We start from the raw sequence: 57671 nt of genomic DNA on the forward strand, positions 1-57671 counted from the left end.
CGCCGTGCCGTGGGCCGCGCGCACCCGCTCCAGCAGCGTCAGGTGTTCCTCGGCGGCCACGGCCAGAACGACGACCAGATCGCTGACGCCGTCGGCCACGGCGTCGAGCGAAACGCCGGCGCGATAGCCGGCCGCGGCGCCGGCCTGGACGATGTGCCCCGACACGAGCGGGTCGGGGTCGAGCACCACCAGCGCCGGCCGCCCGGTCACGCGGTCACCGCCGGACAGCCGGCTCGGGGGCCGGCGCGGTGGTGACGGACTCCCGCCACCCTCGGCGGCGCCGGCGGACCGGCCCGTCCGCCGTGGGCACACTGGCGAGGTGACGCCGAATCGCCACGATCGGCGGGAACTCTCGCGAAAGCTGGAGGATTCATGACATCCCTTCCCTTGCTCTGTCTGCCGTACGCCGGCGCCGGCGCGTCCGCCTTCCGTGGCTGGAGCGCCTTCTGCGGCCCGGGCCTGGAGATCGTTCCGGTGCAGTTGCCGGGCCGGGAGGAGCTCATCGACGAGGAGCCGTACCGCGACGCCGGCCGGGCGGCCGACGGGCTGCTGCCGGGGATCCGCCGCCGGCTGGGCGACCACCGGGCCGTCGCCCTGTTCGGCCACAGCATGGGTGCTCTCCTGGCGTACGAGGTCGCGTGCCGGCTCGCCGCCCTGCCCGGGATGACGGTGTCGCTGCTCGTCGTCAGCGCGTCGCACGCGCCCGGCACGTCTCGGCGGCACACCGTCACGGGCTTGCCGGACGACGAATTCCTCGACGGGCTGCGGCGGTACGCCGGCTACTGGCCGGCGGCGCTCGACGATCCGGATTTCCGCGAGCTGATGTTGCCGGTGCTGCGGGCCGACGCCGAGTTGCACGAGCGCCATCGCCCGGATGGCGGGCGCCGCCTGTCGGCGCCGGTTCTGGCCGTACGGGGAGCCGACGACCCGATGGTGGAGCGGACCGAGACGGCCCGGTGGGCCGAGTGGACCAGTGGGCCGTTCACCTCGGCCGAGCTGCCCGGCGGTCACATGGATCTGGTGAACGATCCCGCCGCGCTGCTCCGCCTGATCTCGGACGCCGGCTCAGTACCAGGTGATGACGGACATCGAACTCCCTCCACGGCGTCGCTGCGCTGAACTACATGGCCCACTCGACACCGCGGGCCCATCGTCGCTCTATCGATGCCTTATCCGCCGCGGTCTCCGACCGATTAGTGAGATCCGTGTTTGTCGATCTCCACTCTGGATAGTGAGTGACCGGTCGACTTCATTCAGTGATCATCATCGGGGGTTCGTCACCGTGACAGGAGCCGACAGCGACATCCGTCTGCGTCTGCTGGGACCGCTGGAGGTCACCGGGCCGGCCGGTCCCGTGCCCGTCGTCGCGCCCCGCCGGCGGGCGATCCTGGCGATGTTGCTGCTCCGGGCCCGTTACGTCGTGCCGGTGGACCGGCTCATCGACGCCGTCTGGAGCGAGGCGCCGCCGGCCACGGCCAAGGCCCAGGTGCAGATCTGCATCTCGGCGCTGCGGCGGGTGCTGGAGGAGGCGGGGCTGCCCGGCGCGATCAAGACGCACTCCTCGGGATACATCGCTGACGTGTCCGACGACCACCTGGACGTCCGGGTGTTCGAGCGGTTGTGCCACGCCGCCGACGAGGCGGTCGCGGGCCAGGATCCGGCGCTCGCCGCCACGCTGCTCCAGCGCGGTCTGGCCCTGTTCCGGGGCGTTCCGCTGGACGGCCTGACCGGCGCCGTCCTCGAGTCGGCGGCCGCGCACCTCGCCGAGCAGCAGCTGGGCGCGACCGAGAAGCTGATCGACATCCGGCTGGCCGCCGGTGAGCACCGGGAGCTGGTCGGCGAGCTGACCGGGCTGGTCGCCGTCCACCCGCTGCGTGAGCGTTTCCGCGGTCAGCTCATGCGCGCCCTGGCCGGCTCCGGCCGTCCGGCCGAGGCACTGGAGGTCTACCGCTGCGGCCACCGGCTGTCGGTCGACGAGCTGGGCCTGGAACCGGGACCGGAACTACAGCACCTGCACCGCAACATCCTGGAGGGCAGTCAGGAGGATCGGCCCGCCGCCCCCGCGGTCCTGACCGTGACCGAGGAGCCGGCGACGCCTCGGCAGCTGCCCCTCGACGACCCGCACTTCTCCGGCCGGCGGCCCGAGCTCGAGCGGCTGTGCGCGCTGCTCTCCTCCGCCGGCACGCCCCGGGTCGCGGTCATCTCCGGGCGGGCCGGCGTGGGGAAGAGCGCACTCGCGGTCCGGGCGGCCCATGACCTGGCGGACGCCTACCCCGACGGGCAGCTTTACGCCACACTGGACGGTTCCAGCGCCCATCCCGCCTCGGCGGCCACCGTCCTGGACCGCTTCCTGCAGGCCCTCGGCGTCCCCGGCCCCGAGATCCCGAGCGGCACCGACGCGCGCGCGGCGATGTACCGCAGCCGCACCGCCGACCGGCGGATCCTGGTCGTCCTGGACGACGCCGGCAACGAGGAGCAGGTCCAGCCGCTGATCTCCACCGGCCCGCACTCCGCCACCGTGGTGACCAGCCGGTCCCGGCTGACCCTGCTGGGCGGCGCGGCGCAGCTCGACCTGGCACCGCTGGACCCGGCGGCCGGTCTCGAGCTGCTGCGGAAGGTGGCCGGCCGGAAGCCCGGCCGGGATCGGCCGGCCGACCTGACGCGGCTGGTCGAGCTCTGCGACGGCCTGCCCCTGGCGCTGCGCATCGCCGGCGCCCGGCTGGCCGCCCGGCCGCACTGGCCGGCCGCCGACCTGGTCTCCCGGATGGCGAACGACGACCGCCGGCTCGACGAGCTCGCCCACGGCGGCCTGGCGGTGCGCAGCGGCCTGGAAACGAGCTACGAGCTTCTCGCCGAGCCCGCGCGACACGCGTTCCGGCTGCTGAGCGGCGTGCGGATGACCGAGATCGCCAGCTGGTCGGCGGCGCCCCTGCTGGGCCTCGATCCCCTCGACGCCGAGGACGCCGTCGAGGCGCTGGTGGACGCGCAACTGGTCGGTACCCACGCCACGCCCACCTCGCTGGTGCGGTACCGGTTGCACGGGCTGACCGCCGACTACGCCCGGGAGCTGGCCCACGTGGAGGACGGCGCCGCCGAGCGCAGCGCCTCGATGCGCCGGCTGCTCTCCGCCACGATGTTCCTCGGACAGGAGGCACACCGCCGGCAGTACGGCGACCTCAGCCTGATCCACGGCACGGCGAAACGCCGGACGCTGCCGGCTCCGCTGGTCGACCGGCTTCTCGACCAGCCGATGCGCTGGTTGCAGGACGAGCGGCACCTGCTGGTGGCCGCGGTGCGCTGGGCACAGGCCGAAGGCCTCGACGAGCTCTGCTGGGATCTCGCCGTCACCGCCGCCACGCTGTTCGAGTGGGGCGGCTTCTTCGACGACTGGCAGCTCACCCACGACATCTCCCTGGACGCCGTGCGGGCGGCCGGCAACCAGCGCGGCGAGGCCATGCTCACGCACTCCATCGGCGCGCTCTACCTACGCCAGGACCGCCGGGCCGAGGCGCACAGCAAGATCATTGACGCCGTACGCCGGTTCAAGCAACTCGGCGACGACCACGGCCGGGCGCTGGCCCTGCGCAACCTGGCCCTCCTGGACCGGATGGCCGGCGACCGCGGGTCCGCGATGCGGCACAACGAGAGCGCGCTGACCGCGCTCCGCGTCGCCGGCGACCGGGCGGCCGAGGCCGATGTGCTCACCAACATGGCGCAACTGAACATCGACGTCAGCCAGAACGCCGAGGCCGAGCAGCTGATCAAGGCCGCCCTCGGCGCCATCCGAGGTCTGGACAGCACCCGGGTGCACGCCCAGGTGATGTACCGGTACGGCGAGCTGTGCCGGCGGCAGGGCCGGCTGGACGACGCCGACCGCGCGTTCGAGGACGTGCTGACCACGGTGCGCGGGGACGGCGACCAGAACGGCGAGGCGTACGCCCTGTACGGCCTGGGCCTGAACGAGCTGCGCCGGGACCACCGCCACGCGGCGGAGACGCTGTTGCGGCGGGCCAGCACGCTGGCCGGGCCGCGGGGTACCCGGCGCATCGAGGCCCGCATCAACTCCACACTGGAAACCGTGTCGCGGCCCGCGCCCGGCCGGATGGCCGCCTCCCGCAAATAGGTGCGCCGATAGCCGGGCGATGGGACCGCCCGGTTCCCTGAAAGCGATAAGCACCACCGATCGCTGGAAGGGAGTTGGTGGACATGCAGCCCACCTTGGCGAGCTCGGCACCGACGGAAGTCGGCTTCACTTCCCCACTCATCAGGTACTACCAAGGCGTACGCGCCGCCGCCCGGCAGGTCGTCCGGGAACGCGACGGGGCGCCGTCCCCGACGGTGAGTTTCGACCTCCCCCCGCTCGACGAGCGCCTGCGGCGCTACTTCGATCAGCCGGGCGTCACGCTCGCCCCGATCGGAGCGGAGCGCGGCCGGTCGCTCTGGATGCTGAACCTGATGGGCGACCCCGAGACCCGTACCACCAAGACCCTGGCCTCACTGGTCATGGTCGCCCGGGCCGCGCATCACATCGACCGGACCGGCGAGGGCGTCCTGATCGTCACGCCGTCCTCGGCGAACAAGGCCACCGCCCTGCGCGCCGCCGTCGGCCGCGCCTACCGCACCGGGCTGGCCACGCCGGAGCAGCTGCGCATCGTCGCCGTCGCCCCCGCCACCTCGGCGGCCAAGCTACGGGCCGGCGACCTGTCGGCCGACGCCCACCTGCGGGCGGCGAACCCGTTCGTGCTCGCCGACGTGGACCACCCCGCGAACGTCAAGCAGCTCGCCCGGGAAGCGGTCGACATGTGCGCCGCCGAGATCCTGGCCGGCACCGGCTTCCGCACGTGGTACTCGCTCGACATCGACAACTACCGCATCGCCGACTCCGTCCGCGCCTTCGTCGAGGCCGAGACGATGCCGCTCACCCGGGCCAGCCGCCCCCGCCTGCACGCGCACGCGGTCTCCAGCGCGTACGGCCTGCTGGGTTACCACCTCGGCTGGCGGCTGCTCTCCTCCGGCGCGTACGCCGACCTGGCCACGCCGGCGTCGCACCCCGGATTCTTCCTGGTGCAGCAGCTGGCCACCCCGGACATGGTGCTGAGCCTGCGGTACGGCGACACGTCGCACTCGCGCATCCCGGAGTACCGGCGCGACGGCGACCGCTGGCGGCAGAGCGCCGATCCGGCGTTCCCGGCCGTCACCGACGACCCGCACGAGGTGCTGGACCGCACGTTCTACACGACGAACCCGCCGACCTGTTCGCAGATCGACCAGATCGTCGCCCGGCACGGCGGAGGCGGCGTCGTGGTCTCACGCCGCGAATGCCTGGACCGGTACGACTGCGTACGGCAGCTCTGCGCCGAGGCGGGCGTACGGCTGCCGTCCGACCCGGCCGACATCCGCGAGTGGTCCATCGTCAAGGCGCTCACCGGAATCCTCGTCGGCATCGAACGCGGCTTCATCGCCGAGGGCACCGACGTCGTCGTGCACGGGTCGGGCTTCTACACCGACGCGCTGCTGCCGCCTCTGCCCGAGGAGCACGTCCGGCGGCTCAGCCGGGCCACCGAACTGGCGGCCGTCATGCGCACCGCCGCGAGCTAGGCGGCGCGGCGTGACTCTCTCCCGCTGGGCCGTACGAGCCCGCCACCGCTGGCACCACAGCACCCACCCCGCCCTGGCCACCGGCCACCACCTCATCGACCTGGCCCGGACGCCGTCGCCGCTCGTGGCCAGCGCCGGCGGCGACGGGCCCACGCTCGCGTACGGCGGCCTGGCCGACGGCCTGGTGCACGTGCTGCCCTTCCTCGAGAGCCGCCGGACGGCGCCCGCCCAGCGGCTCGGTGACGAGCCGGCCGGCGCCGACCTGGTCGCCCTCGGCTGCGGAGAGGCACAGGCGTTCGCCCTGCCGGCGGACCGGTCGCTGGTCCTGCCGATGCGGGTGCACCTCGTGGTGCCGCTGCCGGCCGACCCCGGCGACGTCGTACGGCGGGTCTCCCGCAAGGACCGCCAGCAACACGCCCGCGGCTGCGACCGCTTCGGCTGGCGGCTGGAGGAGGGCACCACCGTCGCCGACTTCACCGAGTTCTACCACCGGTTCCACCTGCCGACGATGCGGGTGCGGCACGGCGAGCGGACCCGGTCCGCGCCCGTGGACGAGGCGTACGAATGCCTCTTCCGCCGGGGACGGCTGTTCTTCCTCACCGCGCGGGGCCGGCGCGTCGCCGGGATGCTGTGCGTGGTCGACCAGCGGGGACGCCGTGTCGTCTCGCGGCTGGCCGGGGTCCAGGACGGCGCCGCCGAGCACTACCGGTCCGGGGTCTACATGGCGCTGCACGTCCTGATCCTGCAGTGGGCCGCACGGCAGGGCCTGGCCACCGCCGACCTCTCCGGCTGCGAGCCCTTCCTCAGCAAGGGCATCTTCCAGTTCAAACGGAAGCTGCACCCGACCGTGACCGTCCCGGCCACCCACTTCGGCCGCAAGCGGCTCTGGCTGCGGGTCGAGCGCGACGGCCCGGCCGTGCGGGACTTCCTGGTGGCCAATCCCCCGATGGTGATCGACCGCCGGCAGCGGATGCGGGCGGTGTACTTCCACGACCGGTCGCGACCGCCGCGGCTCGATCTGCGCTGGCAGACGCCCGGCCTGGACGACGGCGTCCTGGTCGATCTCGACGAATTCCTGGCCTCCGGCGCCCCGCCGATGGCCACGACCGCACCGGGGAGGGCAGAGCCATCCGCGTCGGACTGATGATTTTGCCGGCCACCTCATGGGACACCGCCCGGGCGCAGTGGCGCCGGGCCGAGGAGCTCGGCTTCGCCCACGCCTGGACCTACGACCACGTCGTCTGGCGGGACATGCCCGACCGGCCGTGGTTCGCGGCGACGCCCACCCTGGCCGCCGCGGCGGCCGCCACCAGCACCCTGCCGCTGGGCACGCTCGTCGCCACTCCGAACTTCCGGCATCCCGTCGTGCTGGCCAAGGAGGCCATGACGCTCGACGACATCTCCGGCGGCCGCTTCGTCCTCGGCGTGGGCGCCGGCGGCGGCGGCGCGGACGCCCGGGTCCTCGGCAACGCCGTACCGCTGCCCCGGGCCCGGCAGGACCGCTTCGAGGAGTTCGTCGAGCTGCTGGACCTGTTGCTCCGCCAGCCCGTCACCTCGTACCGGGGCCGGCACTACCAGGCCGACGAGGTGCACATGCTTCCCGGCTGCCGCCGGCGGCCGCGGATGCCGATCGCGGTGGCCGCCGGCGGACCGCGCGGCATCCGGCTCGCCGCGGCCGTCGCCGACATCTGGATAACCAACGGCACGGTGGCCCGGCCCGGGCTGGAGCCGCCCGTCACCACACCCGAGGTCGTGGCCGGTCAGGTTCGGCAGCTGCGGGACGCCTGCGCCCGCCGGGGCCGCGACCCGGACGGCGTCCGCCGGCTGCTGAACCTGGCCGACCGGGACCGCTCGCCGTTCGTGTCGGTCGACGCTTTCGCCGAGACCGTCCAGCGGTACGCCGCGGCCGGCATCACCGACCTGGTGGTGCCCTATCCCCGGGCGGAACCGCCCTTCGCCGGCAGCACCGCCGTACTCGAACGGGTCGCGGCCGAGGTGCTGCCCGCACTCCAGACCGCGACGAGCGCGGCCTGACCACAAGCTCGGAAGGAGACGCACATGTGCGGTCTGGTCGGATGGGTGGACTTCGGCGAGGACTTGTTCCGGCACGGGCGGGTCGTCGCCGCGATGACCGCCACCATGAGCAACCGGGGCCCGGACGACGAGGGCACCTGGCTGGGCCGGCACGCCGCGCTCGGTCACCGGCGCCTCGCGATCGTCGATCCCGGTGGCGGTGCGCAGCCGATGGTCGCGCACCGATCCGGCGAGGGAAAGCCGGTGGTCCTCGCGTACAGCGGCGAGATCTACAACCACGAGGAGCTCCGCGCCGAATTGCGCGGCCGCGGGCACGTCTTCCGCACCCGCTCCGACACCGAGGTCGTGCTCCGGGCGTACCTGCAGTGGGGAGGCGAATGCGCGGACCGGCTCAACGGCATCTTCGCCTTCGCGGTGTGGGACGGCGACCGCGAGGAGATGGTGCTGATCCGCGACCGGCTCGGCGTCAAACCGCTCTACTACCACGCGTACGACGACGGGATGCTGTTCGCCTCGGAACCCAAGGGGATCCTGGCCAACCCCCGCTTCCGCGCCCGGACCCGCGAGGACATGCTGCCGGTCCTGTTCAACTCCCGCCTGGCCATGCCCGACGAGACACCGCTGATCGGCCTGCACCAGGTTCATCCGGGGCAGGTGCTGCGGTTCGACCGGTCCGGTGTCCACAAACACCAGTACTGGGAGCTCGTCTCGCACGAGCACCCGGACGACGAGGCCACGACCGTGAAGACGGTCCGGGAACTGCTCGAGGACGTCGTCAGCCGGCAGCTGGTGGCCGACGTGCCGATCGGCACGCTGCTCTCCGGCGGCCTCGACTCCAGTGTGATCACCGCGCTGGCGGCGCGCCTGAGGCGGCAGTCCGACCAGGGCGACGTCCGCGCCTTCGCCGTCGACTTCACCGGGGCGGAGGACGACTTCCGGTCGACCCCGCTGCGCCCCGAGCGGGACACCCCGTACGCCCGGCTGGCCGCCCGTCACCTCTCGGTGCCGTACACCGAGGTGGTGCTGGACCCGGCGTCGTTCCCCGGCGTGCACGAGCAGACCCTGCTGGCCCGCGACCTGCCGGCGCTGGGCCAGTTCGACCAGTCGCTCTACCAGTTCTTCGGCGCGGTGCGCGAACAGTCGACGGCGGTGCTGTCGGGCGAGGCCGCCGACGAGATCTTCGGCGGCTATCCGTGGTTCATGCGGCCGGAGACCGTCTCCGCCGACACCTTCCCGTGGCTGGGCAACGCACCCCGGCTGACCGACTGCCTGAACGACGGCGTCCGCCGGCGCATCCGGCCCGAGGACGCCGAACGGGACCGGTACCGGACGATGCTGGCGCGCGTGCCCCGGCTGGCCGGCGAGACCGGCCTGCGGGCCCGCATGCGCGAGGTGCTCTTCCTGAGCATGCAGGGACCGCTGACCTACCTGCTCGACCGCAAGGACCGGATGAGCATGGCGGTCGGGCTGGAGGTCCGGGTGCCGTTCTGCGACCACCGGCTCGTCGAGTACCTGTGGAACGTCCCCTGGGACATGAAGGTGTCGGACGGGCGGGAGAAGACGCTGCTGCGCGCCGCGGCCGGCGACCTGCTGCCCGCGCAGACCCTCGAGCGGCGCAAGAGCGGCTATCCGGCGACGTTCGCGCCGGCCTACGCCGCGGCGGTGAACGACCAGCTGACGGCGCTGCTCGACGACCCGGCGGCGCCGCTGCGGGATCTGCTCGACGCCGACCGGGTCCGCGCGCTCGCCGGCCGGGGCGGGCAGACCCTCACCTTCGCCAGCGCCGAGCATCTGCTCACCCCGCTGCTGGAGGTCAACGCATGGATGACCAGGTACAACGTCGAACTGGTCGGCTGACGGCCCGGCGAGGAGGAATCACATGACTGTCCAAACCCGGCCCGACGTGACCATGCTGCCCGAGCTGATCCACGCGCGGGTCGACACCACACCGCAGGCGACCGCTGTCGTCTGCGGCGACCGCCGGCTCAGCTACGCCGAACTGTGGCACCGCGCCGGGATCACGGCCACCCGGCTGCGCCGGGCCGGGGCCCGGCCCGGCCAGCGCGTCGCGGTGTGCCTCGACCGGGACATCGAGCTCCTGGTGACGCTCCTGGGCATTCTGCGGGCCGGCGCCGCCTACCTGCCCCTGGACCCCGAGCACCCGGCCGAGCGGCTGGCCGGCACCGTCGAGGACTCCGGCGCCTCACTGATCGTGGCCCGCGGCGTGCCCTCGTGGCTGCCCGACGGGGTCCGCACCCTGTCGCCCGACGCGACCGCCGAGCCGGCGGCCGACGGCCCCGGCCCGGTCACCGGGGCCCATCCGGCCTACACCATCTACACCTCCGGATCCACCGGGCGGCCCAAGGGCGTGGTCATCTCGCATCGGGCCCTCGCCAACTTCATGCGGTCCATGCAGGAGAGCCTGCCGCTCGGCGAAGGCTCCACGATGGCCGCCGTGACGACGGTGTCGTTCGACATCGCCGCGCTCGAGCTGTTCCTGCCGTTGCTCTGCGGCGCCCGCGTCGTGATCGCCCGGGCCGCGGAGGCCACCGACCCGGTCGCGCTGGCCGCGCTGATGGAACGCCACGGCGCCACCGCCATGCAGGCGACCCCGGCGACCTGGCAGATGCTGCGCTCGATCGGATGGCGGGCGCCGGAGGGCTTCCTGCTGCTCTGCGGCGGCGAACGCCTTCCGGCCGACCTCGGCGCGTGGCTGACGTCGTTCCCCGGCGGCCAGGCCTGGGACCTGTACGGCCCCACCGAGACGACGATCTGGTCGACCGCGGCCCGTCTCGGCCCGGGCGGCCGCGTGGCGCACTGGGCGCCGCTGCTCAACACCGACATCCGGATCCTCGACGAGAAGCTGGCCCCGGTGGCCGGCGGCGAGGCCGGGGAGCTGTGCATCGGCGGCGACGGGCTCGCCGACGGGTACGTCGACCGGCCCGATCTGACCGCCGACAAGTTCCGGCCCGACCCGTACGCGGACCGGCCCGGCGGGCGGCTCTACCGCACCGGCGACCTGGCCCGGCGGCGCCGGGACGGCAGCGTCGAGATCATCGACCGGATCGACAACCAGGTCAAGATCCGGGGCTACCGGGTCGAACTGGGCGAGATCGAGGCCGCGCTCGCCGCACACGCCGGCGTCGGCCAGGCCGTGGTCCACCCCGTCACAGGGGCCGCCGGCGGGAAGCTCCTCGCCGCGTACGTCATACCCACCGGAACCCCGCCGGACCCCGCCGAGCTGACCGCGTGGCTGGCGGCGAAGCTACCGGCGTACATGCTGCCGGCCCGCTACACCACGGTCGCGGCCTTCCCGCTCACCGGCAACGGCAAGATCGACAGGAAGGCCCTGGCCGACCTTCCGGCCGCTCCGGCCGGCCGGCCGTACGCCCCGCCGCGGAGCCCGGTCGAGCGGGCCGTCGCCGCAGTGTGGTCGGAGGTGCTGGGCCACGCCGACGCCGGCCTCGACGACGACTTCCTGGAGCTGGGCGGCACCTCCCTGGCCGCCGCGCGGATGCTGGGCGCGCTACGGGAACGGCTGGACGCCGAGGTTCCGATGGCGCTGCTGCTCGAGCACGTCACCCTGCGCGAGCAGGCGGCGGCCATCACCCGGATCCTCGCCGAGCCGGGGCACGCGCCGGCCGGCGGCGCCGCGATCCCCCGGGCCGACCGGAGCCGCCCGATCCCGCTGTCCCCCGCGCAGCAGCGGCTGTGGTTCGCGGCGCAGCTGCGCGACACGCAGGCCACCGACCACACCGAGATCCGGTGGCGGGTGCGCGGCACCCTCGACCTGCCGGCCCTGCGGCAGGCCCTCGAACGGGTGGCGGACCGGCACGAGATCCTGCGCACGGTGTTCCCGGCCGGGCCGGACGGCCGGCCCCATCAGCGGATCCTGGACGACCCCGCCGCCGGGTTCGCCTTCCGCGTGAGCCGGGACGAGCACTCGGCGGATCCGCTCGACGCCGCCCTGCGCGCGCCCTTCGACCCGGCCCACGGACCGCTCATGCGTGTCGACGTCGCGGTGTGCGGCCCGGACGAGCACCTGCTGCAGATCCAGTGGCACCACCTCGTCTTCGACGGGGTGTCCACCGAGCTCTTCCGGGCCGAGCTCGCCGCCGCGTACACGGCCGTGACGGCCGGGAACCCGGAGCGTCGCGCGCCGCTGCCGCTGCAGCACGCCGACGCGTCCGCGTGGCTGTGCGCCGCCGAGCCCGCCGATGCCGGCGTCGAGGAGTACTGGCGAGGACGGCTGTCCGGGCTGCCCGCCCTCACCACCCTGCCGCCCGACCGGCCCCGGCCGGCCACGCCCACCGGCGCCGGCGCCCGCCTGTGGCGGGAGCTGCCGGCGGAACTGGTCACCGGCCTGACCGCGACGGCGGCCCGGCACCGGCTCACCCCGTACATGGCCCTGCTGGCCGGGTTCGGCGTCACCCTGTCCCGCTACTGCGGCAGCCACGACGTCGTCGTCGGATCGCCGGTCACGGACCGGGACCACGCCGATCTCCAGCCGCTGATCGGGTTCTTCCTCAACACCCTGGTGCTGAGGCTCGAGGCCGACGGCGCGGCCTCCGTGCGGGACTACCTGGCCGGGGTACGCCGGACCGCGATCGGCGCTTTCGGCCACGCGAGCATGCCGTTCGACCGTCTGGTGGAGACGGTCCGGCCGGAGCGCTCCGGCGCGTACCATCCGCTGTTCCAGGTGCTCTTCAACCACGACGCCGCCGACCTCGACGGCCCCGGCCTGCCCGGCCTGCGGCTGACCGAGGAGCCGGTCGACCCGGGCGCCGCCCGGTTCGACCTGGCGGTCACCGTGCGCACCGCCGGCGGCGTGCCCGCCCGGGTCGAGTTCGAGTACGCCACCGACCTGTTCGACCGCGCGACCGTCGACCGCTTCGCGGACCACTACCTGCGCCTGCTGACCGCGCTGGCCGCGGCCGCGCCGGAGGACCCGCTCGACGCGCTGCCGATGCTGACCGCCGAGGACGAGGCCGGCCTGCGGCCCCATCACGCCCCGCCGCCGCGCCGTTCGGCCGGGCGGCGCGTGCACGACCTCGTCCGGGCCTGGGTGTCGCGGACCCCGGACGCGGTGGCGGTCTCGGCCGACGGCGCCGACGTGACCTACGCCGAGCTGGACCGTCGCGCGAACCGGCTGGCCCATCGGCTCCGCGGCCACGGCATGCCGGCCGGCGCGGTCGTCGGCACGCATCTGACGCCCGGCGCCGACCTGGTCGTCGCGATGCTGGCCGTGCTCAAGGCGGGTGGGGCGTACCTGCCGCTCGATCCGGCCCAACCGGCCGAACGGCGCCGGACGATGATCGAGGACGCCGGATGCCGGTTCCTGGTCGGCGCGCCACCGCCCGCCGGCGCCGGACCCGATCTCGTCGTGCTGCCGGCCGCCGAGCCCGGCCCGGGCGACGAGCCCGACACCGAGCCGGCGACCGATTGCCGGCCGGACGACCTGGCGTACGTGCTCTACACCTCCGGCTCCACCGGCGCCCCCAAGGGCGTGGCCATGCCGCACCTCGCGCTCGTCGATCTGATCGACTGGCACATCCGGCAGCAGCTGGCCGGTGTCCGCACCGCCCAGCTCGCGGCGATCAGCTTCGACGTCAGTTTCCAGGAGATCTTCATTCCGCTGGCCAGCGGCGGCACGGTGGTGATGGCGCCGGCCGCGATACGCGGCGAGCCGGATCGGATCGCCGCGTGGCTCGCCGCCGCCGGCGTCGCCCAGCTCATCACCACACCGACCATGCTGGAGCAGCTCTGCCGCTCCTGGCGGGAGCAGCCGGCCGGCACGCCGCCCCGGCTGGCCGAGGTGACGGTGGCCGGCGAGCAGTTCGCGCCGACCGCCACTGTGATCAAGGTGCTGGGCACGGCGGACGTGACCGTGCACAACCAGTACGGACCCGCGGAGACGCATTGCGTGACCGCCCACCGCTGCTCCGGCCTGCGCGAGTCCATGTCACCGCCGATCGGCCGGGCCGTACCGGGAAAGCGGATCTACCTGCTCGACCGCCTCCTGCGACCGGTGCCCCCGGGCCTTCCCGGCGAGATCTTCATCGGCGGCGAAGGCATCGCCCGCGGCTACTTCGCCCGCCCCGGGCTCACCGCCGAGCGCTTCCTCCCCGACCCCTTCACCGACCGGCCCGGCGGTCGCATGTACCGCACCGGCGACGTGGCCCGGCGCGACCGCGACGGCCTCCTGCACTTCCTCGGCCGGGCCGACCGGCAGATCAAGATCCGGGGCGTACGCGTGGAGCCCGCCGAGGTGGAGGCCGCCCTGGTCACTCATCCCCGGGTACGGGCGGCCGCGGTCGTGGCGTCCGAGGCCGGGCCGGGCGACCGGCGGCTCGCCGCCTACGTCGTCCCGGCCGGTGACGACAGTGTCGACCCGGCCGGCCTCGACGGCTGGCTGGCCCGCACGCTGCCCCGGTACATGATCCCCTCCGGCTATCTCGCCGTGACCGCGTTGCCCACCACGGTCAGCGGCAAGCTGGACCGGGCGGCCCTGCCGCCGTTCCCGTGGCACACCCGGGCGGCCGAACCGGTCGCGCCGCGCACCGACGCGGAACGCCGTGTCGCCGAGATCTGGGCGGACGCCCTCCAGGTGCCCACGGTCGGTGTGCACGACAACTTCTTCGCCATCGGCGGCCATTCGCTGCTGGCCGCCCGGCTGGCGGCCCGGCTCCGGGAGCGGATCGGGGCAGTGTCGATCCGCGACATCTTCGAGGCGCCCACGGTGGCCGAGCTGGCCCGGCGGGCGACGGCCGGCCCGGCCGTGGGGCAGGCCGTCGAGGACGCGCCACGGCCGGTGCCCCGGGACACGGCCCTGCCGTTGTCCTACGCCCAGCAGCGGCTGTGGTTCCTCGACCAGCTGCATCCGGGCGCCACCGACTACCACCTCGGCTGGGCGCTGCGGCTCCGCGGCCCCCTCGACGTGACGGCCCTGCGCCGGGCCCTGGGCCGCATCGTCGAACGCCACGAGATCCTCCGCACGGGCTACCCCGCCGCCGGTGGACTGCCCGCGCAGGAGGTGCTGCCGCCGGCGCCGGTCGAGCTGCCGACACACCCGGTGACCGGCGCGGCGGGGCTGGACGAGGCGATCCGGCGCGAGTGCGCCCGCCCGTTCGACCTCGCCGCCGGCCGGGTGTTCCGGGCGGCGCTGCTGCGTACCGGTCCGGCGGAACACGTCCTGGTGGGCGTGGCGCACCACATCGCGGCCGACGGATGGTCCCTGGCCGTCGTCGACCGCGAGCTGGCGGCCGGCTACGAGGAGGCCGTCACCGGGCGTCCGGCGGCCGAGACACCACTGCCGGTGCAGTACGGCGACTACGCGGCCTGGGAACAGCAACGGCGGACGCCCCGCTCGCTCGCGCCCGATCTGGACTACTGGCGGACGGCCCTCGCCGGTGTGCGCCCCCTGTCGCTGGGAGACCGCCGGTCCGCCGGCCCGCCCGGCGCGGCCGGGGTCGAGACGTTCCGCCTCGATCCGGCGGACACCACCGCGCTCGACGAGCTGGCCGCCGACCGGCAGGCCACCCTGTTCATGGTCCTCGCCTCCGCCTTCGCCCTGGTGCTGGGCAAGCGTGCCGGAACCGACGACGTGACGGTCGGCGTCCCGGTGGCCGGGCGTGACGTTCCGGGGGTCGCCGACCTGGTCGGCTGCTTCGTCAACACCGTGGTGCTGCGCACGCGGCTGCGCCCGGCCGAGCCGTACGCCGACCTGCTGGACCGGACCCGGCGCGCCGCGACCGAGATGTACCAGCGCCAGCACGTGCCCTTCGATCTGGTGGTACGCCACGTCGCGCCGCGACGCGAGGCCGCGCACAACCCGCTCTTCGACGCCATGATCAGCTTGACCGAGGAGTCCCGGCTGTCACTGCCGGGCCTGGCGGTCACGCCGGTGCCGGTGCCGGGGACCGACGCCTCCTTCGCGCTCGACCTGCGGGCCGAGAGGCGATCCGACGGCTCGCTGCACGGCGAGCTGGAATACGACACCGCCCGGTTCTCCGCGGCGGCCGCGGCCCGGATCGCCGCGCAGTACCAGCGGATCCTGCGGACCATCGGGCGCGACCCCCGGCTCGCCGCCGGGCGACTGTGAGGACGCCATGACGACTGGCATCGACAGCCTCGGCCGGCGGTTCTGGCGGTGGCGGGCCGTCCAGCAGCCGCGGTCCCGCGACGACCTGCCCCGCATCACTCGCCCGCCGGGCTGGCTACCCGACTGGCGCGGTCCCACCGTCCGGCGGCACCGGCGCGAACTGGCCGCCTTCGAACAGGCGATCGCGGCCTTACCTTCAACGTCCACAGTGGCCGACGTGGTCGACCTCGCCCTGCTCGGGTCGGCCACGGCGCGAGTCCGCTTCGAGCTCGACGTGGTGCGGGCCTGGCAACGCCAGCCGGGCTTCTACGTCGACCAGTCGATCGGCGTGGTCTACGACGCCCTGCTCCCCCGGCCGGAGTGGCCATCCGCGCGCCGCGCCGCGGTGCTCCGCGGGCTGCGGGCCGTTCCCGGCATGCTGCGGGAAGGGCTGGCCAACCTGGACGGGCACGTGGTGCCCGAGTTCGCGGCCGCGGCCGGCCGGGAGCTGGACCAGGTGGAGGATCAGGTCACCGCCACGATCGGGGAGCTGCGGGAGCACTTTCCGCCCGGCTCGCGGGCGGAGCTGACGGACGCCGGCACCCGCGCCGCCGCCGCTCTCGGCGACTACCGCCGAAGCCTGAGCACGCTGCGCCCGGGTGACTTTCCGGGGCCGCTGGGCGCGGAGGGCTTCGCGTTCTTCCGGCATCGGGTGGCGCTGCTGCCGTACGACCCCGACGAGATGATCGAGACGGGGCGCGCGGCCTTCGCCCGGGCGGTACGGAACGAGGAGGAGGCCGCCACGGCCGTCGCGGCGGGGCGGCCGGCTCCCGCGACGACGGCCGAGCAGATCGCGCGGCACGACCACGCCGAACGGGCCGTGCTCGCCCACTACCGCGACGCGGGCCTGCTCGACCTGCCCGGATCGCTGCGCGGCTACCGCGCGCTGCCGATGCCGGGCTATCTGATGCCGCTGTGCTGGCTGGCCGTCACCGACGACCTCGGCGGCTGCGAGCGCCCCGGCGACGCCGTCACCTACGTGCCGCCGGTCGGACACGAACGCGGCTTCTTCGACCTGGCCAACGTCCGCGACGCCCGGCTCGGCGTCCTGCACGAGGGCGCGCACGCCCAGCAGCTGGCGCTGTCCTGGACCAACCCCCGGCCACTGCGCCGCCGGTACTACGACTCCGCCCCCAACGAGGGCATCGCCTTCTACAACGAGGAACTGCTGCTGCGCAGCGGTCTGCTCGACGACAACCCGGACGCCCGGCGGGCCGTGTGGACCTTCATGCGGCTCCGCGCCCTGCGCGTCGAGGTGGACGTCGGGCTGGCACTGGGGCGCATGACGATCGAGGACGCGGCCGGCGCGCTCGCCGCCGGGGTGCCGCTCGACGACGCGACGGCCCGGCAGGAGGCGGCGTTCTTCGCCGCGACGCCCGGGCAGGGGCTGTCCTACCAGATCGGCAAGACGCAGATCGAGCGGCTGATCGCCGCCGCCCGCGAGCGCGGCCACTCCCCCGCCGAGGTGCACACGTGGCTGTGGCGCAACGGCAACGTGCCGATCGCCCTGCTGAGGTGGGAGTTGCTCGGCTCGCGCGACGAGCTCGACCGGATCGGTACGCCCGTGATGGCCGGAGGAAAAGCGAACGATAGCGCCGCCGCCGAGGCTGAGAACCATGACTGACGAACAGACCTACGACGCGGTCGTCAACGACGAGGAGCAGTACTCCATCTGGCCCACCGACCTGCCGGTGCCCGCCGGCTGGCGCGAGGCCGGACACCGGGGCAGCAAGGCGGACTGCCTCGCCTACATCGGACAAGTCTGGACCGACATGCGGCCCGCGAGCCTGCGCGCCGCCATGGCCGGCACCCACGTCGAGTGAAGGAGCAGCAATGGCACCGACTCAACGGCTGAACGCCGGCACCATCAACGAGATCGACATCCGGCGGGCGGACGGACGGCCCCCCGTCGTCACGGCACCGCCCCTCGGCGACCTGGACGACGCCGTACGGTGGCTCTCGGACGCGCGGGAACCGCTGCGCGCGGAGCTGCTGCGGTCCGGCTGCACGATGATCCGCGGCCTGCCGATGACCAGCGCCGCCGACTTCGCGCAACTGCGCGACGTCCTCCTGCCCCGGCGGGCGGCCTACAAGGAGAAGGCGACGCCCCGGACGGACTTCGGCGAGGGGGTCTTCTCCTCCACCGATCTGCCGGCCAGCCAGCCCATCCGGCTGCACAACGAGAACAGCTACACCCTGGACTTCCCGGGCGCCCTGCTGTTCGGCTGCCTGGTCGCGCCCGAGCAGGGCGGCGCGACAACCGTCGGTGACATGCGGGAGGCGCTGCGGCTGGTGCCCGGTGACATCCGGGAGCGGTTCGCGCGACACGGATGGCTGCTCGTCCGGCACTACTCGGAGCTCGCCGGGCTGCCCTGGCAGACCAGCTTCGGCACCGACCAGCCGGCCGAGGTGGAGGCGTACTGCCGGGACAACGTGATCGGCGCCGACTGGCTGGACGACGGCACGCTGCGCACCCAGCAGCGCCGGGCCGCCATCGTCACCCACCCGGTCACCGGCGACCAGGTCTGGTTCAACCACATCGCCTTCTGGAGCCGGTGGAGCCTCGAGGACACGATCCGCGAGGTGCTGACCGACACGTACGGGCCCGACCGGTTGCCCTTCGACACCTATTACGGCGACGGCGACGCGCTGAGCCCGGCGGACACCCAGGCCCTCAACGCCGCGTACGACGCGGTCACCATGCGGGAGTCCTGGCAGCCGGGCGACCTGCTCCTGGTCGACAACATCAGGTGCGCGCACGGGCGCGAGGCGTTCCAGGGCGCGCGCAAGATCCTGGTCGGCATGGGCGACCCGGTGCAGCTCGCCGACTGCCGCCCGGTGCCGCCGCCCGCCACCGGCCCGCACCGATCGGAGCAGTGATGACCTCCGACACCGGCACCGCCGCCGACCTGCTCACCCGGCTGGCCGAGGTTCCGGCCGACCGGCCGGCCCTGGACGCCGGGGGCCGCACGCTCACCTTCGGCCGGCTCCGTGACGAGGCGGCCCGGGTGGCGTGGTCCCTGACCCGGGCCGGCGTCGGGCCGGAGAGCGTCGTCGCCGTCTGCCTGCCGCGCGGTCCCGAGCTGACCGTCACCCTGCTGGCCACGCTGGCCGCCGGGGCGGCCTACCTGCCGGTGGATCCGCAACTGCCGGCGTCCCGGCGCCGCTACCTGGTCGAGGACGCGGGCGCCGACGTCCTCGTCAGCGCCGGCGACTTCGGCGACAGCCTCGCCGAGGACTTCACCTTCGCCGAGCTGTCCGCCGGCGAGGACCGGCCGTTCGCGCCGGTGCCCGTGCACCCCGACACCCTGGCCTACGTCATCTACACCTCGGGCTCCACCGGCGCGCCCAAGGGCGTCGAGGTGAGCCGGGGCTCGGTGGCGCGGCTGCTGACGGCCCTCGAGGAGGTGGGCATCGCCGGGCTGGACGGCGCCCGGGTCGGATGGAACGCGTCGCCCTCGTTCGACGCCTCCGTGCAACAGTGGATCCGCCTGTGCCGCGGTGACACCGTGGTGATGCTGGACGAGACCACCCGTACCGACCCGGCGCTGCTCGCCGACGCCATCGTGGACAAGGCGCTCACCGATCTCGACATCACCCCGTCGCACGCCGGGCCGCTCCTGGAGGCGCTCGGCGAGCGGGCGCTCCCGCCCGGGCCCCGGCCGTTCCAGCTGCTGGTCGGCGGGGAACCGATCGGGGCGCGCCTGTGGCAGGCGCTCGCCGACCGCGCCGAGGCCGGCGTCCTGCGGGCGGTGAACCTCTACGGCCCGACCGAATGCACCGTCGACGCCACCATGTGCTGGATCACCGCCGACCGGCGGCCGCACCTGGGTGAGGCGCTGCCCGGCCTGCGTCTCATGCTGCTGGACGACGAGGGCCACCCGGTGGCCGACGGCGACATCGGGGAGATCGTCCTGGCCGGCGCCAGGGTCGCGCGCGGCTACCGCCATCGGCGCGAGCTCACGGCCGAGCGGTTCGTGCCGGAGCCGTTCTCCGCCGGAGGAACGCGGATGTACCGCACCGGCGACTACGCCCGCCGCCGCGCCGACGGCGGACTCGAATACCACGGGCGCCAGGACCGGCAGATCAAGCTCCGCGGCTACCGCATCGAGCTGGGCGAGATCGACGCGGTGCTGGGCGAGCACGACGGCGTCGCGGAGATCGCCACCGTGGTGCTGCCCCGCGACGGCGATCCCTCGCTGGTCGCCTACTACCGGCCGGCGGGCGAGCCGGCGCCGGCGGATCTCGTCGGCTGGGCGGCCCAGCGGCTGCCCCACTACATGGTGCCGAGCGCCTTCGTCGCGCTCGACCGGCTGCCGACCAACAGCAGCGGCAAGCTCGACCTGTCGGCGCTGCCCGAGCCGGCCAGCACGGTCACCGCGACCTCACCCACCGGCCCGGTCGAGGAACTGATCGCCGACGTCTGGTCCCGGGTCCTCGGGCTCGACTCGGTCAGCCGGGACGACGACTTCTACGCCCTCGGCGGCCACTCGCTGCTGGCGATCAACCTGGTGGCCCGGGTGCGCCAGGACCTGCGGCGGCCGCTGACCCTGCAGGACGTCTACCGCCACCCCCGCCTGCGCGACCTGGCGGACTTCGCCAGCTCACTGCGGGCCTGCTGACCGGCCGGAACGCCACCGATCCCCGATTGGAAGACCATGACCGTAACGGTAAGCAGGGACTGCGCGTCGGCGCTCTCCGACTCCCTCAGCCACCAAGGTTTCGCACCGTTCTTCGGCACGCCCTGCGGCATCCTGGCGCCCCTGTTCCAGCGCCTGGAGGACCGCTCCCAGCTGGTGCCGATCGCCCGGGAGGACAACGCGGTGGGCATCGCCGCCGGTGCCTCCATGGCCGGGCACTCCCCCGTCGTGATGATGCAGAACTCCGGGCTGGGGCAGTCGGTGAACGCCCTCGCCTCACTCGTGGTGCCGTACGGCGTACCCATGCTGCTGATCGTCAGCATGCGCGGCGTGCCGCCCGACGACACCAGTGAGAACGTGGTGATGGGCCGGATCACCGAGAGCGTGCTGGCCGGCGCCGGCATCCCGGTGTCCTGGCTGGACGCCGGCGACGTCGACGAGCAGGTGGCCTGGGCCCGCTCCCTGGTCGTGGAGCGGCGGGTGCCCGCCGCGCTGCTCGTCGCCCCGGGCCTGTTCGGGTGGCGGCCATGAACAAGACCGAGGCCATCACCGCGGTGATCCGTACGACCGTCGACGAGCCGATCATCTTCACCACCGGCTACGCGTCCCGGATCGCGAGCAGCGTCGCCGACCGCTCCAGCCACTTCTACATGACCGGCAGCATGGGGCTGGCGGCCAACATCGGGCTCGGCATCGCCCTGTCCACGCACTCCACGGTCGTCGTCGTCGACGGCGACGGAAGCCTGGCGATGAACCCCGGCTGCCTGCTGAGCGCGGGCGCCTTCCCGGGGGCCAAGCTGCTGCACCTCGTGCTGGACGACCGCCGGTACGAGTCCACCGGCGGCCAGGCGGCGCCGACCGGGCGGACTGACTTCGTCGGCCTCTCCCTGGCCGCCGGCTACGGCCGGGCCCACCGGGTGGACGACGTGGCCGGGCTCACCGGCGCCCTGCGCGAGGGTCTGGGGGCGACCAGTCCGCAACTGCTGCACTGCGTGCTGTCCGACGCCCGGATAGGCAAGCCACCGCCGCGCATCGTGCCGGACCTGCCCCGCCACCGGGAGCGCTTCGCCGGCCATCTGGAACGAGTGGCCGCACGCTGAGAGGGCCGCACAGCCTCCGGGCTGTGCGGCCCTGGGCCGCCAGTCACCCGCGCATGAATGCGCGTAGTTCGTCGAGCGCCTCGCGCTCCCCTTCGTCGCGCGGTTCGATCACGATCTCCGCCCGGTCGAGAACGCCGATGGACACGGCCGGCACGCTGCCCAGCAGAAGCCGCATCTGCGGATGCCGGTGGTCAACGAAGTACCGCAGCATCGCGGCGACGAACTCCGGAAAGGCCACCGGGTCGATGGCGTACGAGTCGCCGCTTCCCATGCTCTCGGTGAGGCCGGTCGGCTTCTTCAGCATGTCGGCGGTGGCTTCGAGCATGTCGAGGTAGAGGGCCGCCACCCGGTTCGCCGGCGACCAGATGGTCTGGTGCTCGAATTCGAAAATGTAGGTCACGGTTGGACCGACCCCGCATCACCTGGTGCCTGTCGCGATCTTAGGCTGACCACGGACTCGGCGTGCATCCGCACGGTGGCGGTTTTCCCTTCAGGAACGGGTGCGGATGGATACGACAGGCCGGGTGCGGCGGCCGGGAATCGTCGGGCTGGCCTGCGGCATGTTGGCGGCCGGTGGAGTGTTGTTCGCGGCCGAGGTGAAGCTGTCCGGTGACAAGTACTTCACGGATATGCGCACTTACGAGCAGGCCGCGCACGACGGCGTCATCGAGAACGACACGGCGTGGGCGGCGGCCGGCGTCACCATTCACTGGACCATGACAGTGGTGGGTGTCTTCGTCGGGCTCGCGCTGGCGGTTCTGGCCGTCCTCGCCTTCTTCGGCCTGTCGTGGGCGCGGGTCGTCAGCTGGGTTTTCGGGCTTCCGATCCTGCTCTGGTACGGCGTTCTCGCGCTCCTCAACTTTCCGGTGGTCTCGGTCGTCGGCGACGTGGCCGAGCCGGACCCGGCGCGGGCCGAGCTGGCCCGCCGTCTCGAGGAAGCCTGGCCGTCGTGGCTGGGCACGCTCGACGTCGTCCTCATGGTGTCGGTCTCGGTGTTGCTGATCGCCGCCCTGGTGTGCCAGACGGTGCCAGCCGCCGACGCGTACTTCCGAAGGAACGCGCGCGGGTCAGGGCAAGGTGACGACCTGAGCGGCGTACGAGAGACCGGCGCCGAAGCCGACGAGCAGGGCGGGGCCGGTCGTGTCGGGTAGGGCGGCCATCGCCTGCGGGATGGAGGCCGCGCCGGTGTTGCCGTTGGTGACGATGTCGGTGGCCACCGCGACGTGCGGGCCGAGGTCCAGGGCCTTGGCGGCGGCCGAGGTGATGCGCAGGTTGGCCTGGTGGGGGATGAAGGCCGCCAGGTCGGCCACCGAGACGCCGGCGGCGTCCAGTGCGCGCCGGGCCAGGTCGGGAATGACCGAGGTGGCCCAGCGGAAGACCTCGGGGCCGGCCATCCGCAGGATGCCGGTCTCGTCGTACCGCAGAACCTCGCTCTTCGAACCGTCGGCGCCCCACACCACCGGTCCGATGCCGCAGGTCTCGGCCGGGCCGACGACCACCGCGCCGGCACCGTCGCCGAAGAGGAACGCTGTGCCGCGGTCGCGCTCGTCGATGATGTCGGTCATGCGTTCGGCGCCGACCAGCACCACGTAGCCGGCCGCGCCGGCGCGGACGAGCGCGTCGGCGGTCGCCAGCGCGTACGGGAATCCGGCGCACGCCGCTCCCAGATCCATCGCGGCGGCCGCGGTGGCGCCGAGCGCGCCGGCCACCAGCGGGGCCGTGGTGGTGGCGCGGCCGCGGTGGGACATCGTCGCCACCAGGACGGCCGAGACGTCGCGCGGATCGACGCCGGCGCCGGCCAGCGCCTTGGAGGCGGCCGCCGCGGCCATCATGACCAGATCCTCGTCGGGTGCGGCGCGCCGGCGCGACTCGATGCCGCAGCGGCGGCGGATCCACTCGTCGCTCGAGTCGATCAGGGCGGCGATCGTCTCGTTGCCCACCTCGGTCCGCGGGCGGTAGGTGGCGACGCTGAGGATGCGCGACCCGGGGTGACCGGCGCGGCGCTGCAAGGGTTGGCCCATGGCAGGTATACAAGCATGCCTGGCTGGGCGCCCTTTGGTTCTCTTATTCCTCGCCGGTAACCAAGCTTTCCGGCGAGCTCAGGCGCCGCAGCGCAGCGACGGCATGCGGGTTTCCCACACGCGCTGAGATGTCCAGCCAGGCATATGCGACGTTGGACCGGCGAGCGAGCTTCGCGTACAGGTCGTCCGGCATGCGGCTGAACGGCTCGTTCCGGGCGACTCCGACGAGCCACGTCGCCCCGCTGAACAGGTCTCGCTCGAGCTGGCCGGATGGCCAGGCCACGTGTCCCGCGAAGATCCGGATCTTGGTGAACCATTCTCCGACCGTCTCGAACTGTTCCGCGCCGACCTCGAGGGTGTAGACGTTGCCCGTCACGTGATAAGACCACGGCGGGTGATCCCGGTCGGCTCGCAGCCAGCCCAGGCAGATCCATCGATCGGGCGACTGGTCACCACCGGAAAAGATGCGTTTCGGATCGACGGCCAGGTCCTGCGACCCGGGAAGCCCGTCTCCGGTCAGCATCGACGTCGGGGCGTTGAGCACCACGCCGTAGGCGCCGTCGGGCCGATGACGGAACACCATGATCACAGAGGTGGCGTCCCGCCGGTGTGACATGTCCGGAGCGGAGATGAGGAGGGCCCCGCGCAGCCCATAGGCGGAGACACCGGAACGGACGTAGGTCAACGCGTTCACCAGCCGGTCGCTGCTGACACCGAGACGTCGCAGCAGATGAGCTGCGTGGCACTCGCGGTCCGCGAGGAGGCTCAGCACCAGATGTTCGACGCCGACCTGCCGATCGCCGCGGGCCGCCGCCTCCATCTCCGCTCGATGCAGCGACCTCTCCGCCTGTTCGGTCATCGGCGACACCGGCAACGCGGGCGTCTCCGATCCGGGCAGACTGTCGAGTTCGCGCCGCAAACGCTCCCCCGTGATGCCCAGCAAGGCCCACACGTCGGGGTCGGACCGACCGGCCTGCCGGAAGGCTCCGAGGAGCAGGTGCTCGGTTCCGGCCGGCTTGACACCGGAGGTGGTCGCCTCCTGCGCCGCCAGGGTGGCGACCTGGTCGAGAACGGTGGGTCCCGATGCCGGCAACCAACCCGGGTCGTCGTCCTCAGGCTGTCGTACGCCGGCCGCCGCTCCGGCGAGGTGATCGAGCAGGGTGACGTGCAGAAATTGGTAACCGCTGGAGGACGGGCTCATGAGAATACGCTCGTCGACGTGGGCCAAGAAGGCGCCGAGCGGCCGGGGGAACTGGCCCGAGAGGTACCCCCACATCACGGCCACGCGGCGACCGGCCATGGACACCAGAATGCTGGACGCGGACGCCCAAAGTGCGATGACGCCCGGTCCGATGGAGATGGCCAGAACTTGCTGGGCGACGTGGGATGACGCCAATGGCCCGTGGGCCACCACGAGCGACACCCAAGGGATGACGGCCAGGACGATGATCGCGCCGGCGTCCTTCAGAACGTCGTCCAGGCCGGTGTTCGGGCGGAAGGCATCCGCGTCGCGGGCCGGGTCAGAGTAGCGGCCAAGCACCAGAGCGATCAGGATTCCCACCGGCCCGAAGAGATTGAGTGGGATGAGGCCGGCGGCCAATCCGGGCTGCCCGTAGAAGACACCGACACCGAAGCCGACGAACAGTCCAGCGATGAAAAGATAGATGGTTGGCAGCAGGGTGTACCAGATGGGGAACCGCACCGTGCGCCTGCGGCCGATGCCGCTCCACCCGGCCACCAAGCACAGGAGGATCGACACCGCAGTGACTGTCGTTCCGGCGATACCGGCGTCCAGATGGCGCAGAAGCATCACGCCGCCGGCGACGACCAGCAGGCTCCAAGCCGTCGCCATGACGGTCACCATGCCCATGACTTGCGAATTCGGGAGCCATTCCGGGCCGAGGTCCCGCTTGTCGAACTCGACACGTCCGTGTGCGCTCATGACCCGGGCCATCAGCCTGAGCCACAGTTCGGTACGGGCCGGCGGAAAACGCCGGTCGCCGAAGCGCTCGAGTTTCGCGAAACGACGGCGGTCGAGCATCTGCGTGACGTACTGCTCCCACAGCTGGTCGAGCCGCTGGCTCGCGGACCCTTTCAGAAGCTCCGGGCCCGGGGTTCGACCCCGGTAGGCCAGAATCGCGACGACGAGCGCCAGAGGGTCCTGGAAGAGCTTGAGCAGGGTGCGATCCTTCAGACAGGCCGCGCGCAGCCCCTCGGCCTCCGGCCCGGCATCAGCCAGACAACGGCCGATCTGTCCGCTTGTCAGGGGGAGGATCTCCACAGCCAGATCGAAGTGCAGGCGAGATCGTAGCTGGAAGTACTCGGCCTTCCGGCTGGCCACCACCATGCCGAAGGTGTAGCGATTGAGTCGGCTCAACATCTGCACACACGTGTCCCGAGCACCGGAGTCGGGTATCTCGTCCAGCCCGTCGAGCAGAAGGACCAGTGGCGAGTTGTTCGCGGTCAGCCACTGCTCGTCCAGGACCCGGTAACGCTTCAAGATCTCGGATCCCAACCAGTCCAGCACGCTGTGCACCGATGTCCCGATGCGAGCCCAGTTCGCCTCCGAAAGCGGTAGCAGAACAGGAACCGGAGCCGATTCATCGGCATCCGCCGCATCGAGCAATGCTTCGAGAAGGTGCAGCAGTTGGGTCGTCTTACCCGCCCCCGGACGTCCCACGATCAGCAACCGGCGTTCGGCCTCGTCCCGGTCGAAGACGAACTCCAGTGACGAGACCGAGAGCACTCTCGATTCCTTCTCCCGGACCTCGACCTCGCCGTTCAGGGCACCCGGTGCCGTGGCGAAACCAAGACGCAAAGGCACACGCTTCTCGAGGGAGTTGGCCAGAACCTGGTTGACCCAGATGCCTCGGACTCTCTTCCGGAGATCTGTCAGGCTGCGGTCCCGGTTGCTGAAGCTGCGTTCCACCAGCTCCGGGTCTCCCTGCTCGGCTGTGTCGGCCGACTTTCCCCGCGCGGTGATCAGCGCGAGCAGGACCGACACCACCACGAACAGCACGACGCCGACGAACAGATTGCTGCGCATCCATCTCTGTCCGGGCAGGAGGGGGTTTTGGGCATTCCAGTCGGCGAGCGGCCCGAAGTAGGCGAGGACCGATGCGGAGATCGCAGCGGTCAGCACGATCCCGAGTCGGGAGCGCCGATCGCCCCGGGGCCTCTGTGCCAATGCCGCTCCTCACCACGCCTGCCACCTGATATTGACGCTAATCAGGGCCGCGGCACGCCCCCATCCCCCGAAGCGGCATGCGCGCCTCCGCGAAGAGGCTGGGCGCGGAGGTGAGCTACGGCAGGGCGCGGCGGAGTCGGGCGGCGCCGCGCAGGGCCTGGTGGTCGGTGACTGTGGGGTCGGCGTCGACGGCGTCGCCGGACAGGCCGGTGAAGTGGTCGCGGCTGAGGAAGATGTAGTCCAGCTTGGTGTCGGGGCGGTCGGCGGGTGGCTTCCACTGGTCGTACGTCGCCTCGCCGCTTCGGCAGTCGGCGCAGGGCGCGCCGACCTCGGCGAAGCGGGTGTAGAGGTGGTCGAGGGTCTCGTCGCCGGGTTCCACGTTGAGGTCGCCGCCGAGGACGACCGGGATGCCGGCGTCGAGCCACGGGTTCACGATCTTCTCGACCTGGTCCGCCTGGTAGCGGTTGGCCGCCGGGTCGGAGGCGGTCCAGTGGGTGGAGCAGACCCGGATCGTCGTGCCCTGGGCGGTGGTGTCGCCGCACAGCAGGTAGTACTGCTCCCCCACGGCGCCGGGCGGGTCGAGTCGCCGGGCGGGCAGCGGGCTCAGGTTGCGGGCGAACAGCGCCAGGCCCGCGTCGGCCGAGCCGGCGCCGCCGTCAACCCAGCAGTTGGCTGTCGTCGCGGTCCGGACGAACAGACCGGTATAGCCGGACGTTTCGAGTTTTTCGTCCATGGCGTCGTACTGGTTGCGGCAGACCTCGTTCAGAAAGACGGCGTCGGGGTTCCATTCGGCCACCTGCCGTTCCACCTCACCGGCGCGCGCCGGCACTTCGCCGCGGGAGGCGTTCGTCATGTCGTCGGTGCACAGGAACGCCCGGCTGCCGCCGGAACCGCAGATGTTGTAGGCCAGGAAGCGCAGCCCGGGCGGCTGAGCGACCTCGACGCCGTCCCTTTCCGGTGTCATGGCGATCACACCGGCGGCCGCGCAGGCGAGAACCGCGAATCGGGCCGCCCACCGGCGCGTTTGCCTGCGCATCGGTCACGTCATACCCGCTGGGTGCTTACGGCAACCGCGCACCTTTTGTACATGAGATTGACTCGCAGTTTGCTTGTAGTTAACCTCCCTTCCGCTGTGTGGTCCGGCTGCGCCCATAGCGGACAACGGGGGAGCCACTTGTGACTATCGAAAGTTTGTCTCGCCGCGGCGGTTGCCGGTGATCGCCCTGCGCGTCTACCGCGTGTTTCCGAAGGCGTACCGCCTGCGGATCCTCGAAGTGCTGCCGCCCCACCGGCAGCTCTGGCTGGTCCGCCGGCTCACCCGGCAGAGCAAGCTGCCCAAGGCGGCCCAGCCCGGGCAGGTCGTCAAGGCCCGCGACGCCGGCCGGACCGTGCACGCGACGGTCGCGCCCTCCATGACGCCGGCCGACGCGTGGCGGCGCAACCTCGACGCCGTGACCGCTGTGCTGGACCGGGCCGGCATCGACTACTTCTGCGTGCGCCCAGCCATCGAGCTGCACAGCTCGGTGGCCGTGAACCGCCGCGACCGCGACCGCACCCTCGAGGCTCTGCGGTCGGCCCCCGAGCTTCGGAGCGCGGTCGTGCGCCCGGGCGAGGTCGGCGAGCAGGGCTTCCGGGTCAGCAAGTCGGGCAAGAGCGGCGTGCAGGTCTACTTCCCCGCCACCGACCCCTACGGCACCACGGTGCTGGGCAGCGGCTCCGCCTGTGAGGTCGAGTTCTGGCGTACGGTCAAGGGCTCCGGCGGCGCGCCCGACATGATCGCCGCCCCGCGCCGTAACCGGGTCGCCGAGGCGCTGCCCGCGGCCGCCGAGTACCACCAGGTGCCGCCGGTGGCGCTCAGCTCGATGATGCCGCTGTCCGACAGCCGGCCCCGCTACCGGTCGCGGTCCGAGTTCAGCGCCGTGCCGGTCGAGGACGTCCGCTTCCCGATCGACGTCGTCTACACGTGGGTCGACGGCAGCGACCCGGACTGGATGCAGCGCAAGAACGCGGCCCTGGCGGCGATCGGCCAGGAGCAGATCAACACGATCGCCACCAACGCGTCCCGGTTCGTCAGCCGGGACGAGCTGAAGTACTCGCTGCGCTCGATCGTCACGTACGCGCCCTGGGTGCGCCGCATCTTCCTGGTCACCGACGACCAGATCCCGCCGTGGCTGGACGACTCGGATCCCCGCCTCACCGTGATCAGCCACCGCGAGCTGTTCGGCGGCACCGGCGTGCTGCCGACCTTCAACTCGCACGCCATCGAGTCGCGCCTGCACCTGATCCCGGGCCTGGCCGAGCACTTCATCTACTTCAACGACGACATGTTCCTGGGCCGGCCGGTGCCGCCCAGCGCGTTCTTCCACGCCAACGGCATCGCCAAGTTCTTCCAGTCCAAGGCGCAGCTGGAGGCGGGACCGGCGACCGTGTACGACGCGCCGGTGACCGCCGCCGGCAAGAACAACCGGCGGCACATCCTCGAGCAGTTCGGCCGCTCGATCACGCAGAAGATGCAGCACGTGCCGTACCCGCTGCAGAAGAGCGTCCTGCAGGAGATCGAGCGTCACCTGCCGCAGGAGGTGCTGCGGACCGCCGAGCATTCGTTCCGGCACCCCGGCGACCTGTCCATCCCGTCGTCGCTTCAGCATTATTGGGCGTACGCGACGCGCCGGGCCGTGCCCGGTTCGATCAAGTACACGTACGCGGACCTGGCCCACCCGTCCACCCCGGTCCAGCTGGCGTTCCTGCTGTCGCGCCGGCACTGCGACGTGTTCTGCCTCAACGACACCGACTCGGCGACGGTCGCGCTCAGCGAGCAGGCGGCGATGATGGCCGACTTCCTGCCGCAGTACTTCCCGTTCCGCTCGCCGTTCGAGCTGCCCGACGAGGTGACCGCCGAGCGGGCCGCGTTCAGCGCGACCGCGCTGGCCCGGGCGGCGCGCCCGCCGGTGCCGCGGCAGGCCGGCCGGGCCACCGCGACCGACCATCTGCCGGCCTGACGTGCGCTAGGAAACGGGACATTGTCATTTCTCCGGCGTGAACGCCGCATCAGAGACTTCGGGGCGGCGTGGCCGGCCGGTACGCAGGTGCAGATCGTGGCGCACTGCGACGACGACCTGTACTTCATGAATCCGGCGGTGCACCAGGCCCTGGCCGCGGGCGCGCCGACCACCACGGTCTACCTGACGGCGGGCGAGGCGGACGGCCGCAACGTGCCGTACGGCGTCCCGGACCGTTCCTCCCACCCGGTGGACCACGCCGGCTATGCGGCCGCGCGGTACAACGGCATTCGGTCCGCGTACGCCGAAATGGTGACCGGCGATCGGAACAGCCCGTGGACGACGGCTCCGGTCCGGTACGGGACCGCGACGGTCGACGTCGCCGTGCTGACCGCGGCCCCGCACGTCCGGCTGGTCTTCGTCAGCCTGGAGGGGCAGGAGGCGGCCCGGGCCGGCGATCCGCCGCGCGCCATCGACGCGCTCTGGAGCGGCGACATCCCGTGGCTGGCGGTGCTCGTGCCGACCGGTAGCGCGCTGCCCGCCGGTCAGGCGCTGACCCGCGACGACCTGCTCGATCTCCTGGAGGAGATCCTCGCCGAGAGCAAGCCTTCGGTGGTACGGGTGATGGACCCCGACCCGGACCACACGACGTACGAGCGTGGCGGCGCCATCCGGTACTCCGACCATGCCAGCCACACCGCCGCGGCCCAGTTCGCCCTGCACGCGGTACGGCGGTGGCAGCGCCGCCAGGGCCGGGCCACGCCACCGGTGGAGAGCTACCGCGGCTACTACAACCGGCACTGGCCGACCAACCTCACCGAGGCCGCCTTCGCCGTCAAACGGTCGATCCTCGACACGTACGGCGGAACGCACGGCGACCGGAGCGGCGCCGTCGGCTGCGGCGACTACCTGGTCGGCGACCAGGCGCACACCACCGGGTACGGGCAGAGCACCACCCAGCGCTATCCGGGCTCGACCTCCTGGCTGCGCCTGCAGGCCGACGGCCGGCTGGCCGCCTTCGCCGTGCTCGACGGGCACGCGTACGTCTGGCGCGAGAGCCAGCCCGGCCGCGGAACCTGGGACGAACCACAGCGCCTGGCCGGCCCGGGCGACCTCACGCCACACCTCGACGTCGCCGCCGGGCCGGACGGCTGCCTGCACCTGGCCGCGGTCCGCCAGCCGCTGACCCCCTCGCCCCGCGGGCAGCGCCGGATCCTCGTGGTGGCCTCGCAGGCCACGCCGAACGGGCCCTTCGGCGACTGGGCCGAACTCGGCAACCCGGCCGACGGCGGCGCCGACGCGACGCTGCGGATGCGGGAGATGGGCATGCCGGTCCTGGGCGTGCGCCCCGACGGCGGGCTCCAGGTCTTCGTCCGGAACTTCGGGCGCGGGGTGAGCTCCCGCGTCCAGCTCAAGGCCGACGTCTGGGAGGGGTGGTCCGACCTGGGCGGCTCGGTCGTCCAGGAAGGTCTGGCGCTCGCCGCCAACCGGGACGGGCGGCTGAGCCTGTTCGCCGGCACCAACCAGACCGTGCTGCGCTGGGACCAGCAGGAGGACGGCGCCTTCGCGGCGCCCGTGGCCATGCTGCGCCGCGAGCCGACCGGTCCGGTCACGGTGACCCGGGAGCACAACGGCCGCCTGCTGCTGGTCTTCCGGACCGGCCCGCACGGCGAGGTGACGGTGTCACGGCAGACCCGCGAGGGCGCGTGGCCGTCCCAGCCGGCGGCGATCGGTGGCGACGGCGGGTTCGGGCCGGTGGCCGCCTTCTCCACCCCGGTCAAGGACGGCATCACCCTGCTGGCCCAGCGCAACGACCAGGGCACCCTGAGCCTGTCCCGGCAGCCGACCGGCGCCGGTACGTCCGCTTCGTGGTCACCGGCCGGTGGGATGTTCCTCCGCTCGCCGTCGATCGCGGCCGACGCCACCGGCGCCCTCGCCGTCGCCGTCCTGGGCGCCGACGGGACCCTGCGGGTCGCCCGGCAGACCGGAACCGGCGACGCCGGCTTCGGCGAGTGGGCCGCCCTGCCCCCGATCGGAGGCTCCCGTGGCTGACACGACTTCCCGGCGGATCCTGCGGCAGGTGGTGGTCCGGCTCGACGCCCCGGCCCGCGCCCTGAGCACCGCCATGCGGCGCGGCCCGGCGCTGACCACCCGCTTCGCCGAGGTGCTGGACGGGCGGACGGTCAACCTCGACATCCCGGTGCCCGGTGTCGCGGCCGCCGACATCACCGGCGCCGAGCTGCGACTCTCCCGGGGCCGGGTCCGGCACACCGTCGCGGCCCGGGTGCGGGCCGACGCCGGTGGTTCCGCGCTGGCGGCCACGGCCCTGCTCAGCGGGCACGCGCGCGGGCTCGGTCTGGCGCCCGGATCGCCGTGGCTGCTGGAGGCCGTGCTGCACACGCGGGCCGGCACCACCTCGTACGCCGTCCTGCGCGGCCCCGAGGACGCCCGGCGCGACGGCCCGACGGTTCTGGCCCCGGCCGATCCGGCCACCGGCCGCCGGTACGAGCTGCGCACGACGCGCAGCGGCCGGCTGGGCGTCGCGGTCGTCGCCCCGGCCCCGACGGCCGAGGTCACCTCGGTCACCGTCGACTGGCTGCGGGCCCGCTTCGACGTGCGGCTGCTCGGCTGCGCCGAGCCGGTCACCGGTTTCGAACTGACCGCGCGGACCGGCGAGGGCCGGGTCCGGGCCGCGGCCGTGCCGGTGGGCGACGTTCTGCGCTGCGAGGTTCCGGTGTACGACCTGGCGGCGCTCAGCAAGGTCACCGAGACCTTCTTCGACGTGCACCTGCGTACCGCCGGGCATCGGCTCCGGGTCGGCCGTTTCCTGCACGACGTCGGCAATCCCAAGCCCGTGCTCGTCCCTCCGCACGGCATCGTCTGGGCCGCGCCCGGCCTCTCGGTCAACCTGCGCCCCTACTACACCCCGGCCGGCAGCCTGACGCTCGCCTGCCGCCCGATCGGCTCTCCCTCCTCCGCGAACGGCCAACCATGAAAATCACGTTTCTGCTGACCTGGGGCGACGCCATCGGCGGCACCGAACGCGCGGTGCTGCGCCAGGCGAACTGGCTGGCGGGCCGGCACGACGTCGAGGTGCTGAGCGTCTTCCGTACGGCCGACGCCCCCGCCTTCGAGGTGGACCCCCGGGTGCGGATGACCTATCTGGTGGACACCCGCGAGTCCCTGCACCGCCCGGTCGGCCGGGAGCTGAGCGACGAGGTCTGCCGGGTGCTGTCGGCGACCCCGAGCGCGCTCGTCCGCCCGCAGTGGGAGCAGGCCTTCACCCGCCTGGCCGACCTGGAGCTGGAGCGGGTCCTGCGGGAGACCACGGCCGACATCGTGGTCTCGACCACCCCGGCCCTGATGGCCGTGATGACCGAGCTGGTGCCGCGCCGCGTCGTCACCGTCCATCAGGAACACCGGGTGGCCGAGCTCCGCGGTTCCTCGGGCGATCCGCTCAAGCGGTTCTCGGCCCGGCTCGACGCGGTGGTGCTGCTCTCCGAGCCCACCCGGGCCTGGTTCGCCTCGCTCTTCGGCGACGCCGCGCCCCGCCTGGCGATCATCCCGAACTCCATCGACGACGGGTACCGGCCGCGGTCCAGCCGCACCAACCCGAGCATCGTGATGGCCGGGCGGCTGACCGGCGAGAAACAGTTCGGCCACGCGATCAGCGCCTTCGCCCAGGTGGCGGCGGACCATCCGGACTGGTCGCTGCGCATCTTCGGCGACGGCAACCGCCGTCCGCTCGAGGACCAGATCGCCTCCCTCGGGCTGGGCGAGCAGGTGCAGCTGCTCGGCTCGACCACCACCATCGAGAACGAGTGGGCCAAGGCCTCGGTCGTGGCGGTGACCTCCCGGGTCGAATCGTTCGGGCTCACCATCGTCGAGGCCATGGCGGCGGCGGTGCCGGTGGTCGCGTACGACTGCCCCAATGGTCCTCGCGAGATCATCGAGCCCGACAAGACCGGGCTGCTCATCCCGCCGAACGACATCGACGCCCTGGCCGCCGGGTTCCGCCAGATGATCGAGGACGAGGATCTGCGGCACGCCATGGGCGAGGCGGCCGCGGTCGCCGTCGGCGCCTTCGCGCCCGACGTCGTGATGGCGCACTGGGAGCAGCTGTACACCGAGCTGCTGGCCGGCCGTGACAACCCGGACTGGGCCGAGCGCCGCACCTTCGCGCTCGCCCTGCACCAGGCGCAGAGCACCGACGCCGGGGTGGTCGAGAAGCAGGCGCCGGTCACCGACCTCACCGCGCCCGACATCGACGCCTTCAACACCGCCACCCAGGCCCGGCACCCCAACCTGATCTGGAGCCGGGGCCAGCTCACCCAGGTCCGTGACGACGTGGCCCCGCACGAGGCGGCCAAGGCCAATCTCGACCTGGTCGTCGCCGCCCTCGACGCCGGCGGCGTCGACTACTTCCTCGTCCGGCAGACCACCCCGACCTACCGGGTCGCCGTCCGCCAGGCCGACCGGCTGGCCGCGCTGACCGCGCTCGCCGGGGCCACCCACGAACGCCCGGCCTACGCCGAGGGCTTCGACGTACGGCACCGCACCCTCGGCAACTGGCCGGCCGCGGTCAGCGACAACGTCGAGCAGCTGCGCGCGGCCGCGTCGATCCGCGTCTTCGAACCCGTCATCACCTCGGGGCACACGATGCGGCTGGGCGCCATCTACGGCTGCGAGATGGAGTTCTGGACGCCGTCCGAGGACGGCACCGAGCTGGCCGGCCCGGCCTCCACCCTGGCCGGCAACCCCCTGGCGGTGGCCTCCCTGACCCCGGCCTCGATCCGGATCGGCGAGCGGGACTACCGCACCGTCGACCCGTTCACCCGCCACCTGGTCAGCGACCTGACCTTCCCGGTCGACGTCGTCTACACCTGGGTCGACGGCCAGGACCCGGCGTGGCTGGACAGGAAGTCGGCCGCGCTCGGCCTGCCGCCCGCCGCCCCCAGCGCCGACCTGAGCACCGCCCGGTTCCGCGACCGCGACGAGCTGCGCTACTCGCTGCGCTCCATCGACCTGTTCGCCCCGTGGGTGCGGCGCATCTTCATCGTCACCGACCGGCAGGTGCCGGACTGGCTCGACCTCGACCACCCGCGGATCCGGATCGTCGACCACCGCGACATCTTCACCGAGCCGGGCGACCTGCCGACGTTCAACTCGCACGCCATCGAGACCCAGCTGCACCACATCGACGACCTGTCCGAGCAGTTCCTCTACCTCAACGACGACGTGTTCTTCGGCCGGCTCGTCGGCCCGCAGATGTTCTTCAACCCGGGCGGCCTGCCGAAGGCGTTCGCCAGCCGTACGCAGATCCCGCTGACCCCGATCAGCCCGTCCGACGAGGCGTTCGCGGTGGCCGCGAAGAACAACCGGGCGCTGCTGGAGCAGGCGTACGGTCGCACCCTCACGCACGGCTTCCTGCACACGCCGCACGCACACCGGCGGAGCACGCTGGCCGCCATCGAGGTCGAGTTCGCCGAGGCGATGCGGCGCACCGCCGGCAACCGCGTCCGGTCGGCCACCGACGTCTCCCCGCTGTCCTCACTGGCCCACCACTACGGCCTGATCACCGGCCGCGCGGTGAACGGCGAGATCCGCAGCGGCTTCGTCAACGTGGGCCTGGAGGAGCAGCACCCGAGGCTCAAGGCGCTGCTCCAGAAGCGCAACCAGGACGTGTTCTGCCTCAACGACTTCCACGACAGCGACGTGCCGGCCGAGGATCAGGCCCGCATCATCCAGGCGTTCCTGGCCGCCTACTTCCCGATCCCCAGCCAGTTCGAGAAGGGCAGCGAACGCAACCGGCGATAGCATGCCGGGCATGCCGCGCGGGGGACATCGGTGGATTCTGGCGGAGCTGGCGCGTCTCGGCCGGCGGCCGCTGAGCGCGAGTGAGGTGTACGAGCGCAGCGACGCGCTGTTGCGGCCGGCGCTGGGGTACGACGGGGTCTGCTGGCACGACAGCGATCCGGCGACCGGGCTGGTGACGTCCGTCCACACACGAGACTTGCGGATGGCCGACTTCCGCGCGGCGGTCGAGCTGGAGGTGTGGGGCGACGGCATAGCCACGTTCCCGGCGATCCGGGTCGAGGGCCGGACGGCGGAGAGCCTGAGCAACGCGACGCGGGGACGGCCGGCCCGCAGCCGCCGGTGGCGTGAGCTGATCCAGCCGGCCGGGTACGGCGACGAGCTGCGCGCGGTGTTCGACCATCGCGGCGGGTTGTGGGGTTGCGCGGCCTTCATGCGCGCCCCGGACCGCGGCCACTACCGGCCCGGCGAACTGGCGCTGGCGTCGGCGGCCGCTCCCCTGATCGGCGCGGCCCTGCGCCTCGCCGCCGCGGCTGAAACCCCGGCCCGCGACCCGGAAGCGGCGGCACATCCGGCGCGCGGATCAGGAGCGGCGGCGGTTCTGGCGCGCGGATCAGGAGCGGCGGCGGTTCTGGCGCGCGGATCAGGAGCGGCGGCGGCTCTGGCGCGGACGGCTGGGGCGGCGACGGCGGATTCGGCGCCGGCTGTGCTTGTGATCGGGCCGGACAACCGCCTGGTGCAGGCCGATGAGCGAGGGCGCGCGCTGGCCGGTGAACTGGCCGCGGAGACAGGGGCGGTCTTCGGCGTGCCGCTGCCGTTCGTCATGGCGGCCGAACACGCCCGCGCCGCGGCCGGTGGGATGCCGGTGCCGGCGCTGCCGTTGCGTGCCCGGTCCGCCGACGGCACCTGGCACGTGCTGCACGCGTCCGTACTCGGCGCCGCCGACGATGGCCCGCCCGGTGCCGCGGATGGCAGAGCGGGCCGGGGAGATGCCGGACTCGCGGACGGCGAGAGGGGCGGGGAAAAAACCGGACGCGCGAACGGTGGAGCGGGCTCGAGCGGGCGGGCGGCGGTGGCTGTCGTGGCCGCGCCGGCGGGGGTGGGTGATCTCATGCCGGTGGTGTTCGCGGCGTTCGGGCTGACCGGGCGGGAAGCGCAAGTGGCGACGCTGGCCGTTCGGGGGCTCAGCACCGCGGGGATCGCCGAGGCGCTCGCGGTGTCGCCCTGGACTGTGCAGGACCATCTCAAGGCCGTGTTCGACAAGGCCGGGGTTCGCAGCCGCCGCGAGTTCGCCGCGCTGCTGATGGCGGGCGCGACCGGCGCCCGCCATCGGTGACGGCTCAGCCGCAGGTGATCTCGATGACGTCGACCCAGTGGTTCTCGTAGTAGACGCTGAAGCTGCGGATCGAGCACGCGATCGGGTTGTTGGTGTTGCCGCCGACCGTGGTCTCGTCCTCGCCCGGCCAGACCGGCACGTCGTGGGGGTAGTTCACCGGGTTGCCGCCGGTCGTGGTCGGCGCCGGCGGCATGTCGACCGGCTCGCAGACGGCGCCCTGCCGCATGAGCTTGACGTCCTGCACGCCGCGCGTCTTCACCTGCTGGTACCAGAGTGAGCTGGTCATGGCCCGGGCCGCGGCCTCCCAGTTGCCGGTGTTCACCGCGTTGATCAGGTTTTTGAACGCGGCGAAGCCGGCCGGGCCGAGGTTGAACGCCATGTCGACGAGTACGGCCTGCCGGGTCGAGCTGAGCGTGGCGAACGTCCGGATGTGGCGCTGCACCGTCTTCACCGCGCCGAGGTAGTCGGCTTCGAACAGGGTCGTGATCTGCTGCTGGGTCAGGTTCTGCGTGCCCGCCCGTACGGCGTCGTAATTCGCACCGACGGCGGCGATCTTCTCGCGGGCGTCGGACCGGTTGAGGTTGAAGCCGACGCCGACCGTCGGGATGCCCTTGGTGTCGTTGTAGACGTGCGGGTTGCCCTGAAGGCCGTACGGGCTCTCGTGCCGGGCGACGAAGGCCCGCATCTCCTCCGGCGTCATCTGCGGCCCGTCCTGCTCCTCGGGCTCCTCGGGTACGCCGCCGGGATTGCCGGGCACCGATCCGCCGCCGTCACATCCCGAGGCGTACGCGGGCGTGCTCCCGCTCGTCACCGGCACCACGGCGAAGGCCAGCATCAGCGTCGCCGCTCCAAGCAGTTTACGAATTCGCATAGGTCGATGATTGGGGAGCCGCCCGCCCGCGCGACATCCCAGATTACTGGGAGGCGCACCGGCTAACTTTCGTCCGACCAGGCAAAAGTTGGTTCTAACTTGGACTATCTTTCGTACGAGACGCGAGATACTGTTCGCAATCAAGGCGTAACACACGCCACACACGCGCTTCGCGCCGGCGCTTCGGCAACGCCGGCTTTCTTCCTTCCCCCGCACCTCACTGTCGTTTTGTCGTGCCCAAGTGGAGAAGTCATGACCGAGCCGCAGTCCAAGAAGGCCCTCACCCGCCGCCGTCTGCTCACCGCCTCCGCCGGCGCCGCTGCGGCGCTGGGCGCCGCCGGACTCCCGATCCTGTCGACCGGCAGCCCCGCGATCAGCCACGGCAAGCTGCGCGCCGAACCGCTCGTCCCGGCCCGCAACCGCGGCATCATCCTGTACAGCGTCCGCGACCGCATCTCCGCGGCGCCCGACGACTCCGGCGTTCCGTACGGCTTCGAGCGGGTTCTCGCCCGGCTCGCCGAGATCGGATACAAGGAGATCGAGTTCGCCGGTTACAACCAGCACACCTCGATCCTGGGCCGGCAGATCACCCCCGCCGAGATCCGGAAGATCCTGGACGACAACGGCCTGGTGGCCAGCGGGACGCACACCCAGATCAACGCGGCTACCTTCGAGCAGCAGCTCGACATCGCGCAGACGCTGGGCATGAAACACATCGGCACCGGCTCCGACCCGGCCAACAGCGCGTACCGCGCCGACTGGGACGCCGCCGCCGACCTGTGGAACGAGCTCGGCCGTACGGCCCGCAAGCGCGGCCTGAAGCTCTACACCCACAACCACGACGCCGCGTACGGCTTCCTGCTCGACGCCGGCCCGCTGGACGCCAACGGCAAACCCACCCGCTCCACCGGCACCCGCAAGCTCGAGTACTTCTTCACCAGGACCGACCCGCGGTACGTCTTCTTCGAAATGGACATCTACTGGGCGTACGTGGCCCGGTTCAAGCACCACACGTACACCGACGCCTGGGGCCGCGCCAAGAGCGATCTGTTCGACCCGATCCTCACCGTGGTGCCGCGCACCGACCGGTTCCCGCTGTTCCACGCCAAGGACGGCGACAAGCAGCCCACCCAGGCCAACGGGTACGTGATGACGCCGCTGGGCGACGGTGACATCAACTTCCAGCAGTTCTTCGAGGAGATCGGCAAGCAGGACTACCACCACGCCAACTGGGAGCAGGACACCGCTCCGGGCGGCGCCGCGAACCCCGGCCAGTCGCTGAACTTCGCCGAGGTGAGCTACCGCAACCTGTCCGAGCTGACCATCTACCGCCGATGAGGCGGCGATGGCTGGCCGCCGTCTCGGCGGCCGCCGGACTGGCGAAGTACGAGGCTGTGGTCTTCCTCAACACCACCGGCGAGGTGCTGGACGCGGCCCAGAAGAGCGCCTTCGAGACGTACATCCGAAGCGGTAAAGGTTTTGTCGGCGTGCACAGCGCCGCCGAGACCGAGCCGAGCTGGACGTTCTACCAGGACCTGCTCGGCGCCGCCGCGACGGGGGCTTCCACCGCTCAGAAGACCGTGACGGTGGCCGACCGGGTCCACCCGTCGACGGCCTCGATCCCGCGCACGGGCAGCTACGACGAACATTGGTACACGTTCGACAAGGACGTGACCGGGGTGTCGCACGTGCTGGCGAGCACCGACAAGCCGCTCTCCTGGTGCAAGGACTTCCGGGGCGGCCGGTCCTGGTACACGGGACTCGGGCACTCGGCACAGACGTACGGCAACCGCTCCTTCCAGAAACACCTGCTCGGCGGCATCCAGTGGGCGTCGGGTCAGGTGTCCGGCGACTGCGGCGCCACCGTGCGGAGCAACTACGAGAAGGTCACCCTCAACGACGAGCCGGGCGAACCGATGACTCTCGCGGTTCTGCCCGACGGGCGCGTGCTGCACAACACGCGCGGCGGCGAGGTACGCCTGTACGACCCGGCGTCCGGCCTGAGCCCGGTCATCGCCGAGATCCCGGTCTACCTCCACGACGAGGACGGCCTCCAGTCGGTCGCCGTCGACGCGGACTTCGCCCGGAACCGCTGGGTCTACATCTACTACGCGCCCAAGCTGGACACGCCGGTCGACAACCCGGCCACGCCCACTGTCAACGAGGGTGACGCACCGGTGACCAGCACCGACCCGACGGTCTGGGACAAGTTCAAGGGCTACAACCAGCTCTCCCGGGTCAAGCTGGTCGAGACGCCGGCGCCGCACCTCGACCTCAGCACCGAACAGCAGATCATGCGGGTGCCGGTCGACCGGGGCAACTGCTGCCACGTCGGCGGCGAGGTGAAGTTCGACGGCAAGGGCCTGCTCTACCTGGTCACCGGCGACGACACCAACGCCGGCGGCTCCGACGGCTTCACGCCGATCAACGAGTCGCCCACGCAGGGACCGGCCTACGACGCCCAGCGCTCGGCGGCCAACACCAACGACCTGCGCGGCAAGGTGCTGCGCATCAAGGTCCGCGGCGACGGCTCGTACACCATCCCCTCGGGGAACCTCTTCCCGCCGGCTTCTTCTCCGCGGGACAAGACCCGTCCGGAGATCTTCCTGATGGGCGTGCGCAATCCGTTCCGCTTCGACGTGAGCAGGAGCGGTTATGTGTACGTGGGTGACTACTCCCCCGACTCCAAGGTGCCGAGCGCGGCCCGCGGGCCGGAAGGCACCGGCCGGTGGATCGCCACGAACAAGGCCGGCAACTACGGCTGGCCCTACTGCTACTCGCCGGACCTGCCCTACATCGACTTCGACTTCGTCACCCGGACGTCGGGGGCGGCCTTCAACTGCAAGACGCCGGTGAACGAGTCGCCGCGCAACACGGGCCTGCGCGATCTGCCGCCGGTTCGGCCGCCGACGCTGGCCTACACCTTCAACGCGGTCACCCCGTGCCCGTCGGCGTACCTGCGGGATCCGCCGGTGGCGTGCGGCAACGACTGGCCGGCGCTGGGCACCGGCGGGGTCGGGCCGATGGGCGGGCCGCAGTACTCGTACAACCGCAAGCTCGCCAACAACCTGAAGTTCCCCGAGTACTACGACGACACCGTGGTCTTCGGCGAGTTCACCCGCAACAAGCTGTTCGCGCTGCGCACCGACGGCCGGGACAAGCTGCTGGCCGTCGAACCCATGCTGACCGGCTTCACCTGGGCCAACCCGATGGACATCGAGTTCGGCCCGGACGGGCAGCTGTACGTTCTGGAGTACGGCAACGGGTTCTTCCGGGCCAACCCGGAGGCCCAGCTGTCGACGGTGCGCTACGTGAAGGACGGCCGCTCGCCGGTCGCCCGGATCACGGCCACCCCGGTGTCGGGCCGGTCACCGCTCACGGTGCAGTTCTCGAGCGAGGGCACCGCCGACCCCGACCCGGGTGACACGATCACCCTGGCCTGGGACTTCGACGGCGACGGCACGACGGACTCCACGGCCACCTCGCCGTCGTGGACGTACCAGGCGAACGGCACCTACAGCGCGCGCTTGACGGTCACCGACAGCACCGGCCGTACGGCGGTGGCCACCCGAACCATCACGGTGGGCAACACGGCGCCGATCGTCGAGGTGGTCACCCCGGCCACCGGATCGTTCTTCAACTGGGGCGACGACGTGCCGTTCGAGGTGCGGGTCACCGACCCCGAGGACGGCCCGGTCGACTGCTCCAAGGTCGAGGTGAACCTGGTCATCGGCCACGACGAACACGGACACGGCATCAATTCGACGACCGGCTGTACGGGCACCCTGCCCAGCCCGGCCGACGGCGCCGACCACGCGGGCGGCTACCTGTTCCTCGGCGTGAGCGCGTCCTACACCGACGCGGGCGGCCTCGCGGCCACCGGGCAGGCGACCGTGCAGACATGGCGCCAGCAGGCCGAGAACGCCCAGGTGAAGAGCGCGGTGGCGATCGCCGCCACGAACGACACCGACGGCAGTGAGCACGTGACGGCCCTGGACAACAACGACTACATCGCCTTCCGCCCGATCGACCTGGCCGGCGTCACCTCGGTGACGCTCCGAACGGCCGGCGGCTCAGCGGCCACGGCCGGCCAGCTCCGGGCGTCGGTGGAGGTCAGAAGCGGCTCCCCCACCGGTGAGTTGCTGGCCACCCTGCCGGTGAACGCCACGGCGGGCAACGCCTACTGGTCGAGCCAGACGTTCCCGCTCTCGGGGGCGGCCGGCCAGCAGGAGCTCTACTTCGTCACCAAGTCCATAACCGGCGGCCCCACCACGAACCTCTTCAACCTGAACTGGATCGAGTTCGCCGCCTCATAGTCGTGGAGGGCAGGGACCGTCCGCCGAACCGGTCCCTGCCCATCCACTCAGTCTTCGGGGATCACCATGTCGAACATCGCGGGGCGCGGGACGTCGGGGTCGGGGCCGTTTCGTACGCCGGTGTCCAGGGCGTCGATCTGAGCCATCTGGTCGGTGGTCAGCTCGAAGTCGAAGACGTCGAAATTCTCGGCGATGCGGCCCGGATTCGTCGACTTGGGGATGGCTGAGCGGCCGTGTTGCAGCTGCCAGCGGAGCATCACCTGGGCCGGCGTCTTGCCGTGGGCGGTGGCGATGGTGGCGATCGTCGGGTCCTGGAGGACGTTGCGGCGTTGATCGCCCCAGCCGGGGTAGAACGTGATGCCGCCGATCGGGGACCAGGCCTGGGTGAGGATGCCGTGTTCGGCGTCGGCCTTCTGGACGTCGGGCTGGGCGAAGTACGGGTGCAGCTCGATCTGGTTGACCGCGGGGACGATGTCGGTGCGGGCCAGCAGCTCGTCGAGGTGGGTGCGCATGAAGTTGCTGACCCCGATGGCCCGTACGCGGCCGTCGGACAGCAGTTTCTCCAAGGCCTGGTACGCGGCGATCGTGCGCTCGAAGCGGTCGGTGGCCGGCTGGTGCAGGATCAGCAGGTCCAGCCGGTCGACGCCGAGTTTGCGGGTGGCCTTGTCGAACGCGTGCAGCGTCTCGTCGTAGCCGTAGTCGCTCACCCACACCTTCGTCTCGATGAACACCTCGTCGCGCGGCAGCCCCGAGCGGCGCAGGCCCTCGCCGACCTGGCGCTCGTTGCGGTACGCGGCGGCCGTGTCGACATGCCGGTAGCCGGCCTTCAGCGCCGTCTCGACCGCGGCCGCGGTCTCCTCGGGCGGGCTCTGGAAGACACCGAGCCCGAGCGCGGGCATCGTCACACCGTTGTTGAGTACGAGTTCCTGAACCATGCCTCCGACGGTAGGCCGGGCCGGGCCGCTCAGAGGGGTAACGTCATAACCCCCTTGTTTTCGGCAAAGGTGAAGTGGGCACCTCACGATCAACACATTGACGTACGAGGAGGCCCCCCACATGGCAGGCAACGAGCACGACGTCAACCGCAGCACCCGCTCCGGCCGGTTCGTGAAGGAGAGCACCGCCGAACGGCAGCCCGACACGACGACCACGGAGCACGTCGGCGGCGACAAGAGCGACGGCGACCACGAGGTGCACCGCAGCGCGAAGACCGGCCGCTTCGTCACCGGGACCACGGCCGAGCTGCACTCGTCGACGACGGAGACTCAGCGGGTCTGAGCTTTGAGCCAGTCGTGGGTCGGTGCGTCCGGGATGTGGGCGGGGCGGCCCACGGCGAACTCCTTGCGCAGCACGGGGACGATCTCGCCGAGGCGGTCGAGTTGGTGAAGGACCTCGGTGTGCGGGATGCCCATGCCGTCGAGGACGAACAGCTGGCGCTGGTAGTGGCCGGCGTAGTCGCGGAAGCCGAGGATCTGGTCGATCACCTGCTGCGGGCTGCCGACCGACAAGGGGGTCTGGCGGATCATCTCCTCCAGGGACGGCCCACCGCCGTACACCGGGGAATGGTCGAAATAAGGCCGGAACTCACGGAGCGCGTCCTGTGAGTTGTCCTTGACGTAGAACTGGCCGCCCAGGCCGACGATCGCGGTGTCGGCCGGGCCGTGGCCGTAGTGTTCGAAGCGCTCGCGGTAGAGGCGGATCATCCGGCCGGTGTGCGACGACGGCCAGAAGATGTTGTTGTGGAAGAAGCCGTCGCCGTAGTAGGCGGCCTGTTCGGCGATCTCGGTGCTGCGGATGGAGCCGTGCCAGACGAACGGCGGCACACCGTCGAGCGGCCGAGGCGTCAAGGTGAAGGCCTGCAGCGGCGTACGGAACTTGCCCTCCCAGTCGACGCTCTCCTCCCGCCACAGGCGCCGGATCAGCGCGTAGTTCTCGACGGTGAGCGGAATGCCGGCCCGGATGTCCTTGCCGAACCAGGGGTAGACGGGTCCGGTGTTGCCCCGCCCGAGCATGAGGTCGACCCGGCCGTCGGCCAGGTGCTGGAGCATGGCGTAATCCTCGGCGATCTTCACCGGGTCGTTGGTGGTGATGAGCGTCGTCGACGTGGACAGGATGATCCGGCTGGTCCGGGCCGCGACATACCCGAGCAGCGTCGTGGGCGACGACGCCACGAACGGCGGGTTGTGGTGCTCCCCGAACGCGAACACGTCGAGCCCGACCTCCTCGGCGTGCACGGCGTACTCGGTGATGCGCCGAAGGCGCTCGTGCTCACTGGGCGTCCGGCCGGACACCGGATCGCGCGCCAGATCGCCCACCCCGAAGATCCCGAACTGCATGACTCCACCTCACATCTAATTGACGTGTCAATCATGCATCTAATTGACACGTCAACCACAGCGATGTGCGTCACCTGCGGCGGGCGGTCAGTCCTCGAACTGCCACTGCTGCAGGGTGGACGTGTTGCACGGGGACATGACCCAAGCCTGGTCGCCCAGATCCGAGCCGTCGAGAGCCGTCAGGCACTTGTGGGTACCGATGTTCTCGATGCGGTAGAAGCTGACGCTGCCGACGGTGGCGGCCAGACGCACCGACCACTTCTGGGAGGTGCTCGACGGATTGTTGGTGTAGACCATCAGGCCCTGGAACACGTTGTTGACGACTTCGCTGTCCACGGTCAGCGCGTACTGGCTGGACGTCGCGGCGCTGCGGAACCGGGCGTACCCGTCAGCGTCGATCGTCTTGCTCCATTGCTGAATCTGCTGGTAGCTGGTGCCCGCGTAGCTGAAGCGGACGGCGTTGCCGTTGCCCAGGCCACTGGGCCAGAGGGCGAGAAGGCTGTTGGAGCGGGGCTTGATGCGGTACCAGCCGTCACCCGTGCCGGCGGCCTGGGCGGCACCGCCGGGGATCACCGTCAAAGCGAGAGCGAGAGCGGTCAGGGCGGCGAGGACGGACTTGCGTCGGAACAACAGGGGTCTCCGTTCGGCGTTGATCATGTGCCGCCCACCCTACTTATTCATGCTCTTCCATGGAACTGGCGGCGCCAGGCTTGTATCGCGCGGTGAGCGCGTTGCCGATCGAGGCCAGGTGGTCCCGTACACGCGGAGGGCCGGTCACCTCCAGGTAGTCGACCAGCCCAGCCAGTTCACCGGCGAGTTTGTGTTCGTCGTGGCCGCGAATCACGACCTCGATGCGGCCGTCGGCCGTGGAACCTCCCACTTCGAGCCGGGCGCCGAACCCGATGCGCAGCACGTCTATCCCGTGGGGCGTGCACATCGCCCGGGCCTCGAGGGGTGTTCGCCGGCGTTCGACCTCGTCGGCGATCGCGCGCCAGCTCTCGGCGAGGTCGAAGTCGCCGGGCCGGTGCACCGGATCGGCCGTCGGGTCGGCGGACGACACGCGGTCGATCCGGAAGGTCCGCCGGCCCGTCTCGGTGGTGGCGACGAGGTACCACGACGGGCCTTTGGCGACGATGCCCAGCGGGTGGACGGTCCGCTCGGTTTCCGTGCCTTCGCGGTCGACGTAGCCGAGCCGGACCTGGACCCCGCGGATCGCCGCGTCCTGCAGCTCGTCGAGGAAGCGTGGCGGCCGGGGCTCGACCCGGCTCGACCCCCATAGTCGCGGGTCCATGACGAGCGACGACGCCGCCGCTTCGGCCTGCGCCCGGAACGGTTCCGGCAGGGCGTGGACGAGCTTGCGCAGCGCCGCTTTCAGGGCCGGCGTGGCGGACGAGGCCGGGCCGGCGGCCAGGAACAGGGCGCGCGCCTCGCCCGCGGTCAACCCGGACAGGTCGGTGCGGGCGCCACCCACGAGGCGCCACCCGCCGCCCCGGCCCTGCACCGAGTACACCGGCACGCCGGCCGTGCCCAGGGCGTCGAGGTCGCGGCGGGCGGTGCGCTCGGAGATCTCCAGCTCGCGGGCGACCTCGGCCGCGGTCACCTGCCCGCGATGTTGCAGCAGCAGGACGATGGCCATCAAACGGTCGGCTCGCACCCGGGCCACGCTTCCACCGAAACAGGTCAGGAGATGACCGGTTTCGGTCCGCAGGATGCCGGCATGACTTTTGATTTTCCCGAGCCCACCCGCGTTTCGGTGAACGGTGTGGAACTCGAGGTCTTCGAAGCCGGCCGGCGGAACGCGGGAAACCCCATCGTGCTCTGTCACGGCTGGCCGGAACACGCCTTCTCCTGGCGCTATCAGATGCCGGCTCTGGCCGCCGCGGGCTACCACGTGATCGTCCCGAACCAGCGAGGCTACGGAAACTCGTCCCGCCCGGCCGAGGTGACGGACTACGACATCGAGCATCTGTCGGGTGACCTCGTCGCCCTCCTCGATCATTACGGCTACGAGGAGGCCACCTTCGTCGGCCATGACTGGGGTGCGTTCGTCGTCTGGGGCCTGACCCTGCTGCACCCGAAACGGGTCAACGGCGTGGTGGCGCTGAGCGTGCCCTACCAGGAGCGCGGGGAGAGGCCCTGGATCGAGGCCATGGAGGCGGTGCTCGGCGCCGACTTCTACTTCGTCCACTTCAACCGGCAGCCGGGCGTCGCGGACGCCGTGTTCGGCGAGAACACGTACCGGTTCCTTCGAAACCTGTACCGGACGAACGTGCCGCCGAGCACTGCGTTGGTGAACCTCGCCAGGGCGGAAACCCCACTCGGTGACCCCGTCATGAGTGACAGCGAACTGGCCGTCTTCGTCTCCGCCTTCGAGTCGACCGGATTCACGGGCGGCATCAACTGGTACCGGAATCTGGACCGCAACTGGCGCCTGCTGGCGGACGTGGACCCGATCATCAGACAGCCCGCCCTCATGATCTACGGCAACCGCGACACGGTCGCGAGGGCGGAAAGACTGACGGATTTCGTGCCGAATGCGGAAGTGGTCAGCCTGGACTGCGGCCATTGGATCCAGCAGGAGAAGCCGCGCGAAACGACCGAGGCCATCCTGAAGTGGCTGGCCTAGCGGGAACGCCCCGGGCGGTTTCGCCCGGGGCGTTCCGCGCCGTCAGTTGCGGGTGATGGTGAACTGGGAGCCGGGCTGGATCACCACGTCTCCGGTGGCGGAATTGGTGATGGTCACGTTGGTCAGGGTGGCGTTTCCCCGGGCGCCGCTCATGGCCAGGATGCCGGCGCCGTTGTTGGACTTGTCGATGCGGACGTTGGTGACGGCCACGTTCGGCATGTTGCCGCCGCCTGTCTTGAACTGGATGCCGTCGTACGTGGAATCCAGGATCTCGGTGTCCCGGATGGTGACGCCGGGGATGTCCTTCGACGCCGGGAACAGGGTGATGGCGCCGAATTCCTGGTCCTCGTTCCAGAAGACGCCGCCGGCGCGCTGCAGGCTGTTGTTGGCGATCAGCGTGGTGCCGCTGAACGGCAGCGGGTCGTGGTCGGTGGCCAGCATGATGCCGGGGTAGTTCATCGTGTCGGCGATGATGTTGTTCTCGATGGAGTTGCCGAAGCCGCCGTAGATGGCGGCGCCGTTCGCCCGCCACGGCAACTGGATCGTGTTGTTCACGAAGTGGTTGTTCGAGGCCACGTCGACCGACGTGTCCTTGACCCTCGGGTTGGCCCACACGGCCAGCGCGTCGTCGCCGTTGGTGCGGAACGACGAGTTGTAGACCCGCGAGTTTCGGGTGCCGTTGCTGAAGTTGATGCCGTCGGCGTACGTGTCGCGGATGCGCATGCCGGTGAATTCGACGTTGTCGCCCGGGTTCCAGTAGGCCGGCGTGTCCGAGTAGTCGCGGCCCACCCAGGCGCCGACGTTCGTGTGCTCGATCCAGACGTTGCTGATCTTCGTGTTCTTGCCGAGGCGGCCGTTGATGCCGTGGCCGCGGTTGGCCCGGTTCGTGGTCATGCCGAAGATGGCCAGGTCGGAGATCTGCGTGTTGTCGTCGATGTCGAAGCCGACGTTGCCCTCGTGCGGGTGGTTGATGTTGCCGACCACGTTCTGCGGTTCCGTGTTCGTGTACAGCTGGGTGTGCCACATGCCCGCCCCGCGGATGACCACGTTGCGCAGGCCCTTCTGGTTCCACTGGCCACGGGCCGGGTCCGGCGAGAGGATCTTCTGCTCCTGGCGCCACTGGCCGGCCGGGATCCACACGCAGCCGATGACGCCGTTCTCGTCGTCGGTGACCGCGCGCTGGATCGCCGCGGTGTCGTCGAGCCCGTCGTTCGGCACGGCGCCGTACGAGGTGATCGACGTGCAGCCGGCGGGCTGGGACAGGGCCGGCGCGACCTGCTCGAGGTCGATCAGGTCGATCACGTAGAACGCGGCCGTGTCACCGGCGTCGCGCTGCAATTTGAAGCGGGTGCCGGCCGGGTACGACTGCGACAGCAGCGCGTGCGACTCGTCGAAGAGCCGGCGCGCGTCCGCCGACGGCGTGTTCGACAGCGATTCCGTGTCGTCCGACGTGCCGTACAGCCAGCTGTTGCGCGACGACAGGGTCAGTTTCTGCACGAACTGGTCGTTCGCGTAGAGGCTGATCGTCGCCGACTGCCCGCCGCCGCCCGGCGCGTCCGGAATGGAGTTGCGCACGACTATCGAGTTGGCCTGGATGGCCGAGGTGACCTGCACGTACTGGCCGGTCGCGGTGAGCCGCACCGATTTGCGCCCGGACGATTCGGTGCCGAAGTTGGTGTGACCGAACGTCCGCTTCGCGTCCGCCTCGACCAGCGTTCCCGAGTAGGTTCCGCTTTCCGCCTCGTACGAGACGTAGGGCACAGCCGCTCCGCGGCCCACGACAATCGATTGGGTACGCGTGTTGTTGTTCTCGTTCGTCTCGGCGACCACGTTCGTCGCGTCGGCCGTGGCCGTGATCGTGGCCCCGCCGCTGGTCGCCGTCCACGGGCCGGCCGTCACCGTGACGGTCGCCCCGGCCGCGATCGCGCCGGTGTTCACGTTCAGCGTCGTGCTGCCCACCGCCACGCGGGTGACGGAGGCCGCCGCCGAACTCGTACCCCTGTTGTTGACCGCGACCGAGAAGCTCACCGGCGCGCCCACCGCGGGGTTGGCCGGTGTCGGCGTCACGCCGGTGACCTGCAGGTCGGGACCCGGCGCCTGGGCCACGACGAGCGGCGCCGACGCGGTCAGGGTGTTGTTGTCGTTGCTCAGCTCGGCCACCGTGTCGGCCGGGTCGACGACCGCCGACACCTGGTAGCTGCCCTGGGCCCAGCGTCCCGCGCCGACCTGGACGGTCGCCGTCGCGCCGGCCGCGAGCGCTCCCACGGTCGCGCTTCCCACGACATTTCCATTGAGCCGTACGTCGAGTGAGGTCGCTCCCGAGGCCGCGGATCCCGCGTTGCGGACCGTGGCCGAGACGGTGACCGCGGTGGCCTCGTCCGGCGACGCGGGCGACCAGGTCACGGAGGTGACCGTCAGGTCCGGGTTGGGCGCCCAGGACCCGAGGACCTGCAGCTCGGCGACCTGGCCGCCGGGCGCGCCGCTGTTGGTGGAGAACTGGAGCTGAAGGTCGGCGACGCGGCCGGTGACCGGGATGGTCACGGTGTTTCCGCTGGCGAACGCGTAGTCGGCGCGGGCCTTGAGCGACGTGTAGCCGGAGGCGCCCTGCGCGCGGCCGAGGACCTGGATGCCCTGGGTGCGCGGCCCCCAGGCCGAGTCCGGGTTGAGCTTCACGACGACGCCGGTGACGTCGGCGTTGGCGCCGAGCCGCGTGGTCAGCGTGGCCGGGAAGCCGTTGGACTCCCAGTACGTGGCGAGGTTGTTGTCGTTGGCGTTGGGCGCGGTGAACGAGAACACCGAGCTCGAGGCCTCCATGGCCTTGCCGGCGGCGAGGTTGACGCCGGCCGGCGGGTCGGGATCCGGAGTGGTGCCCGTGACGCCGTAGATCTCCAGTTCGGACAGTTGGGCCGCGGGCCAGCCGGTGTTGGCGGTGATGGTGACCCGGACGTACCGGACGGTGGCCGCCGTGAAGTCGATGGTGACGGCATTGCCCGAAGCGGGGTTGAAGGTACGGCCGGTCGAGGCTGATAAATCGGACCAGGTGCCGCTGTTGGCGCTGCCCTGCACGCTGAGGGTCTGCGTGCGCGTGGCCCAGGCCGCGGCCGGTGGCAGCTTGAGCTTGACCTGATCGATGGCGGTGGCGGCGCCCAGGTCGACCTGCACCCAGTGCGGGAAGGCGTTGTTCGGCCCCTCCCAGTAGGTGTCGGCGTTGCCGTCGTTGACGTTCGAGGCCGCGTACGGCCCGTTGACCGCGCTGGCCGACGCGGACTTGCCGGCGGCCAGGTTGGCCCCGCCGGCGGCGTGGGCCGTTCCAGGGGAGAGTCCGGCGGCGACCAGGCAGGCCACCGCAATGCTGGCGAACAGTCTCATGCTGCCCTCTGTTCCAGACCGGGGGATGGGGGTCTGCTCCGAAGATTCGGCCGAACATGGGGAAATTTCGTGGAGCCTGCCGAGTTTTTTCGTGAGCAGGCATTCAAGGTTTCAGATATGTGACTAGTTCGTCAACGGGTGCGGGAACGACACCTGAACCCGGAGGCCGTCGTGGCCGGTCGAGGAGGCGGCGATGACGCCGTCGTGGGCGCGGGTGATCGAGCGGGCGATGGACAGCCCGAGCCCGGCGCCGCCGCTGTGGTCGATGCGGGCGCCGTGCAGCCGGCGGAACGGCTCGAACAGCGCCGAGACCTCGCTCGGCGGCACGTCGTCGCCCGTGTTCGCGACGACCAGGGCGGGATCGTCCCCCACCCGTACGTCAATCGTCCCGCCCTCGCGGTTGTACTTGATCGCGTTCTGGACGAGGTTGGTGATCAGGCGCTCCAGCAGAACCCGCTCACCCTCGACCACCCGCGGGCTCAGCTCGCTGGTGATCGTCAGGCCCGCCTCGGCCGCCCGCGACCGGTGGGATTCGAGCACCTCGGCGGTGATCTCGTCGAGCCGCAGTGGGGTGCGGGCCAGCAGGCCCCGGTCGCTCTCGCTGAGCACCAGCAGGCCCTCGATCAGGCGCTCGTTGCGCTCGTTGGTCTCCAGCAGCTGGGCCGTGATCAGCGACAACTGGTCCTCGCTGAGGGTGCGGGCCATACCGACCTCGATCAGCGTCCGCTGCACGGCGAGCGGGGTGCGCAGCTCATGGGAGGCGTCCGCGGCGAAGCGCCGCTGCGCCTCGTAGCCGACGGCGATCCGGTCCATCATCTCGTCGATCGCCCGGCCGAGCCGGCCCACCTCGTCCTTCGCCTCGGGGCGCAGCCGGTAGCCGAGGTTCTGCGGGCCCACGTTCGCGATCACGGGCACGAGGTCTTTGAGCGGGGCCAGACACCACCGTACGACCGGAAAGCAGGCACCCAGAAGCGCGACCAGCACGACGCCCTCGCTGAGAATCAGCGGGGCGCTGGGGTGATGGAACAGCTGCCGGCAGACCTCCGACGGGCTGTCCGGGCTGGGCGCGACACACCAGGACGGCCCGAAGTCGTACCACAACCGCAGCAGCTGCTCGGCCAGCGCGCGGGTGAACAGGGAGGCGACGAGGACGAGCGCGCAGAGCGCGAGCACTCTACGGCGGATCATGAACCGAGTCGGTATCCCGCGCGCGGCACGGTGTGGATCACCGGCGGATCGCCCAGCTTGCGCCGCAGCGTCATCACGGTCATCCGCACGGTGTTGGTGAACGGGTCGGCGTGCTCGTCCCAGGCCTGCTCCAGCAGGTCCTCGGCGCTGACCACCCGCCCGCCGGCGCGCAGCAGGACGTGCAGCACGGCGAACTCCTTGGGCGAGAGCGACAGGATCCGCCCGTCGCGGCCGGCCGTGTGCCGGGCGACGTCCAGCACCACGCCGTCCTGTTCCAGGACAGGCGGAAGGGCGGGTCCCGTACGCCTCGACAGCGCCTGCAGCCGAGCGACCAGCTCGGCGAACGCGAACGGCTTGGTCAGGTAGTCGTCGGCGCCCAGGCCCAGCCCCTCGACCCGGTCGCGGATGCCGGCCGCGGCGGTCAGCAGCAGAACCCGGGTCGGCTGCTCCTGCTGCCCGATCCAGCGGCACACCTCGTCGCCCGTACGCCCCGGCATGTCCCGGTCGAGCACGGCCACGTCGTAGCGGTTGACGCCCAGCCGCTCGATCGCCGCCTCGCCGTCGTAGACCACGTCGACGGCCATCGCCAGCCGGCGCAACCCCTCGGCCACGGTGTCGGCCAACACCCGTTCGTCCTCCGCCACCAGCACTCGCACCGCGTCACGCTCGCATAACTCGTATAAAGGATCCATAAGGGCGCTGCTGACGCCCGCCGAACCGCCCGGTCACCACCATCGTCTCCTGTGTTGAGATTTCTTTCCGTGGTCTTCGCCGCTTTGATGATCATCTGTCCGGCTTCGCCGGCGGCGGCGATCGCGTACGGCGAAAACGCGCGGGACGGCGCCTACCCCTTCGCGGTGCTGCTGACCATGAAGGGCCTGCCCACCACCGACGGCGGCAGCCGGGACAGCTCCTGCTCGGGCGCGCTCGTCGCGGAACGCTGGGTGATCACCGCCGGGCACTGCTTCCACGACGCCGACGGCAAGCGGGTCGGCCGCCCGGTCGCCGAGAAGACCGTCGCGACGATCGGCCGCGTCCAGGTCAACGGGCGCGGCGGCCACGAGGTCGAGGTCGTCGCGGTCCGCCAGTCCGGCACCCACGACGTGGCCCTGGCCGAGCTGGCCGCCCCGGTCACCGGCATCACCCCGCTGCGCCTGGCGACGACACCGCCGGCCGCGGGCGAGACGGTCCGCCTCACCGGTTTCGGCCTGACGGCCCGAGACGGTGAGTACGTGCCGGTGTCGCGCCTGCAGACGGGCCGCTTCCGCGTCGACCACGTCGGCGACTCCCTGCTCGAGACGACCGGGATCGCCCCGCACGACGAGACGAGCCCGTGCCCGCACGACTCCGGCGGCCCGTACTTCCGCGAACGCAAGGGCGAGGACCCCGTACTGGTCGCGGTCGTCAGCTCCGGCCCCGGCTGCCCGCACAACGGCCCTGACTACAGCGCCCGCATCGACAACATCACCAGCTGGATCACCACCACGATCACCACGGACCCGGCGGGTTTCCCGCTCGGCTGGACGATCGCGGGCGCCCTGGCCGCCGCCGGCGCCGTCATCCTCTGGGCTTTGCGCCGTCGTCTACGTTCGTGACTTGTGGAGCCCGTCATCTCACTCGGTCCCGGTGACGACCTCAAGCTGGTCGTCGGCCTCGGCGTTGTCGACCTTCACGTCGGCACCCATCGCTATCGCGCCCACTACGAGGACGGCGACGGTCTCGCCGAGGCGCTGGGAACCGTCCAGGACGAGCTGACGGCGGGGCGGGCCGTCACCGACCTCAACGCCTTCCTCGAACCGCTGGTCGGCCGCAAGCCCTTCGCCGAGGTTCCGCCGTCCTGGCTGCGCCGAAAATTCATGTCACGATGAGGGCCCGCCCGGACATGGGATGAGCGTGAGCCCCGGTATCGAACACGAGGAACGTTTCCGGCGCGTCTACAGCGCGAACTTCGAGGCGCTCCTGGCGTACGCCGTGCGGCGCGTCGAGCAGCCGTCGGACGCCGCCGACGTGGTCGCCGAGACCTTCCTGGTCGCCTGGCGCCGCCAGGACGAGATGCCCACCGGCGAAGAGACGAGGCTTTGGTTGTACGGCGTGGCCCGCCGCGTCCTGTCCAACCACCACCGGGGCGGCGTCCGCCGAGCCCGCCTCGGCGACCTGCTGCGGCAGCGGCTCACCCCGGCCGCCGCGGCCGACCCGGGCACCGAGGTGCCGGAACGGCTCGCGGTGCGGGCCGCCCTGGCCCGGCTCAGCACGCTCGACCGTGAGGTGCTGACCCTGACCATCTGGGAGGGGCTGCAGCCGCGCGAGGCGGCCACCGTGCTGCAGGTGAGCCCCGAGACCGTCCGCACGCGACTCTCGAGGGCGCGGGCGAGAATGCGCGACCTTCTCGGTAACGACCGGCGCGCCGCCGGACATGTGCTCGACGTCCTGACCGCATCGACCCCCGAGGAGGCCTGAGAATGTCCGACGAACAGCTCGACCGGCTGGTTCGCGACGCCGACCCGTACCGGCGCGACACGACCGGCACCTTCGACGGGGCCGAGCACGCGCTCCTGGAGGAGATCATGTCCGAGCCCGTCCGCAAGGCGCCACGCTGGCGCGGCCTGGCCACCGCGATGGCCACCGCGGCCGCCGTCACGGGTGTCCTGGTGGCATCCGCCGTGATCCGCGACCGGCCGGAGAGCGGACAGGCCGCTCCCGCCGTGACCCAGTCGGCCGCGGTGCCGTTCCAGGCGGCATCCGCCGAGAACTTCCCCCGCCTGCTGATCGACCAGCCCGGCTGGAGGGCCACGAACGTCTACGGCTTCGCCGGCCCGGACGGCACCATCGCCTTCAAGGACGGCGACGGCCGCGGGTTCGAGATGAACTGGTACCCCGCCGAGGAGTACAGCGGCTTCTACAAAGACCGGCTCGCCGTCAGCCCGCCCGTGCCGGCGGTGGTCGACAGCTGGAAGGGTGCCCGGTTCACGTACAGCAAGAACCGCTTCGCCATCATGCTCGAACCGCGCGCGGGCGTCTTCGTCGAACTGGGCACGGCCGAGGGCGACTGGGACCTGGCCGGCTTCAACAAGGTGGTCGCCGCCATCAAGCGCGCCGACGTGGAAACCTGGCTGAAGGCCCTCCCGCCCGAGATCGTCACGCCCGGCAAGGAGGACGAGGTGGCCAGGACGATGCTGGCCGACATCCCGCTCCCGCCCGGCTTCGACACGGCGACGCTGGCCGGCTTCGGCGCCAACGACCGCTACCAGTTCGGCGCCAGGGTGACCGGCCACATCACCTGCGCCTGGATCGCCGAGTGGAAACGCGCCAGCCTGGCCGGCGACACGGCGGCCGAGAAGAAGGCCACCGACGCGCTGCGCGGCAGCCACAAGTGGAAGACCCTCCACGACATGAACGCCGAGGGCGACTACCCCGAGGCCGTCTGGGAGTACGCCGACCGCACCGTGGCCGGCGACCCCCCGACCGAGCAGGAGGTCGACCAGGGCCTCGGCTGCTCCTGATCCCCAATCCCTGACCAGGGCCGGGGGCGCATCGCCGCCGCGGCGACATCGTCGCCGCCGCGGTGTCGCCTCCGGCCCTGTTCTTCGGCTAGCCCGGAAACTGGTACCCGCCGACCGGCGACATCCCCGTCCACGGGACGCCTTCCACGGAGCCGCAGCACGGCCCTGGCCCGCTCGAACTGCCAATGGGAAGACATCGACGCATCGCCGTCGCCAGCACTGCCGGCCGGACGGGCGTCCGGCGATCGTGCTGTGGCGGTCGGTGTTCGAGTGCCGGTCCACCCACGGGACGGACGGCGGGTGGGTGGGCGCCTGAACTGCGGTTTCTGGTGCAAGACGTCGATGTTTGGCTATAACGGACAAATTGTGTGCTGATCTGCCCGAAATCTCCCTAAGACTCCCCGGACGTTGTTGGGCGCTCGGGGGAGGCTGTGGGTTTTGCAGGGTCGCGTCAAGGTGCCCGTACATCCCGCGCTCTCCGGTGAGACGGTCACGCTCGCCGGGCGGTATGACTATCCGGCGTACAGCCTGCTGGCGGGAGCGCCGGTGTCGGCGGCGGAGGCCGGTGGGCGGATTCGGATGCGGCGGCTCGCCCGGCGGCGGCCGCTGACGACGCTGGCCATCACCGTGCTGGCGTTCGCGTTTGAGACGACTTTCTTCTTCTGGCTTGTGTCGTCCATCGAGCTGCCTGATCGGGGTATGCGGCCGTGGCTGTTCGGGGCCACCCTTGTGATGATTGTGGCGACCGCCCTGATCGAGCTGTTTCGGCTGGTCAATGTGGTCACGCTGTGTTTGGCGACGTTATGGGCCCGTGATCCGCAGCCGGTGGCGCCGCCGGCCGGTCTCAAGGTGGCCTTTCTGACCACGATCGTGCCGGGCAAGGAACCGATCGAGATGGTCGAGCGGACGCTCTGGGCGGCGCGGCAGGTTCGGCACCCGGGGCCGTACGAGGTGTGGCTGCTCGACGAGGGCGATGACGACGACGTGCGGGGAATGTGCGCGCGGATCGGGGTGCGCCATTTCTCGCGGAAGGGCGTCGCGGCGTACAACACCGAATCGGGTCCGTTCAAGGCGCGCACCAAGCACGGCAACTACAACGCCTGGGTGGATCGGCACGGGGACGCGTACGACGTCTTCGTCTCGGTCGATCCGGACCATGTGCCGCTGCCCAATTTCTGTGAGCGGCTGCTCGGCTACTTCCACGACGAGGATGTGGCCTTCGTCGTCGGGCCCCAGATCTACGGCAACTACGACAACGTGGTCACCCGCTGGGCCGAGTCGCAGCAGTACCTTTTCCATTCGCTGCTTCAGCGGGCCGGCAACAAGCACGGCATCGCGATGCTCGTGGGCACCAACAACGCCGTACGCATCAAGGCCCTGAAAGCAATCGGCGGTCTGCAGGACTCGATCACCGAGGACATGGCGACCAGTCTGGCCGTGCACGCCGCCAAGAATGAGAAGACCGGCAAGCGGTGGCGTTCGGTGTACACGCCCGATGTGCTGGCGGTCGGTGAGGGGCCGTCGTCCTGGACCGACTATTTCAGCCAGCAGCACCGGTGGTCGCGCGGCACCGACGAGGTGGTCGTGACGAAGTTCGGGCGGCTCGTGTGGCGGCTCGGGTTCAAGCGCAGCGTGCACTACGGGCTGCTGATGTCGTACTACCCGCTGACCGCGCTGGCCTGGGTGCTCGGCGCGGTGAACGCCACCTGCTATCTGATTCTCGGGGCGAAGGGCGTGCAGGTGCCGCACGAGGTGTGGCTGATGCTGTACGCGGACGCCGCCCTCTTCCAGGTGGGACTCTACGTCTTCAACCGGCGGCACAACGTCTCGCCGCACGAGGTGGCCGGGTCGTCGGGGCTGACCGGCATGATCGCGTCGACGCTGTGCGCACCGGTCTATGTGAGCTCGTATGTGGGCGCCGTGCTGCGCCGCCGGGCCGGGTTCGTCGTTACTCCCAAGGGCGATTCGACCAGCCCCGACCGGCTGAGCACCTTTCGGCACGGGCTGGTGTGGGCGGCCTTCTACGCCGTCCTGCTGGCCAGCGCGCCGATCGGACATCACGTCAACGGCGCGATGTGGCTCTGGCCGAGTTTGAACCTGGCCATTTGCCTGGCCCCCACGGCAATCTGGCTCATAACAAGGAAGCGATAAGTGAATCCCCGACCCAGACCGACCCTTACCCGGCGCCTGCTGAGCTATCTGATAACGCTGGTGGTGCTGGGGTTCGTCGTCGCGGTGAACCGGCCGATGATGGCCGCCGCGAATCAGGCCTATCGCGAGTTCACCATCAACCGGCAGTCCTACAAGGAGAAGTACGGCCACTGGTCGCGCCTGCACGTGCCGGACAGTTTCCGGGTGAACGCGATCCACGCCGCGCTGCTGCACACCGGCAAGGTGCTGATCATCGCGGGCAGCGGCAACAACCGGGAGGCGTTCGAGGCCGGCACGTTCCGGACCGTCCTGTTCGACCCGGCCACCGACCGGTTCACCGAGGTGCCGACGCCGACCGACGTGTTCTGCGCGGGGCACACGTTCCTCGGCAACGGCAACGTGCTCGTGGCGGGCGGGACCAAGTCGTACGAACGCCTGGAGAAGG

General features: G+C 71.4%; 42 protein-coding genes (2 of these 42 running past the window's edge). 29 read left to right on the forward strand and 13 right to left on the reverse strand.

All coding sequences use genetic code 11. The features are described from left to right. Nucleotides 1-210: the 5' portion of a hypothetical protein gene (locus AB0C26_RS09095; RefSeq protein WP_360244123.1), read on the reverse strand. The gene continues 402 nt to the left of window position 1, outside the view; only the first 210 of its 612 coding nucleotides appear in the window; its start codon is at nt 208-210; its stop codon lies off the left edge, out of view. 162 nt (nt 211-372) lie between these two features. Here AB0C26_RS09095 and AB0C26_RS09100 point away from each other — a divergent pair, with 162 nt between their 5' ends. The 13 genes from AB0C26_RS09100 (at nt 373) to AB0C26_RS09160 (ending at nt 21512) form a co-directional block, all read left to right on the forward strand. Then, entirely contained in the window at nt 373-1119 is a 747-nt protein-coding gene (locus AB0C26_RS09100; RefSeq protein ID WP_360244126.1) for an alpha/beta fold hydrolase, read from the forward strand. 163 nt (nt 1120-1282) lie between these two features. Continuing rightward, the gene (locus AB0C26_RS09105) at nt 1283-4123 is read left to right on the forward strand and encodes a BTAD domain-containing putative transcriptional regulator (protein ID WP_360244129.1); all 2841 of its coding nucleotides are present in this window, start codon (nt 1283-1285) and stop codon (nt 4121-4123) included. Nucleotides 4124-4206: 83 nt separating this feature from the next. After that, the gene (locus AB0C26_RS09110) at nt 4207-5598 is read left to right on the forward strand and encodes a DUF6002 family protein (protein ID WP_360244132.1); all 1392 of its coding nucleotides are present in this window, start codon (nt 4207-4209) and stop codon (nt 5596-5598) included. Between the two features lie 10 nt (nt 5599-5608). Next, nucleotides 5609-6742, forward strand: coding sequence for a GNAT family N-acetyltransferase (locus AB0C26_RS09115; RefSeq protein ID WP_360244135.1), 1134 nt, complete (start codon nt 5609-5611; stop codon nt 6740-6742). After that, a complete protein-coding gene (locus AB0C26_RS09120; RefSeq protein WP_360246494.1) occupies nt 6727-7632 on the forward strand; it encodes an LLM class flavin-dependent oxidoreductase in 906 nt (301 codons plus the stop codon). The genes AB0C26_RS09115 and AB0C26_RS09120 overlap by 16 nt, the downstream gene beginning before the upstream one ends. Nucleotides 7633-7656: 24 nt before the next feature. Further along, on the forward strand, nt 7657-9489 hold the full coding sequence (asnB, locus tag AB0C26_RS09125; RefSeq protein WP_360244138.1) for an asparagine synthase (glutamine-hydrolyzing): 1833 nt from the start codon (nt 7657-7659) through the stop codon (nt 9487-9489). 22 nt (nt 9490-9511) lie between these two features. Continuing rightward, nucleotides 9512-15733: an amino acid adenylation domain-containing protein gene (locus AB0C26_RS09130; RefSeq protein WP_360244141.1), complete on the forward strand. Its 6222-nt coding sequence runs from the start codon at nt 9512-9514 to the stop codon at nt 15731-15733. A gap of 7 nt (nt 15734-15740) precedes the next feature. Then, a complete protein-coding gene (locus tag AB0C26_RS09135) occupies nt 15741-17396 on the forward strand; it encodes a DUF885 family protein (RefSeq protein ID WP_360244144.1) in 1656 nt (551 codons plus the stop codon). Beyond that, complete coding sequence (locus AB0C26_RS09140) at nt 17389-17595, forward strand: MbtH family NRPS accessory protein (RefSeq protein ID WP_360244147.1); 207 nt, start codon at nt 17389-17391, stop codon at nt 17593-17595. The genes AB0C26_RS09135 and AB0C26_RS09140 overlap by 8 nt, the downstream gene beginning before the upstream one ends. A gap of 10 nt (nt 17596-17605) precedes the next feature. Beyond that, nucleotides 17606-18652 carry a TauD/TfdA family dioxygenase gene (locus AB0C26_RS09145; RefSeq protein WP_360244150.1) on the forward strand — a complete coding sequence of 349 codons (1047 nt, stop codon included), beginning with the start codon at nt 17606-17608 and terminating at the stop codon, nt 18650-18652. After that, nucleotides 18652-20394 (forward strand): non-ribosomal peptide synthetase, encoded by a 1743-nt coding sequence (locus AB0C26_RS09150; protein WP_360244153.1) that lies wholly within the window; start codon nt 18652-18654, stop codon nt 20392-20394. The genes AB0C26_RS09145 and AB0C26_RS09150 overlap by 1 nt, the downstream gene beginning before the upstream one ends. A gap of 36 nt (nt 20395-20430) precedes the next feature. After that, the gene (locus tag AB0C26_RS09155; RefSeq protein ID WP_360244156.1) at nt 20431-20943 is read left to right on the forward strand and encodes a thiamine pyrophosphate-binding protein; all 513 of its coding nucleotides are present in this window, start codon (nt 20431-20433) and stop codon (nt 20941-20943) included. Beyond that, nucleotides 20940-21512, forward strand: coding sequence for a thiamine pyrophosphate-dependent enzyme (locus AB0C26_RS09160; protein WP_360244159.1), 573 nt, complete (start codon nt 20940-20942; stop codon nt 21510-21512). Before AB0C26_RS09155 ends, AB0C26_RS09160 begins: the two co-directional genes overlap by 4 nt. Nucleotides 21513-21555: 43 nt before the next feature. Here the strand turns inward: AB0C26_RS09160 and AB0C26_RS09165 are convergent, their stop codons facing one another. Then, nucleotides 21556-21912: a DUF6086 family protein gene (locus tag AB0C26_RS09165; RefSeq protein ID WP_360244162.1), complete on the reverse strand. Its 357-nt coding sequence runs from the start codon at nt 21910-21912 to the stop codon at nt 21556-21558. Between the two features lie 106 nt (nt 21913-22018). On the opposite strand from AB0C26_RS09165, the gene AB0C26_RS09170 reads away from it, so the two are divergent. Next, nucleotides 22019-22663, forward strand: a complete 645-nt coding sequence (locus AB0C26_RS09170) for a hypothetical protein (RefSeq protein ID WP_360244165.1) — start codon at nt 22019-22021, stop codon at nt 22661-22663. On the opposite strand, the gene AB0C26_RS09175 is transcribed toward AB0C26_RS09170, so the two are convergent. The 3 genes from AB0C26_RS09175 to AB0C26_RS09185 form a co-directional block, all read right to left on the reverse strand. Continuing rightward, a complete protein-coding gene (locus AB0C26_RS09175; protein WP_360244168.1) occupies nt 22580-23533 on the reverse strand; it encodes a beta-ketoacyl-ACP synthase 3 in 954 nt (317 codons plus the stop codon). The genes AB0C26_RS09170 and AB0C26_RS09175 overlap by 84 nt on opposite strands. 43 nt (nt 23534-23576) lie before the next feature. Continuing rightward, on the reverse strand, nt 23577-26675 hold the full coding sequence (locus tag AB0C26_RS09180) for a YqgE/AlgH family protein (protein WP_360244171.1): 3099 nt from the start codon (nt 26673-26675) through the stop codon (nt 23577-23579). A gap of 160 nt (nt 26676-26835) precedes the next feature. Continuing rightward, a complete protein-coding gene (locus tag AB0C26_RS09185) occupies nt 26836-27756 on the reverse strand; it encodes an endonuclease/exonuclease/phosphatase family protein (RefSeq protein WP_360244174.1) in 921 nt (306 codons plus the stop codon). Nucleotides 27757-27934: 178 nt separating this feature from the next. Between AB0C26_RS09185 and AB0C26_RS09190 the strand changes: the two genes are divergently transcribed. From AB0C26_RS09190 to AB0C26_RS09210, 5 genes are read left to right on the forward strand one after another with little or no spacing between them, the layout of a single operon-like run. Further along, the gene (locus tag AB0C26_RS09190) at nt 27935-29719 is read left to right on the forward strand and encodes a stealth family protein (RefSeq protein ID WP_360244177.1); all 1785 of its coding nucleotides are present in this window, start codon (nt 27935-27937) and stop codon (nt 29717-29719) included. Nucleotides 29720-29740: 21 nt separating this feature from the next. Next, a complete protein-coding gene (locus AB0C26_RS09195; RefSeq protein ID WP_360244180.1) occupies nt 29741-31771 on the forward strand; it encodes a PIG-L family deacetylase in 2031 nt (676 codons plus the stop codon). Then, nucleotides 31764-32714: a hypothetical protein gene (locus tag AB0C26_RS09200; protein WP_360244183.1), complete on the forward strand. Its 951-nt coding sequence runs from the start codon at nt 31764-31766 to the stop codon at nt 32712-32714. The genes AB0C26_RS09195 and AB0C26_RS09200 overlap by 8 nt, the downstream gene beginning before the upstream one ends. Beyond that, nucleotides 32711-35536, forward strand: coding sequence for a stealth conserved region 3 domain-containing protein (locus AB0C26_RS09205; protein WP_360244186.1), 2826 nt, complete (start codon nt 32711-32713; stop codon nt 35534-35536). Before AB0C26_RS09200 ends, AB0C26_RS09205 begins: the two co-directional genes overlap by 4 nt. Nucleotides 35537-35546: 10 nt before the next feature. Then, nucleotides 35547-36869 (forward strand): helix-turn-helix transcriptional regulator, encoded by a 1323-nt coding sequence (locus AB0C26_RS09210; RefSeq protein ID WP_360244190.1) that lies wholly within the window; start codon nt 35547-35549, stop codon nt 36867-36869. Nucleotides 36870-36873: 4 nt separating this feature from the next. On the opposite strand, the gene AB0C26_RS09215 is transcribed toward AB0C26_RS09210, so the two are convergent. Continuing rightward, nucleotides 36874-37740: a glycoside hydrolase family protein gene (locus AB0C26_RS09215; protein WP_360244192.1), complete on the reverse strand. Its 867-nt coding sequence runs from the start codon at nt 37738-37740 to the stop codon at nt 36874-36876. Between the two features lie 252 nt (nt 37741-37992). Between AB0C26_RS09215 and AB0C26_RS09220 the strand changes: the two genes are divergently transcribed. Together AB0C26_RS09220 and AB0C26_RS09225 are read left to right on the forward strand one after the other, a co-directional pair. Further along, the gene (locus tag AB0C26_RS09220) at nt 37993-39078 is read left to right on the forward strand and encodes a sugar phosphate isomerase/epimerase (protein ID WP_360244195.1); all 1086 of its coding nucleotides are present in this window, start codon (nt 37993-37995) and stop codon (nt 39076-39078) included. Then, nucleotides 39075-42056, forward strand: coding sequence for a ThuA domain-containing protein (locus AB0C26_RS09225; RefSeq protein ID WP_360244197.1), 2982 nt, complete (start codon nt 39075-39077; stop codon nt 42054-42056). Before AB0C26_RS09220 ends, AB0C26_RS09225 begins: the two co-directional genes overlap by 4 nt. 47 nt (nt 42057-42103) lie before the next feature. Here the strand turns inward: AB0C26_RS09225 and AB0C26_RS09230 are convergent, their stop codons facing one another. Further along, nucleotides 42104-42991, reverse strand: a complete 888-nt coding sequence (locus AB0C26_RS09230; protein WP_360244200.1) for an aldo/keto reductase — start codon at nt 42989-42991, stop codon at nt 42104-42106. A gap of 121 nt (nt 42992-43112) precedes the next feature. Here AB0C26_RS09230 and AB0C26_RS09235 point away from each other — a divergent pair, with 121 nt between their 5' ends. After that, on the forward strand, nt 43113-43334 hold the full coding sequence (locus AB0C26_RS09235; protein ID WP_360244203.1) for a hypothetical protein: 222 nt from the start codon (nt 43113-43115) through the stop codon (nt 43332-43334). Here the strand turns inward: AB0C26_RS09235 and AB0C26_RS09240 are convergent. From AB0C26_RS09240 to AB0C26_RS09250, 3 genes are all read right to left on the reverse strand, one after another. Further along, the gene (locus AB0C26_RS09240; RefSeq protein ID WP_360244206.1) at nt 43322-44392 is read right to left on the reverse strand and encodes a CE1758 family FMN-dependent luciferase-like monooxygenase; all 1071 of its coding nucleotides are present in this window, start codon (nt 44390-44392) and stop codon (nt 43322-43324) included. The two genes, AB0C26_RS09235 and AB0C26_RS09240, sit on opposite strands and share 13 nt — an antisense overlap. An 87-nt stretch (nt 44393-44479) precedes the next feature. Next, a complete protein-coding gene (locus AB0C26_RS09245; RefSeq protein WP_360244209.1) occupies nt 44480-45022 on the reverse strand; it encodes an RICIN domain-containing protein in 543 nt (180 codons plus the stop codon). A 43-nt stretch (nt 45023-45065) separates the two neighbouring features. Further along, nucleotides 45066-46028 (reverse strand): WYL domain-containing protein, encoded by a 963-nt coding sequence (locus AB0C26_RS09250; protein ID WP_360244212.1) that lies wholly within the window; start codon nt 46026-46028, stop codon nt 45066-45068. On the opposite strand from AB0C26_RS09250, the gene AB0C26_RS09255 reads away from it, so the two are divergent. After that, on the forward strand, nt 46002-47018 hold the full coding sequence (locus AB0C26_RS09255) for an alpha/beta hydrolase (protein ID WP_360244215.1): 1017 nt from the start codon (nt 46002-46004) through the stop codon (nt 47016-47018). The genes AB0C26_RS09250 and AB0C26_RS09255 overlap by 27 nt on opposite strands. A 42-nt stretch (nt 47019-47060) precedes the next feature. Here the strand turns inward: AB0C26_RS09255 and AB0C26_RS09260 are convergent, their stop codons facing one another. The 3 genes from AB0C26_RS09260 to AB0C26_RS09270 form a co-directional block, all read right to left on the reverse strand. Next, nucleotides 47061-50387 carry a CARDB domain-containing protein gene (locus tag AB0C26_RS09260; RefSeq protein ID WP_360244218.1) on the reverse strand — a complete coding sequence of 1109 codons (3327 nt, stop codon included), beginning with the start codon at nt 50385-50387 and terminating at the stop codon, nt 47061-47063. 123 nt (nt 50388-50510) lie between these two features. Further along, the gene (locus AB0C26_RS09265) at nt 50511-51575 is read right to left on the reverse strand and encodes an ATP-binding protein (protein ID WP_360244221.1); all 1065 of its coding nucleotides are present in this window, start codon (nt 51573-51575) and stop codon (nt 50511-50513) included. Continuing rightward, nucleotides 51572-52231, reverse strand: a complete 660-nt coding sequence (locus AB0C26_RS09270; protein ID WP_360244224.1) for a response regulator transcription factor — start codon at nt 52229-52231, stop codon at nt 51572-51574. The genes AB0C26_RS09265 and AB0C26_RS09270 overlap by 4 nt, the downstream gene beginning before the upstream one ends. A gap of 87 nt (nt 52232-52318) precedes the next feature. Between AB0C26_RS09270 and AB0C26_RS09275 the strand changes: the two genes are divergently transcribed. From AB0C26_RS09275 to AB0C26_RS09300, 6 genes are all read left to right on the forward strand, one after another. Beyond that, the gene (locus AB0C26_RS09275; protein WP_360244227.1) at nt 52319-53170 is read left to right on the forward strand and encodes a S1 family peptidase; all 852 of its coding nucleotides are present in this window, start codon (nt 52319-52321) and stop codon (nt 53168-53170) included. A gap of 3 nt (nt 53171-53173) precedes the next feature. Further along, nucleotides 53174-53443 (forward strand): hypothetical protein, encoded by a 270-nt coding sequence (locus AB0C26_RS09280; protein ID WP_360244230.1) that lies wholly within the window; start codon nt 53174-53176, stop codon nt 53441-53443. A gap of 19 nt (nt 53444-53462) precedes the next feature. Continuing rightward, entirely contained in the window at nt 53463-54032 is a 570-nt protein-coding gene (locus AB0C26_RS09285; protein WP_360244233.1) for an RNA polymerase sigma factor, read from the forward strand. Between the two features lie 2 nt (nt 54033-54034). Continuing rightward, nucleotides 54035-55075, forward strand: a complete 1041-nt coding sequence (locus AB0C26_RS09290; RefSeq protein WP_360244236.1) for a hypothetical protein — start codon at nt 54035-54037, stop codon at nt 55073-55075. A gap of 456 nt (nt 55076-55531) precedes the next feature. Further along, nucleotides 55532-57226 carry a glycosyltransferase family 2 protein gene (locus AB0C26_RS09295; protein WP_360244239.1) on the forward strand — a complete coding sequence of 565 codons (1695 nt, stop codon included), beginning with the start codon at nt 55532-55534 and terminating at the stop codon, nt 57224-57226. Then, nucleotides 57227-57671 carry the 5' portion of a galactose oxidase early set domain-containing protein gene (locus tag AB0C26_RS09300; protein ID WP_360244242.1) on the forward strand. Its footprint extends 1508 nt past the window's final position, so only the first 445 of its 1953 coding nucleotides appear in the window; its start codon is at nt 57227-57229; its stop codon lies off the right edge, out of view. It begins immediately after the preceding gene.

Origin of the sequence: Actinoplanes sp. NPDC048796 (genome assembly GCF_040650035.1) — a bacterium.
In the GTDB taxonomy this organism is placed as follows: domain Bacteria; phylum Actinomycetota; class Actinomycetes; order Mycobacteriales; family Micromonosporaceae; genus Actinoplanes.

Bases quoted from the DNA above. Each gene is read 5' to 3' on its own strand.
- AB0C26_RS09100 (WP_360244126.1), top strand. From the start codon at position 373: ATGACATCCCTTCCCTTGCTCTGTCTGCCGTACGCCGGCGCCGGCGCG.
- AB0C26_RS09110 (WP_360244132.1), top strand. From the start codon at position 4,207: ATGCAGCCCACCTTGGCGAGCTCGGCACCGACGGAAGTCGGCTTCACT.
- asnB (WP_360244138.1), top strand. From the start codon at position 7,657: ATGTGCGGTCTGGTCGGATGGGTGGACTTCGGCGAGGACTTGTTCCGG.
- AB0C26_RS09130 (WP_360244141.1), top strand. From the start codon at position 9,512: ATGACTGTCCAAACCCGGCCCGACGTGACCATGCTGCCCGAGCTGATC.
- AB0C26_RS09135 (WP_360244144.1), top strand. From the start codon at position 15,741: ATGACGACTGGCATCGACAGCCTCGGCCGGCGGTTCTGGCGGTGGCGG.
- AB0C26_RS09140 (WP_360244147.1), top strand. From the start codon at position 17,389: ATGACTGACGAACAGACCTACGACGCGGTCGTCAACGACGAGGAGCAG.
- AB0C26_RS09145 (WP_360244150.1), top strand. From the start codon at position 17,606: ATGGCACCGACTCAACGGCTGAACGCCGGCACCATCAACGAGATCGAC.
- AB0C26_RS09150 (WP_360244153.1), top strand. From the start codon at position 18,652: ATGACCTCCGACACCGGCACCGCCGCCGACCTGCTCACCCGGCTGGCC.
- AB0C26_RS09155 (WP_360244156.1), top strand. From the start codon at position 20,431: ATGACCGTAACGGTAAGCAGGGACTGCGCGTCGGCGCTCTCCGACTCC.
- AB0C26_RS09160 (WP_360244159.1), top strand. From the start codon at position 20,940: ATGAACAAGACCGAGGCCATCACCGCGGTGATCCGTACGACCGTCGAC.
- AB0C26_RS09170 (WP_360244165.1), top strand. From the start codon at position 22,019: ATGGATACGACAGGCCGGGTGCGGCGGCCGGGAATCGTCGGGCTGGCC.
- AB0C26_RS09175 (WP_360244168.1), bottom strand. From the start codon at position 23,533: ATGGGCCAACCCTTGCAGCGCCGCGCCGGTCACCCCGGGTCGCGCATC.
- AB0C26_RS09185 (WP_360244174.1), bottom strand. From the start codon at position 27,756: ATGCGCAGGCAAACGCGCCGGTGGGCGGCCCGATTCGCGGTTCTCGCC.
- AB0C26_RS09205 (WP_360244186.1), top strand. From the start codon at position 32,711: ATGAAAATCACGTTTCTGCTGACCTGGGGCGACGCCATCGGCGGCACC.
- AB0C26_RS09210 (WP_360244190.1), top strand. From the start codon at position 35,547: ATGCCGCGCGGGGGACATCGGTGGATTCTGGCGGAGCTGGCGCGTCTC.
- AB0C26_RS09215 (WP_360244192.1), bottom strand. From the start codon at position 37,740: ATGCGAATTCGTAAACTGCTTGGAGCGGCGACGCTGATGCTGGCCTTC.
- AB0C26_RS09220 (WP_360244195.1), top strand. From the start codon at position 37,993: ATGACCGAGCCGCAGTCCAAGAAGGCCCTCACCCGCCGCCGTCTGCTC.
- AB0C26_RS09225 (WP_360244197.1), top strand. From the start codon at position 39,075: ATGAGGCGGCGATGGCTGGCCGCCGTCTCGGCGGCCGCCGGACTGGCG.
- AB0C26_RS09230 (WP_360244200.1), bottom strand. From the start codon at position 42,991: ATGGTTCAGGAACTCGTACTCAACAACGGTGTGACGATGCCCGCGCTC.
- AB0C26_RS09235 (WP_360244203.1), top strand. From the start codon at position 43,113: ATGGCAGGCAACGAGCACGACGTCAACCGCAGCACCCGCTCCGGCCGG.
- AB0C26_RS09240 (WP_360244206.1), bottom strand. From the start codon at position 44,392: ATGCAGTTCGGGATCTTCGGGGTGGGCGATCTGGCGCGCGATCCGGTG.
- AB0C26_RS09255 (WP_360244215.1), top strand. From the start codon at position 46,002: ATGTTGCAGCAGCAGGACGATGGCCATCAAACGGTCGGCTCGCACCCG.
- AB0C26_RS09250 (WP_360244212.1), bottom strand. From the start codon at position 46,028: ATGGCCATCGTCCTGCTGCTGCAACATCGCGGGCAGGTGACCGCGGCC.
- AB0C26_RS09260 (WP_360244218.1), bottom strand. From the start codon at position 50,387: ATGAGACTGTTCGCCAGCATTGCGGTGGCCTGCCTGGTCGCCGCCGGA.
- AB0C26_RS09265 (WP_360244221.1), bottom strand. From the start codon at position 51,575: ATGATCCGCCGTAGAGTGCTCGCGCTCTGCGCGCTCGTCCTCGTCGCC.
- AB0C26_RS09285 (WP_360244233.1), top strand. From the start codon at position 53,463: ATGAGCGTGAGCCCCGGTATCGAACACGAGGAACGTTTCCGGCGCGTC.
- AB0C26_RS09290 (WP_360244236.1), top strand. From the start codon at position 54,035: ATGTCCGACGAACAGCTCGACCGGCTGGTTCGCGACGCCGACCCGTAC.